This window comes from Sphaerotilus sp. (assembly GCF_034519685.1).
GTDB lineage: Bacteria > Pseudomonadota > Gammaproteobacteria > Burkholderiales > Burkholderiaceae_C > Sphaerotilus.
In genome coordinates this window covers 112646-168411 of record NZ_JAXHOF010000006.1, presented here as the reverse complement: position 1 = coordinate 168411, position 55766 = coordinate 112646, and the positions used below count along the sequence as shown (strand labels likewise).

Sequence of the window (55766 nt, the reverse complement as noted above, 5' to 3'; positions counted from 1 at the left end):
TCCTCGCTCACGGACAGCGTCCCTGCGGCGTGCGGCGATGCCTCCAGCACACGCGCCAGCAACGCGATCAGCACATAGTTCGCCCCGCGGTGATGGATCGGGCCTTCGCCAATGAGGCAGCGCAGCACGAACGCGCGGTCGGCCGATTGAGGCACCAGAGGCGTCAGCAGGGCGTCCAGTCGCGGCGCATCCAAAAACGACAGCAGTTGCGAGGCGGGGACACCCGGCTTGGGCAACCTCGGGCCAGATGGATGGCCATGCGGGTGGTGGCGGTGGTGCGGAGGCGGCATGGCGGGCACTCTGCTAAGGACACCCTCTCGATTGTATAGAGCCCTGTGGCGCCATGGCCCCATGGAACCAGCGCATGCGTGGCCTGCCGCCCGTCATGGTTCCAGCGACAGGCCGTTGTCGGCCATCCATTCCCTGGCGGCACGAAACGCCTCGATCGCGGCCGGTGCGCCCGCATACGGCCCGACGTGCAGCAACACCTCGCGCAGCTCCTGCAGCGTCGCGCCGTTGTTCATCGCGCCACGCAGGTGGCCCTTCAGCTCCTGGCTGCGGCCCAGCGCGGCCAGCATCGCCACGGTGCACAGGCTGCGCTGCTTCAGCTCCAGCCCCTCGCGCAGCCAGGTCGATCCCCAGGCGTGTTCATTGACCCAGGCCTGCAGCGGACGCGAGAAATCATCCGCCTGCGCCAGCGCGCGGTCGACGAACACATCGCCCATCACCTGCCGGCGGCGCTGCTCGCCGGGATGCCGCGGAACACCCGTTTCAGATTCGGATCCAGATGCGGATCCAGATTCATATTCAGAAGAGGACATGGTGAAGGCGGGATGAGGGTAGATCAAACCGGAAGTATGCCGACCTTGCGTCCGCACACCAGCGTGGTCCAATGGGGTGACACAACAGGCGCCCCATCACCATGCTCGACGACGACGACGAAAAGACCGTGATCGACTCCAAGGGCCTGCGCTACAAGAGCAAGTCCGCTGGATCGCCCTTTGGCGGCAAGGGCGCGTTTGTCGGCGGCACCATGTCCTGCCTGCTGTGCGGCAAGCACCGTCCGCAGGCCATGCTCAAGAGCAAGCAGGTGCTGGGCCGGCCGCAGAAGGTGTGCGCGCCGAGCTGCAAGGCGCTGGACGAGCTGCTGGCGCAGGCGCGCTGAGGCATGCGCAGCGCCACACCACACCCCGATCAGGCCACCACATTCCGGTTCCGCAACACATCGATCTGCGCCACGTCATAGCCGAGGCCCTCCAGCAGCGCGGCCGTGTGCTCGCCGAGTCGGGGCGGATGGAGCCGGACACCGAGCCGCTCGCCCTCCATCGTGATCGGGAACAGCGTGGCCTTGACGGTCTGTCCGGCACGCTCGCCGTCCGGCAGCACCATGTCGGCCAGCCCGCCAGTGGCCAGCAGATGCGGGTCGTCCAGCAGGTCTTCCGGCCGGCGGATCGGCGCGAACGGCAGACCGGCCCGCTCCATGGTCGCCGACAGCTCCGCCGCGCTGCGCTGCGCCAGACGCTCGCGCAGTGCGGGCATCAGCGTCGGCCGCGCCCGCACACGCTGGTTGTTCAGCGCCAGCGCGGGATCGGCCTTCAGATCGTCGAAGCCAAGCGCGTCACAGAACGTCGCCCACTGCGCATCGCTCACCGCCGCCAGGAAGATCTGCTCACCATCCTTCACCGTGAACACGTCGTAGATCGCCCAGGGGCTTTCACGGGCCGGCATCGGTGCAGCGGGCTTGCCGGTCATCGCGTACTGCAGCATGTGCTGGCCGACGAGGAAGACGTTGTTCTCGTAGAGCGCCGACTGCACCTCCATGCCACGCCCGGTGATGCCGCGCTGGATCAGTGCGCCCAGCACGCCGATCGCCCCGAACATGCCGCCCATGATGTCGTTGACGCTGGTGCCGGCGCGCAGCGGGTCGCCCGGCCGGCCGGTCATGTAGGCCAGGCCGCCCATCATCTGCACCACCTCGTCGAGCGCCGTGCGGTGGTCATACGGGCCGGGCAGGAAGCCCTTGTGGCTGGCATAGATCAGGCGCGGGTTGACCTGGCTGAGCGCGGCGTAGTCGAGGCCGTACTTGCCCATCGTGCCGGGCTTGAAGTTCTCGGCGACGACATCCGCGCTGGCGGCGAGCCGGCGCGCCACCTCGGCACCCTCCGGATGGTGCAGGTCGATCGCGATGCTCTTCTTGTTGCGGTTGAACATCGGGAAGAAGCCTGCACCCGCGCCGAGCAGCCGCCGCGTGCGGTCGCCGTCGATCGGCTCGATCTTGATGACCTCGGCGCCCATGTCGGCGAGCACCATGCCGCAGGTCGGGCCCATGACCATGTGGGTGAACTCGACAACGCGCAGGCCGGCGAGGGGTTGGGGCGGGGTGTGGTTCGTCATCGGTCACTCAAGTTCGCGGCGTGGCACCCGATGGACCCGGCATGACACCACGCCCCTCGCACGCCGACCGATCAGCTGTGGATGTAGCTTTCCAGCTGTGCGATCACGAACTGCTGCTCCGAGATGATCTCCTTGACCAGGTCACCGATCGAGATCAGGCCGACCAGCGCGCCCTTGTCCATCACCGGCAGGTGGCGCAGGCGCTTGTCGGTCATCAGCGCCATGCATTCCTGCGTGGTGGTGGCCGGGGTCACGAACATCACGTCCGGCGTCATCACCTCGCGGATCGGCGTGCCGGTGGACGTGCGGCCACGGACCTCCACCTTGTGGGCATAGTCCCGCTCGGTGAAGATGCCCAGGATGCGTCCGTCCTCGACGATCAGCAGCGAGCCAATGCGCTGGCTGGCCATCAGCTCGATCGCTTCGCGCACGGAGGCCTCCGGCGGTACGGTGTGGACGGCGTGGCTGGGTTTGGACAGCAGGATCTGGGCGACAGTGTTCATGTGGATTCCCCTTCGGAGTGCTGGGAGTGCTGGGCGTGCTGAATCTGCGAAATGTAGCGCCGACTCTGGTGGTCGACGATGCGATCTTCGCGCAGAACCGTCGTGTCCGCCTGATGGACTTTCCTAGTAGGCCACTGCGGATCCCTGTCTGATGGCGCAGTTCCCCCAGGGTTACCGCCAGATCGAGCAACGCGGCAACGCAGGCGAGCGGCGCTTGCTGCAGCAGCTGAAACGGTGCCTGGACGACACGCACACCGTCTGGCACGACGTGCCGATCGGCCCGCGCGCCCGGCAGCCGGATGTCGTCGTCCTCGGGCCGCGGCTGGGTCTGCTGCTGCTGGAGGTGAAGGACTGGCGCTGCAGCACCCTGCAGCACGCCACACGCGACTCCGTCGGCTTGCACACCACGCGCGGCCTGGTCGCCGACCACCACCCGCTGCGCCAGGCCCGCGACCACGCGATGGAACTGGTCGACCTGGTGCAGCGCGACCCGGCGCTGGTCCACGACGACGGCCCGCACCGCAGCCGGCTGCTGTTTCCCTATGGCTGGGGGGCCGTGCTCTCCGGGATGCGGCGCAGCGAGGTGGCGCAGCGTCCGGGCTTCGACGCCGTGTTCCCCCCGGCACAGACCCTGCTGCGCGACGATCTGGACGACAGCGTCGATCCGGACACCTTCCAGCAGCGGCTGCGCGGCCTGTTCACCGTCCACTACCCGCACACGCTCACCGCCACGCAGCGCGACCGCATCCGCTGGCACCTGTTCCCCGAACTCCGGCTGAACGCCGATCCGGTCACCACGGACCCGGCCGCCACCGAGCCCGCGCCAGTCCCGGACCTGCTGCAGGTGATGGACCTGCCGCAGGAGCAGATCGCCCGCCGGCTGGGCAGCGGCCACCGCGTGGTCCACGGCGTCGCCGGCTCGGGCAAGACGGTGGTGCTGGTGCTGCGCGCGCAGATGCTGGCCGCTGCGGCGACGGTGGAGCATCCCGTGCTGGTGCTCTGCTACAACCGCGCGCTGGCCGATCGGCTGGACATGCTGATCCGCCAGCGTCCCGTCGGCGAGCGGGTGCAGGTGCGCACCTTCCACCGCTGGTGCCAGGAACTGGCGCGGCGACACGGCCTGGACGTCGCGGCCGCGCCGGGCAGCGAGGCGTTCTACGCCGAACTGCCGCGCGTCGTCGCCCAGGCGCTCGCCGATGGCCGGATTCCGTCGGGGGGCTGCAGCGCCGTGCTGATCGACGAAGCCCACGACTTCGACGACGACTGGCTGCGCACCGCCGCATGCATGGTCTCGCCGGACACGCGCAGCCTGCTGGTGCTCTACGACGACGCACAGTCGATCTACCAGCAGACGCGCCGGCGCTTCAGCTTCGCCAGCGTCGGCATCCAGGCGCAGGGCCGCACCAGCGTGCTGCGGCTGAACTACCGCAACACCGCCGAAGTGCTGGCGCTGGCGATGGCCTGCGCCCGCGAGCGGCTGCGCCCCGAAGGCACGCCGCCGCCACGACCGGACGAGGAGATCCCGACCCTCACCCCCGCCACCTCCGGCCGCCACGGCCCGAAGCCGGTGCTGTTCACCGCCCGTGACGAGGCCGACGAAGCCGAGCAGATCGCCGGGCACATCCAGGCTGGCCGCGCCCGCGGCCTGGCGTGGAGCGAGATCGCCGTGCTCTGCCGCACGCGGGCCCAGATGGCCCCGATCGCGCAGGCGCTGCAGCGGCGCGGCTGGCCCGTGACGTCGATGGGGGCCTCGGACTTCCGCCGCGTCGACTGGCAGCAGCCGAGCATCCGGCTGCTGACCCTGCACAGCGCCAAGGGACTGGAGTTCGCGCTGGTACTGGTCGCCGGGCTGCAGGCGCTGCCGTGGCCCGGTGAGTCGCTCGATGACGCGATGCGGTTGCTGTACGTGGCCATGACACGGGCCACGCAGGCGCTGGTGCTGTCGGCGTGTGGATCCTCGCCGGTGGTGGAGCGGGTGCAGCAGGCGCTGTTGCAGCAGAACACACCAGACCCGCACCCAGCCGGCCGTCAGGCGACGGTGTCGTCGCCGATGAGGATCCGCGTGTCGCTGGCATAGCGGTGGGGCGGGATCTCCAGGTTGGTCGGGGCCGGCTTGTTCTTGTAGACCCGCCCGGCGCCGTCGAAGGTCGAGCCGTGGCACGGACAGAAGAAGCCACCGGGCCAGTCGGCGGGCAGGCTGGGATTGGCCGTGCCTTTCGGCACCGCGGTCGGCGAACAGCCCAGGTGGGTGCAGATGCCGATGGCCACGAAGACCTCCGGCCGGATGGCCCGTGCTGGGTTCTTCGCGTAAGCCGGCTGCTGGGTCTGTGCAGAACCGGGGTCGGCCAGTTCGGCGTCGTGGCCTTGCAGCGCGGCGAGCATCTCCGGCGTGCGCCGCACCACCCAGACAGGCTTGCCACGCCACTCGGCGGTCTTGGCCCCACCGGGCGGGAGGTCGGCAATGTCGACCTCGACCGGCCCGCCGGCCGCCTTGGCACGCTCGCTCGGGGCAAAGCTCGACACCAGCGGAAATGCCGTGGCCACCGCGGCGACACCACTGGCGACGGCCGTCGCCGCCAGCCAGACGCGACGCTCCGGGTCGCTCGGCAGGGCAAGGGAAGGGACACCGGGGGGTGCGTGGTTCATCGTGGGCTCCTGGTCAGGGTGTCGTGCATACCCATACCAGTATCAAGATGCATGCCAGCGTGCAGAACCCGGCGCAGCGCCCGGGCTGCACTGCGGCACCGGCCGCCTGGCCTGTCGCCGTGCCAGGCGACCTGTCTGCCATGGCTGCCAACCAGGACTGCCAACACTGCCATTATTGGCAGTCCATGCCCCAGGCTGGCAGTCTTCCTGGGGGCTGCGCATCCTGCATTGCCTACCGCCGCCAGTTCAGCCCGCATGCCTCGGTCGTGGGGCGGACCTGCCACGCGGTGTCCCACCACCTCAGCGCGCACGGGTCCTAGAGCTTGCACCCCAATCATTGCTGCACCGCAGCAAAACACTTGCATCCCGCTGCGATCGCCCTATACTGCATTCCATGCTGCGGTGCAGCAAAACAATTCAAACCCTTTCTGGAGCTTCACCATGACGATCAACACTGAACAACTGGCCGCTGCAAACAAAGCCAATCTGGACACGCTGGTCGAGCTGACCCAGAAGGCCTTCGCCAGCATCGAGAAGCTGGTCGAACTGAACATGCAAGCCGCCCGTGAATCGATGGAGCAATCCGCCGAGCAAGCCAAGGCCGTGCTGACCGTCAAGGGTCCGCAAGAGCTGGCCGCTCTGCAACAGGATTTCCTGAAGCCGGCGCAAGACAAGGCCATGGCCTATGGCCGCCAGGTCTACGACATCGCCACCTCGACCCAAGCCGAAGTGCAGAAGGTGGCAGAAGCCCAGATCGCCGCCGCCAAGACCCAGTTCAGCACGCTGGTCGAAGAAGCCACCAAGAACGCTCCGCAGGGCAGCGAAGCCGCCATGGCCATGGTCAAGACTGCCATGACCAACGCTTCGACCGCGTTCGAAAGCGTGCAGAAGGCAGCCCAGCAAGCCACCAACCTGGCCGAAACCAATCTGAAGAACCTCGGCGAAACCGCCGAGAAGGCCACCAAGGCCGCTGTCAAGCGCCGCGCCTGATCATCAGTCGCTGCGAAGCGATCTGAGGTTCTGAAACAGTTGTCTCCTCGGTGCCTGCTCTGCAGGGATCGATTCAAGCCCGGCCTCGGCCGGGCTTTTTTTCGTCTGTGCCGGGGCTGTTACCGGGGCGGGTCACACTGCGGGCGCTGATGATCCCAATCGACGGAGACGCCCACATGCCCTGGACCCCTGCCCCCACCCGCTACGACGCCATGCCCTACCGCCTGTGCGGGCGCAGCGGCCTGAAGCTGCCCGCGCTCTCGATGGGCCTGTGGCACAACTTCGGCGACACGACGCCGATCCACCTGCAGCGCGAGATGGTGACCACCGCCTTCGACCTGGGCATCACCCACTTCGACCTCGCCAACAACTACGGCCCGCCCTACGGCAGCGCCGAGACGAATTTCGGCCGGCTCCTGCGCGAAGACCTCAAGCCCTACCGCGACGAGCTGGTGATCTCCAGCAAGGCCGGCTGGGACATGTGGCCCGGCCCTTACGGACAGGGCGGCGGCTCGCGCAAGTACGTGCTGGCCAGCCTCGACCAGAGCCTCAAGCGCCTGGGCACCGACTACGTGGACATCTTCTACTCGCACCGCTTCGACGCCGAGACGCCGCTGGAGGAAACCGCCGGCGCACTGGCCACCGCCGTGCAGCAGGGCAAGGCGCTGTACGTCGGCATCTCGTCGTACTCGCCCGGCAAGACGGCCGAGATGGCCCGGCTGCTGCGCGAGCGCCAGGTGCCGCTGCTGATCCACCAGCCGAGCTACAACCTGCTGAACCGGCTGATCGAGCGCGGCTTGCTGGACACACTGGCGGCGGAGGGCATGGGCTGCATCACCTTCACCGCGCTGGCGCAGGGCGTGCTGTCGGACAAGTACCTGAACGGCATCCCGGCAGAAGCCCGCATCAACCGCCCAGGTGGCGGCTCGCTGCCGCGTGACCACCTGTCGGCGGAAAACCTCGCCAAGGTGCGTGCGCTGAACGGCATCGCGCAGCGGCGGGGCCAGTCACTGGCGCAGATGGCGCTGGCCTGGGTGCTGCGCGATCCGCGGGTGACGACGACGCTGATCGGCGCCAGCAGCGTGGCGCAGATCCGCGAGAACGTCGCCGCACTGCAGAACCTGGCGTTCACGGCCGAGGAGCTTGCCGAGATCGACCACCACGCCAGCGAGGGCGGGGTCGACCTGTGGCGCGCGCCGAGCAGCGACTGGGTCTGACGCTGCGGCGGACCGATCAGAGGAAACCGAGGCCCGCATTCGCCGCCGTGGCGAAGCGGGTCACGTTGGGCAGCACGGTCGGCAGGTTCGCCGCCGACACGCCGAACCAGGTCGCCAGCGTCGCTGCATAGCGGTCCACCGAGGTGGTCGGCACCAGCCGTCCCTGGCCCAGGTCTTCCGGACCGCCGAGCGCCACCGTCGGCCAGCTGCCGTAGAGCTTGTTGCCCTTGACCGCACCGCCCAGGATGAAGTGGTGGCCGCCCCAACCGTGGTCGGAGCCGCGGCCGTTGGACTGCAAGCCGCGCCCGAAGTCCGACGCGGTGAAGGTGGTCACGCTGTTGGCCACGCCCATCTCGACCGTGGCCGCGTAGAACGCCGCCATCGCATCGGACAGCTCGCCCAGCCGCAGCGCCTGGTTCTCGACCAGCATGTCGTGGAAGTCGTAGCCGCCCTGCGAGACGAAGTAGACCTGCCGCTTGTGGCCCAGCAGGTTGCGGGCCGAGATCAGGCGCGCCACCATGCGCAGCTGCGCCGCCAGCCCACCCGCCGGGAAGACCGTGGAGACGGCTGGGGCGGAAGCCAGTGCGCTCTTGGCGACCTGACCAGTGGCGATGGCCCGGGCACCCACGGTGTTGTAGGCCTGCTCCAGCATGTGGGTGCGCGGCTGGGTGATCAGCGTGTTCATCGCGGCGGCCATCTCGGCGTTGTAGCGCCAGTGGGAGGAATCCATCGTGTCGATGACCACCGGGCCTTTGTTGGTCACCTGGTACTGCACCACCGAGTTGCCGGCCTGGATCAGGTTGTTGCCCCCCATGGACATGCACATCGACACGGCCGATCCCGGGTTGTACACGCTCGACGTCAGGTCGGCGACACGGCCCAGCCAGCCCGTGGCCGAGCCCTTGGTCGGCAGACCGGATTGCCAGGACGCCTGCTGGTCCGAGTGCGAGAACAGGCCCAGCGGCGTCTGCACCGACCTGTTCTTGTACTGGGCCAGCGTGGTGGGATAGGCCAGCGTGCCGACGTTGGCCATCAGCGCACACTGGCCGGCGTCCACCAGCGGCTTGAGCGTGGCGAACGCCGGGTTCAGGCCCAGCTGCGGACCGGTGTAACCGGCGAGGTTGAGCTGCAGCAATGTGGACTGCGGCAGCGCGATCGCCGACCGGGCGGCCTCGTACTTGGCATAAGCGGCGTTTTCGTACGGGACGATGGTGTTGCTCTGGTCGTTGCCGCCGAACAGGAAGATGCAGACCAGCGCCTTGTAGTCGGTGGCGGTCTGGGCAGCGACTTCGCCCATGGTGCCCAGGGTCGCGGCGAAGGGGGTGCCGGCGTAGGCGGTGGCGAGGGCGGCCCGGCGCAGGAAATCCCGACGGGCCAGTTGCTTGTGCAGATAGGTCATGGCGTTGTCCGTCGAATCTCAGCGTTGAACCACGTATTCCGGCGAGGTCATCACCAGGAACACGGCCTGCCAGACACGCAGCTTGCGTGCGTTGGGCAGCGTCACGGGCAGCGTGTTCATCACGTTGGTGATGGTCTGCTTCATGCCGTCGCTCATCTGGCCGGCCATCAGCTCGATGTTGAGGCGACTCAGCAGCGTCTCGGCGTTGTCGGCGATGGCTTCATAGGCGGCGTATTTCGGCAGGATCTTGCCGCCGAAGCCCCGCTCGCTGGCGTAGGACATGAAGTTGCTGTAACCCGTCAGCGTGGTCTCGTGGGTGATCTGGAATTCCGGGGCGGTCAGGCCCGCGGCCAGGATCGGCCCCGGCGGCGCGTAGTCCGGCCGGAAGTAGTTGAAGACACTCGGCGAGCGCTGCGGGTTCTGGCCGAGGCTGGTCACCGGGTCTTCCAGATTCCAGATCGTCCAGACACCGTCGTTCGGCGTGGCGTTGAACGCGCGCAGCCAGTGCCCGAAGCGCAGCATCGGCTCGCGCAGCTTGCCGTAGGTGCTGTCGGTCAGCTTGGTGTCGCTGCGGGCCTCGGTGTCGAGCAGGATCGCCTTGATCACCGCACCCAGGTCGCCTCGCACGCCCTTGCCGTTGTTGGCCCACACCGCGGCGATCCGGCCGACGTAGGCGCGGCTCGGGTTGCTGGTGACGAAGCGCTTGATGAGCTGCTCGCTCATGAACGGCGCGACGTTCGGGTGGTTGGCCAGCGTGTCGAGGGCGATCTTCAGCGAGGCCGGACCATTGGTGCCCGCGGGGATGACCACGCCATCGATGATGTCCTTCTGGCTGGTCGAGGTGATCGCCGGGTTGTTCATCATCGGCGCGTTCCAGGCACGCACGCCGTTGAACGTCCAGCCGGTGAAGACCTTGGCCATGCCCATCACCTCGGGGATGCCGTAGGTGGGGATCGGATTGCCGCTGGCGTCGAGCTTGCGGGAGCCGTCCTGGTTGAGCTGCCACAGGCCGATGCTGAAGAGCTGCATCACCTCGCGCGCATAGTTTTCGTCCGGCAGGCGCCCGGTGCGGGTATCTTCCTTCTGGTTGTTCATGTGCGAGAGGTAGATCCCCATCGCCGGGCTCAGCGACACCTCTTCCAGCAGTTGCCGGTAGTTGCCGAAGGCGTTGCGGGCCAGCAGGTCGTGGTAAGCGGCATGCGCTGCGGCGTCCGTGTCGAGGCCGCTGTTGACCGCGCTGGTGACGAAGATCTCGGACAGCGCGAAGGTCATGCGCTGGCGCAACTGGTCGGAGCCGGTGGCGGCCTGGGACCAGAAGCTTTCCATGAAGGCGTTGATGTGCTCGGAAGTGCCCAGCGGACCCTTCATCGCCACGTAGTCGAAGTGGCTCGGTGTGGTCAGCGGCTTGGCGAGTTGCTCGTTCACCCAGGCGGTCGGCGTCATCGCCGAGACGCGGGCAATCTCGGTGGCCGTCGCGCCCCAGGTCGCCTGGTTGAGCAGACGGGCGGCCTGCTTCTGGGCGGTGGTCAGCGGCGCCGGGTTGGGCGTGGTCGGCGGGATCAGCACCGTCGAGGCGGTGGTGTAGCAGGCCTTCTTCTTGCCGAAGGCGGGATCCTTGCCAAAGGCTGGGCTCCTGCAGTCCTGGCTGCCCGTGGCGTAGCGGAACAGCCACTTGTTGCCCACCCCGTAGGCCACGCGGCGTGTTCCCGTGAAGCGGCAGGTTCCCCACTCAGCCGCGCACGGGGTGCTGGTGTAAGCCACCCCGCCGATGAGGAAGGTGGGGGCCGTGGTCTGCGCCTCCGAAGAAGGGCTGAACAGGCTGGTCAGGGCCATCAGGGCCCCCGCGGCCCAGGAAGAAAGTCGGCCGATTTGCCGGGGTCGTTGCAACACGATCTGCTCCGTCCTAAAAAGGGAGCCGCTCGCTGGCGGCTGGTATTCGCATTTTCGGCAACGACTTGTGACAATTGCGTAACCGATGGTCAACGCTATCCGATCTGACCCCCTTCTTTCGGGGGTTCGTTCACGTTTCGTGATGGAATACCTGAGATTGAAGGGTCGCTCACCACGGTGCGATCAAGAGATGGTGCCAACCGGGCTGGGTCTGTGCTGCACCACGCGAGCACCTCATCCAGCGCCCCGAGCAGCCGCTGCACATCCTCATCCGTCGTCGCCGGGCACACCAGCAGCATGTTGTGGAACGGTGTGATCAGCACGCCGCGGTTCAGCAGCGCGAGGTGGATCAGGTGCTCCAGCGCATCGTCGAACGCCACCGCCGCCTCGGCCCCGTTGCGCGGCGGCGTGGTGCGGAACTGGAACTCGGCCCGCACGCCCAGTTGCGTCACGCACCACGGCAGCCCGTGGCGGGCGATCACCGCGCGCAGCCCGTCGGCCAGCCGGCCCGCCCGCGCCAGCATCGGGGCGTAGACGGCCTCGGTCATCAGCTCGTCCAGCGTGGCGCGCATCGCGGCCATCGCCAGCAGGTTGCCGCTGAGCGTGGTGCCGATGCCGGAGTGGCCGGGCGGCGCGGCGCGCTTGGCCCGCATGGCGCGTTCGGCCCACTCGGCGCTGAAGCCATAGACCGCGCACGGCACGCCGCCGCCCACCGGCTTGCCCAGCACCAGCGCGTCCGGCTGCAGCCCGTGGGCGCGGGTGTAGCCGCCGGGGCCGCAACTGATGGTGTGCGTCTCGTCGAGCACCAGCGCGGCGCCGTGCTGGCGGATCAGCGCCTGCGCCGCGGCCCAGAAACCGGGCGCGGGCAGCACCATCCCGATGTTCGTCATCGCCGGCTCGGCCAGCACACACGCCACGTCCCCCGGCGCCAGCGCCGCCTCCAGCGCGGCCAGATCGTTGAACGGCACGACGCGGGTGTGGGCGGTGAGGTCGTGCACCTGCCCGAGCAGGCTGGCGCGCACCGCCGGGCGGCCGTCCACCAGGTCGACGAACACATCGTCCACCGTGCCGTGGTAGCAGCCATCGAACACGACCAGCTTCGTCCGCCCGCTGGCGGCGCGCAGCCAGCGCAGCACGAAGCGGTTGGCGTCGGTGGCGCTCATCGCGAACTGCCAGTGCGGCAGCCCGAAGCGCTCGGCCAGCCGCTCGCCGACCACGGCCGCGTCCTCGCTGGCGAGCATCGCGGTGTAGCCCTCGCCCGCCTGCCGCACCAGCGCGCGGGCCACCGGCGCCGGCGCGTGGCCGAACATCGCGCCGGTGTCGCCGAGGCAGAAGTCGCTCAGCTCATGCCCGTCCACGTCGGTCAGCCGCGCGCCGCGGGCCTGGGCGACGTGCAGCGCGAAGGGCGTGCCCCAGTCGGTCATCCAGTGCAGCGGGACGCCGAAGAGCAGGTGCTGCGCGGCGCGCTCGGACAGGGCGCGTGAGCGCGGGTTGCGGGCGAGGAAGGTGGCGCGCTCCGCGGCGGCGAGAGAAGCGAGTGCGGTGGACATCGGCAGTCTCCGGTTAAAGCCAGGTCAAACCCGGCGCATGCGTCCAAGTCAAGGCGACAGCACCGTGACGCTGGGAAAGTAGGTCCGGAACCGCGCCGCATCCCGCGTCAGCAGCGGCCAGCCCTGTACCGCCGCGTGGGCGCCGATGAAGAAGTCGGGCAGCACCTGGGTTCTGGTGCCACCCCGGCGGCGGTACTGCCCGAACGCCTTGCCCGCGAGAAACAGCGCCGCCTTCGGCATCTCCTGGACCACCAGCCCCATGCGGTCGAGCACCGCATCCAGCGCCTCGATCGTCGAGAACGACAGCGACACCTCCGCATAGACCACTGGGTTGATCACCAGCGCATGCACCTGCGACTGGGCGCGCAACTGCCCGATGGACCAGTCGGCCCACACGGGATCGTCCTGCAGCACATCCAGCAGGACATTGGTGTCGACGAGCAGCATCGTGGCCCCGCCGGTCAGTCGTCGGCGCGCAGCAGCTTCATCAGCTCGTCGGTGCGCCAGCGGATGTCGGCCGCACCACGCACCGCGTCGAACCGGTCCGCTGGCCCCGCAGACCGCACGCCGGGGTTGGCGACGGGATGCAGCACCACCTCGCCCTGTGCATTCACCGTGAACTCCACCGCCGTGCCGGGCTGCAGGTGCAGGGCGTCCCGGATGTGCTTGGGAATCGTGACCTGGCCTTTGGTGGTCAGTGCGTGGGGCATGCGCGCTCCGGACGGAAGTGTTACTGGAGGCCGGATGGTAATACCGGAGCACGCGCCCCGTCACCTGACAGTCGCCCCCGATCGTCGCGTATCGTCCCGCCCCATGCTCCTGCGCATCCTCTCCATCCTGTTCCCCCTCTTCGCCATCACCGCCGTCGGTTTCATCGTCGGCCGGCGTCTGAAGCCCGACCTGTCACACGCCAACCGGCTCAACATCGAGGTCTGCACCCCCGCGCTGGTGTTCGGCGCGCTGGCGGGCAAGGCCTTCCACCCCGAGCAGTACCTGCCGCTGCTCGGCGCCGCCTTCCTCGTCATCGCGGGCAGCGGCCTGGTCGGCTGGGCGGTGGCGCGGCTGGCGGGGATTGATCCGAAGACGCTGGTGCCCCCGATGATGTTCAACAACTGCGGCAACCTCGGGCTGCCGCTGGCGGTGCTGGCGTTCGGGGCGGATGCGCTGGCGCCGGCGGTGGTGCTGTTCACGCTGTCGAACCTGCTGCAGTTCTCCTTTGGCACCTGGCTGCTCGACCACCACGCGCGGCTGGCCACGGCGTGGCGCTCGCCGTCGGTGCTGGCGGCGTTCGCGGGGCTGGCGGTGGGCATGGCGGAGGTGGAACTGTGGCCACCGCTGCTGGTGGCGATCCGCATGGTCGGGGAGATCGCGGTGCCGCTGATGCTGCTGGCGCTGGGCGTGCGCATGGCCGAGTCGCGCATCACGGCGATCGGCTTCGGCGTGTTCGGCGCGGCGCTGCGGCCAGTGGCGGGCATGGCGCTGGCGTGGGTCGCCGCGCGGCTGATCGCGCTGCCGCCGCGCGAGGAGGCGCTGCTGCTGGTGTTCGGCGCGCTGCCGCCGGCGGTGCTGAACTACATGCTCGCCGAGCGCTATGGGCAGGAGCCGGACAAGGTCGCCTCGGTGGTGCTGATCGGCAACATGGCCGCCCTCGTCTTCATGCCCGTCGCGCTGGCGTTGGCGCTGCAGGCCTGAGCGGGCGGGTGTCGTGTCACACGAACCCCCACCCCAGCCCTCCCCCGCTGGGGGAGGGAGCAAGACAAGACCGCCTGGGTCTTCTCTCCTCCCCCCAGCGGGGGGAGGTCGGGAGGGGGGCCTTCGGGGTCAGCAGACATCGCGATTGACAGACAGCCCGCGCGAACACCTCCCGTCATGCCCGCGAATGCGGGCACCCACGCAGGGAAATGACCGTCTTTGGCGGGCTTGGATCCTCGCATTCGCGAGGATGACGGCAGTTGGGGTAGGACCGTGGAGGGTTGACGCAACACCTGAACGGCGGGATCAGCCCGCCAGCGCCGCCCGCACCGCCCCCGCGAACGCCGCCACCAGCAGCACCGACACCGGCCCGATGCTCAGCATGAAGCCCAGCGCCCGCTGCGCCGGAGCGCGCGTGTAGGCGCGCTGGTAGATAACACGGCCGACCAGATAGACCGCCCCGATCGCCGCCATCGCCACCGGCGACCAGTAGCGCGCCGCCATCCACAGGGACGGCACGAACACCACCAGCAGCTCCAGCGTGTTCATCTGCACCCGGTAGTGGCGCTCGAACAGCTCGTTGCCGGTGGTGGCGGGCGCCTTCACGCCGTACTGGCCGCGGGCGCGGCCGACCAGAGCGCCGAAGACGAGGTACTGCGCAAGGGCAAGGAAGGTGACGAGGTCGATCCAGGGCATGGGGAAGATCCTGCAGGTGGGAGGGGGAAACGGTGCAGCGTACCGCGTCGCGTGTGACGAACCCAACACCTACCACTGCGTTTACAGTCCTGCACGACGATTTCACCCTCAGCAGCGATCAGATCACCATGCAATCACCCACCCCCCTCCGGTCCGTGCCGCAATCGAACATCTTCCGCCCGGGCGACGTGTTCGTGCTGTTCGGTGAACTGTTTGGCCGTGGCTATGCCAACGGGCTGGTCAACGAGGCGCGCAACGCCGGCATGGAGATCCTCGGGATCACGGTCGGCCGCCGCGACGACGACAACCGGCTGCGTCCGCTGACCGACGAAGAGCTGGCCGTGGCCGAAGCCAACCTGGGCGGCAAGATCCTCAACGTGCCGCTGATGGCCGGCTTCGACCTCGACGCGCCCCCGGGCCAGCCCACGCCGACCGACCTGCTCGGCACCATGACGCTCAAGAACTGGACCGAGGTGAAGCTCGACTGGGCGCACATCGACCAGTGCCGCGCGATCGGCGTGCAGCGTTTCAAGGACGGTGTGGCCGAGGTCATGGCGCACCTGGACGGCCTGATCGCCGACGGGCGCAACGTCTTCTTCGCGCACACCATGGCCGGCGGCATCCCGAAGGCGAAGGTCTTCCTGGCGATCGCCAACCGGATCTACAAGGGGCGCGGCGAGCGATTCATGGCGTCGAGCCAACTGCTCGACAGCGACCTGGGCAAGCTGATCCTGCAGAACTTCGACGAGGTGACGGCCAACACCTTCCAGCACCTGATCGACGGCAGCGCGGCGATCCGTGCGCGGCTGGAGGCCAGCGGCGGGCAGGTCCGCTACTCGGCCTACGGCTACCACGGAACCGAGATCCTGATCGACGGCGAGTACCAGTGGCAGACCTACACCAGCTACACGCAGGGTCTGGCCAAGATGCGCCTGGAGCGCATCGCGCAGGCGGCCTGGGCGCAGGGCGTGAAGGCGACGGTCTACAACTGCCCGGAGATCCGCACCAACTCGTCGGACATCTTCGTCGGCGTGGAGCTGCCGCTGTTCGCGCTGCTGCTGGCGCTGAAGAAGGAGGCCGGCGGCGACTGGGCCGAGGCGCAGTGGCAAGCCTGCCGCGACCTGCTGCAGGAAGGGCAGTCGCTCGAAGCCGTGCTGCAGCAGATCGTCGAGTTCAACGGCAGCGACGTGGCCGAAGGCTTCCGCGACTTTGCGGCCTGGCCGATGTCGAACACGCCCGAGCTGGCCGACATCATGATCGGCACCTCGGACGCCATCACGCAGATGCACAAGGACCGCAAGGCGCTCATCACCGACCACCTCAGCGCGCTGGTGCTGGAAGCGGTCGGGCCGCTGATGTTCCACGAGTCGTCCAGCCCGAGCGGGCCGGTGCTCTGGCTCAACCATGACGTCATCGCCAAGCAGTTGAACCAGTTGCACGCCTGACGGCGTGCGCGCGTTCAGACCTCGGTGATGAACGCCGAACGCGGGCGGCGCACCTTCTGCAGGTTCACCAGCCAGTCGCCTTCGGGCTGGCGGTAGCCCAGCGGCAGGATCACGGCGCTGCGCAGACCGCGCGCCCGCAGGCCCAGGATCTCGTCCAGCGCGGCGGGGTCGAAGCCTTCCATCGGCGTGCAGTCCACTTCCTCGAAGGCGGCGGCGACCATCGCGGCCGATAGGCCGATGTAGGCCTGGCGGGCGGCGTGCTGGAAGTTCACTTCCGGGTCGCGCTGCGGGTAGGCGGACAGCAGCATGTTGCGGTAGTTCTCCCAGCCCTCGCTGCGGAAGCCACGGACCTCGTTGGTCAGGTCGAACATGTGGTTGATGCGCTCGGCCGTGTAGTGGTCCCAGGCGGCGAAGACCAGCAGGTGCGAGCCCTCGGTGATCTGGGCCTGGTTCCACGCGATCGGCTGGATGCGGGCGCGCACGGCCGGGTCGGTCACGACGAGGATCTCGTAGGGCTGCAGGCCGCTGGACGTGGGCGCCAGGCGGGCGGCTTCGAGGATGCGCTCGACCTTCTCCTGCGGCACGGCCTTGGCCGGGTCCATCTTCTTGGCGGCGTAGCGCCAGTGCAGGCGGTCGATCAGCTCGGACGTGGGGGCGGTGATGGTGGGGTGCGGAATGGGTTGGTTCATGTGCGGACTGTAGGGGTTTGTCCGTTTTCCTGCCTCGACCCCCAGCGCATCACCACGTTCCGCATCAGCGCACGCCCCTCAACGCTTGACCTCCAGCGGCGCGCGTGACGGGACAGTTGACGACGATGTCGGTGACCTCCAGCGCGACCTCGCTTTTCTCCTCGGCCGCCAGCAATGCTTCTTCGGATTTCAACTCGCGCTTCAGGGACTGGCCTGACCCATCCCATTACACACAAGTCTGTCCGGTGAGGTGACGGGGAGACGTGAGGGAAACTGTCGGGATGACGAAGTGGGCGCAAGAAGAACTGAGGACCATCCCTTTCAAGGTGAGTCCCCCCAGAGTCGGTAAGCTGCAGGAAGGAAAGGCCAACAGGAGACTGAGATCTGGGAAGCGGTGATTGAGCGGTTCGAGCAGCAGACGCCGGCGAGCGTGATGGCGCGCATGGTTCTGGAGGAGGCGCTGCCGGCGCAGTGGATCGACGAGGTGTTCGAGGCGCACCGCGGGCAGCAGTACGCCAGGACGCTGATGTTCTCGACGGTGGTGGAGTTGATGACACTGGTGACGCTGGGGCTGAGGCCGTCGCTGCACGCGGCGGCCATGCAGAGCCGAAGTTTGCCGGTGTCGCTGGCGGCGCTGTACGGGAAGGTCAGCGGGACGAGGCCGGAGTTGCTCAGGGCGCTGGTGCAGGGCAGCGCGCAGCGGCTGGGGCCGGTGATGGGCAGCCTGGACAGGCCGAGGAGTTTGCCGGGGTGGAGGCTGAGGGTGGTGGACGGCAACCACCTGGGGCGCAGCGAGAAGAGGCTGGGGGTGTTGCGTGGTCGGCGTGGCGCGGCGCTGCCGGGGCACGCGCTGGTGGTGTACGACCCGGACGAGGCGCTGGTGCGGGATCTGGTGGCGTGCGAAGACGCGTACGAGAGCGAGCGGGTGGGGGTGATGCCGCTGGTGGCGGGGGCCGAGCCCGGGGATCTGTGGGTGGCCGACAGCCACTTCTGCACGCGCGCACTGCTGCAGGGCTGGCAGGACGCGGCGGCGAGCTTCATCGTGCGTGAGCATGGGCGCCACCCGAGGGTGGGCGAACGCGGGGCGTGGAGCGAGGCGGTGCGCATGGACACGGGCTGTGTGCGGGAGTGCGCCATCACGCTGCGGGCCGTGCGCGGGCAGGCACAGCCCTGCACGCCGTGGCGCTGCATCGAGATCGAGCTGGACGAGCCCACCGAGTCGGGCCGCACGACACTGAGGCTGTGGAGCAATCTGCCCGCGACGGTGGAGGCGACCACGATCGCTGCGCTGTACCGCAAGCGCTGGCGCATCGAGGGCCTGTTCGGGCGGCTGGAGTCGGTGCTCGACAGCGAGATCAAGACCCTGGGGCACCCGCGCGCGGCGCTGCTCGGGTTCACCGTGGCGGTGCTGGCCTACAACGTCCTGGCGCTGCTGCAGGCGGTGATCGAGCAGGCGCACCGGCCCGCCCTGCCCGAGCTGGAGGTCTCCACCTTCCATCTGGCGCAGCACGTCAAGCAGGGCTTCGAGGGCCTGCTCGTGGCGGTGCCGGCCCAGTGCTGGTCCGATCGGGCCGAGCCTTCGCCCGAACGCCTGGCGCGGCGCCTGCTGGAGCTGGCCATGCACCTGCCGGCCAAGAAGCTCGCCACGGCCAAGCGCGGGCCCAAGGTGGCCGCCTCCAAGGGTTGGGTCGATGGCCGAACTGCCCGATCTCATTTCTCCACCGCTCGACTTCTCAAGGCTTCCGGGCGATCACCTTGAAAGGGATGGAACTGAGGACGCTGTCGCTGGGCGACGCGAGGCTGGACAAGCGAGCGGTGCTGCTGGCGGAGCAGTTGGCGCAGAGCCCTGGGGCGAGCATTCCGAAGGCGTGCGGGGACTGGGGCCAGACGCAGGCGGCGTACCGGTTCCTGGGGCACGAGGACACGAGCGGGGAAGCGGTGCTGCAGGCGCACGCGCAGGCCAGCGTTCGGCGCATGCAGGCGCAGGCGGTGGTGCTGTGCTTGCAGGACACGACGGAGCTGGAGTTTGACGGGCAGAGCGCGCAGGGGCTGGGGCGGCTGAACTACGAGGCGCGGCGGGGGCTGTACGTGCATCCGACATACGCGGTGACGCCGCATCGAGAGCCGCTGGGGCTGGTGAATGCGTGGAACTGGGCCCGGCAGCCCAAGGGGCAGGACGGGCAGATCGACGAGGGAGTGCGCTGGGTGGAGAGCTACGCGCACCTGGTGGGGCTGGCAGAGGGGCTGCCCGAGACGAGGCTGGTGTGCGTGGGGGACCGGGAGTCGGACACGATGGCGCTGTTCGAGCGTGGACAGTGCAGCGGCTGGGCGGTGGACGTGCTGGTGAGGGCGCAGCATGACCGGGTGCTGCCGGGCAAGCAGGCGGGCAAGCTGTGGTCCAAGGTGATGGCAAGCGAGTCGCTGGGCACGGTGGTGTTCGAGATGCCGGCCGGGCGAGGGCGCAAGGCGCGAGTGGTGCAGCAGGAGCTGCGGGCGCAGCGCGTGGTGCTCAAGGCGGCGGGGCCGGACAAGGCCGGTGAGCCGGGGCGGCCAGCCATCGAGATGACGTGCGTGATCGCCAGCGAGGTGAATGTGCCGGTCGGGGCCAAGCCGGTGATCTGGCGGCTGCTGAGCAACCGAGCGGTCCAGACGCTGGAGCAGGCGGCCGAGATGGTGGAGTGGTACCGAGCCCGCTGGGAGATCGAGCTGCTGTTCCTGGTGCTCAAGGAGGGCTGCCGGGTCGAGCGGCTGCAGCTCGGTCACATCGATCGGCTGGAGACGGCCCTGGCGATGTACCTGATCATCGCCTGGCGCATCAACCGGCTGATGCGGCTGGGCCGGCAGTTGCCCGAGTTGCCGGCCGAGCTGTTCTTCGAGGACATCGAGTGGCAGGCGGCGTTCATCCTCAACCGCAAGAAGCCCCCGAAGGAGCGCCCGAAGCTCAACACCGTGGTGCGCCTGATCGCTCAGCTCGGCGGCTTCCTGGGGCGCAAGCATGACGGTGAACCCGGTGCGAAGACCCTCTGGCTGGGCATGCACGAGGTCAACACCTTCGTGCGGGGCGTGCGCTTCGCTAAGGAGATGGGGGCTTGTGTGTAATGGGATGGGCCTGACCACCGAACGAGCACGACCCGCCACAGCGGGCTGTAGCTCAGGTCTTGATTCTCCGGTCCAACCGGGTTTGGCGCAGACTGGAAGATGCTGATCTGCTCTCCGTTGGGAAACTTGTAGACACGCGAGACGAGGGAAGATCCCGACGGCAGTTTCACGGCGGCAGCGAGTGCGGGGACATGGTTTGCCCCCGCCATTCTGGCCATGGCCAGGTCAGAGACGTCGGTGGTGATGTAATCAACGATCCGGCCTTCGAACCAAGCCCTGTTCAGCGGGAGCACGGTTTCGCTCTTCCCTACGTCGAACAAGGGCGAGGCGCAGGCCGTGAGCAACGAAGTGAGAATGGCGAGCAAGGCGGTGAAGCGCACAGTGGGGGTCTTTCTGCGGTTTACTGGATAACAGGGACAGGCCCAAGCCGGGCCGCCGGTCGGCCGGGGTGAATCCTCATGCGCTGGCGATGAGCGGGACTGACGAGGGGGTTTCTCCCTCTCGGCGTTGCACTTCAGTTTAGAGCGTGCCGAGCTAAGCGGGCGACAACGGCATGGCGCGTTGGACAGCAAGCGCAAAATGGGGCGAAGCCCCAGCGCTTGATGGCCAGCGTGACATGCCGTTGACGCTCCGCTTGAGCGAGTGGTTAGGCCCCACCCGCCGCCTGTGGAAGTGGTGCGGGCCAGACCACGAGGTTGTAGACAACGCCTCTCCTATTGAACTCTTTCTGCATCCACTGCACTAGCTTCAGCACCAGGATGACCTGAATTAGCGCGACTCGCTTTTTCGTATCGGCGGTTGCCCAAGTGTATGAAAGCTGCTTCCGCTGTCCAGTCGTGTCGACTCCGTCCAAATAGATTTCGAATTGCTCGCAGGGAAGGATCTCTTGGTCCGAAGGGAGTGCATTGACCCTGTCGCGGAGCGAAATGAGTGCGCTCTCCTCAATTTTGTAAGCAGTTTCAAATAAATTTAATACTTAAAATTTAAGCTCAAACTTCTTTCCTTTTCCAAATCCATCAATTATTTCAGTCACATCCTGCTCTAAAATTATCTTGTCCCGACGTTTAGCCTTCATCCATGCGTACTTCATTTTGTGCCAAAGCCGCTCGATTCGATTAAGTTCAGGACTATAGGCCGGAAGGCGATAAAAACTCACACCTTTCTCCGCGAGAGCGGCCATGACATTTATCATTAGCTTGCTCGTATGAATCGATGCATTATCCATAACAATAGTCAGTGGTTTTCCAACATGATGAACAAGATTTTCAATAAATGCAGAAAAAGCGGCTGAGTCAGTAGTCTTCCATAGTTTGTGCGCGTAAAGCTGGCCGGTCGATAGCATTGCCCCAATCACATTGAGTCTGCTTCCACGATCTGCCTGTATCAGGTGCCTCTCTCCTTTGGGACTCCATGCATATTGGTTTGGATGTACCGCATCGAACCCAGTCTCGTCTACATATGCCAGAACCAGCTCTTCGTCTTCTGCCTTCTTCCTCAACTCTGTAAGTTCTTGTTTTGCCTTGATAAATTTGACTTCATCCCGTTTTTTTTAATGACGCCCTTGTTCTCTTCCACACAAAATCAACTGATTTTAGTGCATTACTCAGTGTCGCCGGATGCACCGCATCTCCACCGCATTCAATATGAAAAGCCAATAATTGTTTGGCTGAACTTGGCTCCGCGCGAGCTTTGTTCACAATATTCTGCAACTGTGCTTCTGTGATCTTCGATGGCGCACCACTTCTTGGGCGGTCCACCAAGCTTTCGTAGCCGCGAGCAACCCAATCTCGTTTCGTCAGTCCAACAGTTCGGTCATGGATTCCGACCAGCAAGGCTGTTTCAGCAGTTGACTTGGTCTGATGCAGTGTCAAAAGTGTCCTCGCCCGTTCTCTTTTTCGCCAGTTCTCATCCCTGGCTTCGATTTTGCGAAGTTTTTCCAGATCTTCTGGGGCGAGAGAGAATTCACGGCTCTTGAGCATGATTCAAAATCATTGATGTGGTGTCGCAACTATACACGCAGCGATGAAAATTTAAAAACAATCAAATTTGATTGAGGCTGCTTAGACAGCATGTTTACCATCTGTGACGCGATACACGCGCTCTACCAAGAAAACCCACTGATGAAGCAGCTCACGCCAATAGGCGTACCGCTTTCCAACGTAAACACCTGAACTGGACGAATTGGTGATGCTATTCATGAGAAATAACGAATGAAAGGGGCTTCCCCACCATTCTGGCCATAAGTGAGAACGGTGAGCAAGGCGGTGAAGCGCACAGTGAGGGTCTTTCTGCGGTTTACTGGATAACAGGGGCAGGCCCAAGTCGCGCGCAGGGATATCCGGCTTGACATCAATTGAAACTTCGTCGAGCGCGCCATCTTGTTGAACCGCCCACGGTGGACCCGCATGGTGGATGGTGTGGGATTGAGAGATAAATACTCACGGCTCCCGATTAGGCATCGGCGCTTTGGCTCTTGAGCTTGGCAGCGATATAGACAATAGCTGAGGCCGAAAACTCAAAGAAGAACTCTGCTTCCAGCTTGCCGAGCGACGATGCCGTTGTGCCACCGTGCCGCACGAACGACTTATTGCTGGCAAAACCGTAGGCTTGACTGACAAGGCGCTCAATGTCTTCGTCCAAACCCGCCCGCTTGATCATCTTTCCGAGCGTTCCCTGCGGCTCGTTGAGCAAGATCATGAGGCATGACTCAACGGAATTGATGGCCTCTTTTACTGCGTTCTCGAAGTCAGGTGACGACGACGCAATGAAGTTCTTGGCTTTCAACCACTGCGCACGGACTGGCGAAAGCTCGTCTTCGAGGACTTCATTCGCCCTTACCCAGTTCTTTGAAGTGGGTTTATGTGCCTGAATGCGTTTGAGATCGAGAAGAATGTCCGCGTAAAGCTCTTCGACATACGCTCGCCTACTGGAGTAGGTCTTTAGTTCTTGCAACTTGCAAAAGGCCCAAAATATTTCTAGTGATCTGTGCGGATTTGGATGAGCATATTTCGACATTTCGAGCGCAACGTGGACCGAGGCATAAAGTTCTTTGTACTCGCCTGGCTGCTCCTTGGTTCGGCCATCCGTGACAAAGGCAATCATCAGCGCTTGGAGTTGCTGTATCTGAGCGCCAAGTTCAAGAGCCTGCTGGGTGTTCACGTTTGGGGTATTCCGATGCTTAACGTTTGAGTTGATCCGCCCGCCGAAGGCGGTGCGGGTCGAACGAATTGGTTAGGCGTTTACGTGGTCGAGTGTTGTTACTGTGTTTTTAGGGAGGTAACTGCTGTTCTTACGGCATCGGACTTGCAGTTAACAGGCTCTATTCCAACAATAAATGAATGCGGGTTTCGGTGAATTACTGCAGCCACCGCGAAACCGAGATTATTTTCTGAGACTTCACATATCATGGATATGCAAATGTCCATAGCAGCAAATCTATTCATCCTATGAGACGCGTCGATTGCCAACTCTAAAGCCCTGGCTTTCAAATCAACGGGAACGCCATCCCCCTTAAATAATATTTTCATATAAGAGGCAATTGATTCTGAAAACCCCCAGCCATAGCCCTCGCTCTCAACCATTAATTTGTAAACATCCAAGAAGCGCCCCAAATGTGATGTGGCGAGTGGTGGTTGTCTCAGTACGAAGAAGATTTCTTTCTCAAATTCCAAGCACAATCGGATCTTGTCATGAGTAGCGAGAATAAACAGTTTCTCCAGAAATTTCGTGAATTGAGTGCTGTCGTATTGATTATCGAGTTTGAGGCGCTGGATTATGTTGCTGAATAGCTGTTGGGTTTCTGATATTGTCCCGTTTCTGCCAATAATTACGTCATATGCAATAACCAAATTTTGCTTTAGGTCTGGCAGGCTTTGATAGCGTTGCCGTTTATCTATAGCGCAGGCGCGTTCAATAACATAATATATTGGGGCGGGTATGCCGTCAGGCATAAGATAAACTGGATCTCTTCGAGTAAGGAGCACGTAGAAGCTTTTGCCGAGCATAAATATGTCGCTGGCGGCGTCTGCATTTTTAAAGCCTCCGCTGTTAAGAAATTCTGGGGGCAAATAGCCGGGTGTTCCCCAATACATTGAACTGCGTGTGAAGGCAGTCCCTGATTCAAATTCCATGCTTAACCCAAAATCAGAAACAAATATTGAATTGTTTGAGATTAGGAAGTTTTGTGGTTTTATATCTCGATGATACTGGTTCCTTGCATGCAATTCTGAAATACAGTTTATCATCTCTAGAAATACTGATTCTTGGAGGGTTGGGTTGTTATTTAAATTGGGGTGCAGTCTCGTTAGATCGCCGCCTTCATAATATTTCATAACAAAAAATGGAGGCTCGACATCGAGATCGTAATCTACGAGTTGTGCCACTTTAGGATTACCTCTGTATTCGCTAAGTATTCTCACTTCACGTCTGAAACGTGCCGTAATTTCCTCGCCAATTTGGCGGCAATATTTTAGTACCAAAGGTTCTCGGCTTCTACCGCTCGTGTCGGTAACGAATAAGATTTGACCCATGCCGCCTGAATCGCTACATAAACCGTCGATGCGATAACGACCGGCAACAACTTCTCCAATTCTGTACATGTAGTCCTCGTGTTAGTTTGACGCTTGTGGAAGAAAATTGTCGTTTGAGATATATTGTCCGTCTGAAAAATCTAAGCGAGACGCTGAAACTATTTTGTGTTGCTTGCCTAACGTATTTAGACCTAACGGCCCTGCTGCCTAACTTGGCTCTTGACGCCTAACTCGGAGCAAAGACAGCCCGCAAGTCGTTGTCGGCGTTGATTTTTTTCTGCGGTGTGACGCATAACTTCTCCCTAAACAGACCGTGAAACCCTGCAAGTTCACCTTGCAAAATCCAGCAACCATCCAGAATAAAGCGCCACCCCGACACCGTCCACAGTGCCCGACTGGCGCTCCCCGTCCGAATTTCACAGATCCGGACAAACCGTGAGAAACCTCACGTCACATCACCCCGCCCCCAACCCCGCCTTCTTCAACACCTCACACGTATTCCTCACATGCGCCTCCAGCGCCAGCGCCGCCCGCGCCTCCTGCCGCCCGATCGCCGCGCGAAACAGGTCTTCATGCTCGCGGTGCACATCCCGCGGCGGCCCGGCCTCGGTGACCACCACGCGCATCGCGATGTAGCGGTAGCGCTCGGCGTGGCGGTAGAGGATGCCGAGCAGGTAGCGGCTCCACGGCGAGCCGTGGCCGGCGATCAGCGCCTCGTGGAAGGCGCGGTTGGCGTCTTCCCAGTCGGCGCCGCGCATGCGCTCGGGGCTGCGCTCGGCTTCGCTCAGGCGGTCGAACGCCGCCACCAGCGCCGCCTCCCACGCCGACCCGCCGTGGCGGATCGACAGCCGCAGCGCCTCGGTTTCCAGCATCACCCGGGTGTTGGTCATGTCCTCCAGATCGGCCAGCGAGATCGGCGCGACCCGGAAACCGCGCTGCCCCTCCGCCGTCACCAGCGCGTCCGACAGCAGCAGCGACAGCGCCTCGCGCAGCGTGCCCGCGCCCACGTCGTAGCGCGCCTTCAGGTGCTCCACCCGCAGCCGCTCGCCCGGCGCCAGCGCGCCGCAGACGATGTCGTGGCGCAGGCCCAGGTAGGCGCGCTCCACCAAGGTGCGCGGCGCCTCGTCGTGGCTGCGGAAGGCGGCAAGGAATTTTTCGGACGGCAGCATCATTGGGCTCCAGGTTCTGAGGGCATCGGGCCACGGCGCAGGCGGTAGGCGAGCTGCGGGCGCGTGATGCCCAGGCGGCGGGCCGCTGCGGAGAGATTGCCACTTTCGCGGGCCACCGCAAAGGCGAGCAACTGGTGTTCCAGCTCCTCCAGCGGCAGGCCGCTGGCGAGCATCCGGGCGCAGAGGTCTTCGTCCGGGTCGGGCGGCAGCGCGGCGAGCTGGCCGTGCGGGTCGAGCCCGGTGCGGTCGGCCGCGCCGTCGCCGTGGCCATGGCCGGGGCTGAGCGAGAACAGGTCTTCCACCTCGATCGCCCCGCCCTGCGCCGCCAGGATCACGCCGCGCTCGACCAGGTTCTCCAGCTCGCGCACATTGCCCGGCCAGCCGTGGCGGCCGAGCGCCTGCAAGGCGCGTTCGCTGAAGCCCTGCAGCCGCTTGCCGTGCAGCGCGGTGAAGCGCGCCAGCAGCGTCTGCGCCAGCAGCTCGATATCGGCGCCGCGCTCGCGCAGCGGCGGGATGCGGATCGGGTAGATGTTGAGCCGGTACAGCAGGTCGCGCCGGAAGCGCCCGGCCTTGACCGCCGCGTCCAGGTCCACGTTCGTCGCCGCGACCAGCCGCACATTCACCTTGCGCGTCGTCTCGCTGCCCAGGCGCTCGATCTCGCCTTCCTGCAGCGCGCGCAGCAGCTTGGCCTGCAGCGGCAGCGGCAGGTCGCCGATCTCGTCGAGGAACAGCGTGCCGCCGTCGGCGCGCTCGAAGCGGCCGGTGCGGGCGGCGTGGGCGCCGGTGTAGGCACCCTTCTCCACACCGAACAGCTCCGCCTCGATCAGTTCGGCCGGCAGCGCCGCGCAGTTCACCGCGACAAACGGCCCGGCGCGGCGCGCGCTCAGCTCGTGCAGCGTGCGGGCGAAGCGCTCCTTGCCGACGCCGGTCTCGCCGGTGAGCAGCACGGTCACCTGCGTGGCCGCCGCCTTGCCGAGCAGCTCGAACGCGCGCCGGAACGCGGGCGACTGGCCCACCATCGAGCCACACGGCCCGGCCGGCGCCAGTGTCGAGCGCAAGGCCTCGACCTGCAGGCTCAGCGCCTCGATCTTCTCGACCAGCGAGTCGGTGGCGAAATAGACGCGGTGCGCCTCGCCGTCCGGCCAGTCCTCGATCGGGCGGCCGACGATGCGGCAGAACTCGTCGCCGCAAGCGGTGCAGGCCACCTCCTTGAACAGGATCAGCCGCCCCATGAACGCCGACGTGTAGCCGCAGGCGTAGCCGGTCAGCATCCAGCAGCTCGGGTCGTCGGCGGGGCCGAACTTCTGGCGGTGCGCGTGCGCCTCCCAGGAATGGTCCCAGCGGAACTCGCCCTCGAAGCGCCCCGCCTCGCGGTCGAAGGCCATCTTCAGCGGCGTCACGCGGGCCGCGCCTTCGAGCATGTGCAACTGCGGCCCGACCAGGAAGGCCGCGTTCAGGTCCAGCCCGGGCCGCGTCCGGCGGGCGAACTCGGCGTCGTTCAGGCCGCTGGCGTAGCCCATGCGCGTGAAGATGCGCCGCGCCTGCTCCAGCCCGATCGAGTTGATGAGGTCTTCACGCAGCGCGCCCAGCGACGCCGTGTGCAGCAGCACCATGCGCCGCTCACCGAGCCAGATCGCGCCCTCGTCCGGCGCGAAGCGCAGCAGGCGCCGCAGGTCGGTGTCGGGCGGGTACTTCAGGGGATTGGGCATGCCGAGGCTCCGCGGGCAAATTCTCGAGATTTTCTCGTGGGACGATTCTAGGGTCGCGCCAACCGTCCATCAACGCGCCTGCCGTCCAACCGCCAGCCCGTACCGCCTGGCCCGGTAGAGCAGCGTGGCGCGGGTGATGCCCAACTGCCGTGCCGCGGCGGCGATGTTGCCGCCGGTGCGCCGCAGCGCGGCGGCGATCCATTGCTGCTCGGCCTCTTCGAGGGTCTGACCGGGCACTGGCGCGGTGTGGCCGGCCGCCCGCTGCGCGCCCGCGTCGCCCTCCACGAGGCGCCCGCCGGGGTCGCCCGCAGCCCCGGACGGCAGCGACAGCACCGCTTCCCCGAGTTCCTCGCCGCCCCTGAACAGTTGATGCACGTCGATCAGCTCGCCGTCATTGACCATGATGACCGCGCGTTCGATCAGGTTCTGCAGCTCGCGGATGTTGCCGGGATAGGCGTAGTTGAACAGCGCCTTGACCGCCCGCTGGCTGAAGCCGGGCACGTCGCGCTGGTAACGCTCGCGGTAGTGGTTCAGGAAGTGCTGCATCAGCAGCGGGATGTCGTCGCGCCGCTCGCGCAGCGGCGGCAGGTGGATCGGGAACACGTTGAGCCGGTAGAACAGGTCTTCGCGGAAGCGCCCCTCGCGCACGGCCTGGCGCAGGTGTTCGTTGGTCGCAGCCACCACGCGCACGTCCACCCGCAGCGTCCGGGTGCCGCCGACCCGCTCGATCTCCCCCTCCTGGAGGGCGCGCAGCAGCTTGCCCTGTGCCACCAGGCTCAGCGTGCCGATCTCGTCGAGGAACAGCGTGCCCCCGTCGGCGCGCTCGAACCGACCCGGTCTGGAGGCGCCCGCCCCGGTGAAGGCGCCGCGCTCCACGCCGAACAGCTCCGACTCGATCAGCGTCTCGGGGATGGCCGCGCAGTTGATGGCGATGAAGGGCTGGCTGGCGCGGTGGCTGCTGCGGTGCAGGCTGCGGGCGAACATCTCCTTGCCGACGCCGGACTCGCCGGTGAACAGCACCGTCGCCGGCGTCGGGGCCACGCGGCGCACCATGTGGTACGCGGCATTGAAGGCGGACGAGGCGCCCACCAGGGTCGGGTCCTGCCCCCCCGGCACGCCCCGCTGCGCCACCCATGAACCCAGCGGCGCCGCCTGGGGTTCGCTGTCCGGGCCGTCGTCGCCCAGTTGCAGGTGGCGCAGGTCTTCCTGCGGGTCGTCCCAGAGTTCCACCGAGCGGCCGATCACGCGGCACTGGGCGTCGCCGGCCGAACGACAGTTCACCTCGCGGAACAGGATCAGCCGGCCGAACAGCGTGCTCACATAGCCCGTGGCGTAGCCCGCCTGCATCCAGCAAGCCGGCGACCCGCCCACGCCATAGACGGCGATGTGCTCGTCGTCCTCGCTGGAGTTGTGCCAGAGGAACTCGCCCTGGTATTCGCCGGTGGCGGCGTCGAAGCGCACCCGCACCACCTCCACCTTGACCATGCCCTCCAGCGCGTGCATCCGCGTGCCGGCCACCGCCGCCACGGACGGCTCGGCGTCCGGCCACTGGCGCTGGACCAGCTCGGCGTCCCGCGCCCCGCTCAGGTAGCCCATCCGGGTGAGCAGCCCGCGCGCCTTGTCGAGCCCCATCGCCTCGATCAGCTCGCGGCGCAAGCCGCCCAGGGCCGCCGCGTGCATCAGCACCATGCGCTGGTCCTGCAGCCAGATGCGGCCGTCACCCGGCGAGAAGAACAGGCATTCGCTCAGGTCGGCCACGGTCGGGTGGCTGATGGCGTCCACCTGCTGCAGGTCGAAGCGCCATTGGCCCGAGAACGGCGCCGGGGAGGGCGAGGCCGGCGTGGGGGTGCCGGTGGCGCGGTGGAGCTGGGCCAGGGAGATGCGGGTACCGGGCATCGGGTCACCAGAAATGAATGCAGACATTCAATCGTGACAGCCATGAATGCATCCAGACAGTCATGTTTACCCCGTGCGCGCCCGCGCCGGACCGGCTTTTCACGGCCTGGAAACGGCTCAGGGTTTGTCAGGAGATTTCCCTATGGGCGCGGGCCCGGACGGGGGGCGTTTGCGCCAGCGGTGGCGGCCCGCTGGTACGCCCGTTGCGATGAGCCCCGGGTGGCCGGCGCCAACCGGCGAACACCCCCTCAACCACCGGGATCCGGATCAGGAGACGAACATGGGCTTTGCAGAACACATCGACTGGGTCGACGCAGCACGCTGGAGCGGCACCGCATTCGACGGCGGCTGGACCACCCCCCTGGCCAGCCACCAGGACGTGCTGGAGCCCGCCACGGGCCAGCCGCTGTGGCGCACCGGCGTCGCCAACGCCGCCGACATGGGCGCCGCCATCGAGCGCGCCCACGCCGCACAGGCCGCCTGGGCCGCCACCTCGCCACGCGACCGCGCCACCATCCTGCTGAAGGCCGCGGCGCTGTTCCAGCAGCACTTCGACGAGCTGGCGCTGCTGATCGCCCGCGAGACCGGCGGCATCCTCCCGAAGGGCCAGCACGAGGTGCGCGAGGCGGTGGTGCTGTGCCAGCTCGCCGCCGCCTTGCCGATGCAGTCGCAGGGCCAGGTGCTGCCCAGCACGCCCGGGCGCCTGTCGATCGCGCGCCGGGTGCCGCATGGGGTGGTGGGCATCATCTCGCCGTTCAACTTTCCGCTGATCCTGAGCCTGCGCTCGGTGGCCCCGGCGCTGGCGCTGGGCAATGCGGTCGTGCTCAAGCCGGATGTGCGCACGCCCGCCAGCGGCGGCTTCCTCCTGGCACGGGTGTTCCAGGAAGCAGGTCTGCCGGCGGGTGTGCTGCAGGTGCTGCCGGGCAACGCCGAAGCCGGCGAAGCGCTGGTGACCGATCCGCGTGTGCCCATGATCGCCTTCACCGGCTCGCCCGGCGTGGGGCGGCGCATCGGCGAACTGGCGGGTCGGCACCTGAAGAAGGTGTCGCTGGAGCTGGGCGGTGCCAACAACCTCGTGATCCTGGAGGACGCCGACCTGGACGCCGCCGCCAGCGCCGCCGCGTTTGGCGCCTGGTTCCACCAAGGCCAGATCTGCATGGCCAGCAACCGGGTGCTGGTGCACGCCTCGGTGGCCGAGGGGCTGAAGGCGCGCCTGGTCGGCAAGGCCACGCACCTGCCGGTGGGCGACGGCGCCAGTGGCCGGGTCGCGCTGGGCCCGATGATCGACGCCCGGCAACTGGCACGGTTTGACGCGCTGGTGCAGGACACCGTGCAGCAAGGCGCCACGCTGGAGGCGGGCGGCACCTTCGAGGGCCTTTGCTACAAGCCCACGGTGCTGTCGGGCGTCAGACCTGGCATGCGCAGCTTTGACGAAGAACCCTTCGGTCCGCTGGTCAACCTGGTCACCTTCCACACCGACGACGAGGCGGTGGCGCTGGCCAACGACAGCCAGGGCGGGCTGTCGGCCGCGGTCATCAGCCGCGACGTCGGCCGCGCCATGGCCCTCGGCGAGCGGCTGAACGCCGGCATGGTCCACATCAACGACCAGACCGTCAACGACGACTGCACCAACCCCTTCGGCGGCCCGGGCCTGGGGGGCAATGGCAGCGCGGTGGGTGGCCCGGCCGACATCGACGAATACACGCGCTGGAAGTGGGTCACGGTCAAGGCGAGCGTGCCGCCGTTCCCGTTCTGACGTTCCGCCCGCGACATCCAAGAGCCCCAGGAGACAGACATGACTTCACCAGCATCCATTTTCACGGGGGGTGTTTCGCGCCGCCGTGCCCTGTCCACCGGCCTGGCCGCGGCCGGCGCCGGCCTCGGTGCCTTCCCGATGATCGGTCGCGCGCAGGGCAACACCCTGCGCGTGGGCGTGGTCAGCCCGCGCTCCGGACCGCTGGCCCTGTTCGGCGAGGGCGACGGCTTCGTGCTCGACCAGGTGCGCCGCCAACTGGCCGGTGGCATCGAGGTCGGCGGCAAGCGCTACGGCATCGAGTTCATCGCCAAGGACACCCAGAGCAACCCGGTGCGCGCCGCGGCCATGGCCAAGGAGCTGATCAACGCCGACAAGGTGGACTTCGTGCTGTCCACCTCCACGCCCGAGACGGTGAACCCGGTCGCCGACGCCTGCGAGGCGGCCGGCGTGCCCGCGCTCTCGACCACCAGCCCGTGGGAGGCGTTCTATTTCGGTCGCGGCGCCAAGCCGGGCGAGCCGTCTCCCTTCAAGTGGACCTACCACTTCTGCTTTGGCGTGGGCAACTTCGCCAGGCTCTACGCCGACCAGTGGAGCCTGGTGCCGACCAACAAGCGGGTGGGCATGCTGCTGCCCGCCGACGCTGACGGCAACGCCATCCGCGGCATGCTGATCCCCGCCTTGCAGAAGGCCGGCTTCACCGTGGTCGATGCCGGCCCGTACCAGAACGGCCTGACCGACTTCTCGGCCCAGATCGCGCTGTTCCGCAAGGAAGGCATCGAGATCTTCAACACCTTTCCCTTTCCGCCCGACTTCGCGGTCTTCTGGCGCCAGGCGGCCCAGCGCGGGCTGGCCCGGCAGGTGAAGATCGTGCAGACCGCCAAGGCGGGCCTGTTCGCCGCCGAGCTGGAGGCCCTGGGTCAACTGGGCCACGGCGTGCATTCGGGGGCGTACTGGCACCGCGGCTTCCCGTTCAGCTCGCCCGCCACCGGCATGGGCAGCGCGCAACTGGCCGACGCCTACGAGAAGGCCAGCGGCAAGGCCTGGAACGTGCAGATCGGGGCCACCGCCTCGCTGTTCGACGCCGCCGTGGCCGCGGTCCGCAGCGCAGCCGACCCCAAGGACCGCGCGTCGCTGGCCCAGGCCCTGTCGCGCCTGAAGACCGAGACCGCCGTCGGCTTGGTGGACTTCACCACCGGACCGGTGCCCAACTGCGCCACCACCGGCCTGGTCGGTGTGCAGTGGATGCGCGGGGCCAACGGCAAGTTCAGCGTGAACGTCGTCTCCAACGCCGACAACCCCCGGGTGCCGCTGACCGCCGCGATGACGCCCTACAAGCTCGGCTGACACCGACACACCGACACGCCAACACGGGAGTGCCCATGTCCGACGATCTCATCCTGGAAGCCGAAGGCGTGTGCAAGCACTTCGGCCGCCTGCAGGTGCTGCATGGCGTGGACCTGCACCTGCGCCGGGGGGAGGCGCTGGGTGTGGTCGGCCCCAACGGGGCGGGCAAGACCACGCTGTTCGGTGTGCTGGCCGGGACGCTGCCGGCCAGCCGCGGCAGTGTGCGCTTCGATGGCCAGAACATCGACACCTGGGACGCCTCGCGCCGCTGCCGGGCGGGCCTGGCGCGCACGCACCAGGTGCCGCGGCCGTTCCTGGGTCTGAGTGTTCACGAGAACACGCTGGTCGCCGCGCAGCATGGCGCCGGGCTGCGCGGCCACGAGGCCGAACGCGCCGTCCAGGACAGCCTGCTCCGCTGCGGGCTCGGGGGGTTGGCGGGGCGTCCGGCGGCCAGCCTCGGGCTGATGGACCGCAAGCGGCTGGAGCTGGCGCGCGCGCTGGCCACCCAGCCGCGCGTGCTGCTGCTCGACGAGATCGGCGGCGGGCTGACCGAGGCCGAGCTGGCCACCCTGTCGGCCCTGGTGGGCTCGCTGCGCGACGAAGGCCTCACGGTGGTATGGATCGAGCACGTGCTGCATGCGCTGCTCAAGGTGGTGGACCGGCTGGTCTGCATGGACGCCGGCACCGTGCTGGCGCAGGGCGATCCGCAGGCGGTCATGAGCGACCCGCGGGTGGTCGAGGCGTATCTGGGCGGGGTGCCGGCATGAGCGTGAACCCGGAGAAATCGACCGATGTGCTGCTCGAAGCGCGCCACCTGAGCGCCAGCCACGGGCAACTGGTGGCCGTGCGCGAGGTGTCCCTGCAGCTCAGGGCCGGGGAAACCGTGGCGCTGGTGGGGTCCAACGGCGCGGGCAAGACCACGCTGATGCGCACCCTGGCCGGCGTCCATCCCGCCCAGGGCGGCAGCGTCTGGCTGGGCGGCGACGAGGTGAGCGCGCGACCGGCGCACCAGCGGGTGCAGCAGGGGCTGGCGCTGGTGCCGGAAGGCCGGCGCCTGTTCGCTGACATGACGGTGCGCGAGAACCTGCTGCTGGCGCAGGAACACCGCGGTCGCCTGCGTGACGGCGGGGCCGGCTGGACGATCGAGCGGGTGGTGCAGGCGCTGCCCGCGCTGCAGCCCTTGATGAACCGGCCCGCCGGGGCGCTTTCGGGGGGGCAGCGCCAGGCCGCCGCCATCGCCCGGGCGCTGATGACCAACCCCCGCGTGCTGCTGATCGACGAGGTGTCGCTCGGCCTGTCGCCGCGCGCGGTGGACGAGGTGTACCAGCACCTGCACGACTTGCGCCGCGAGGCGGGCACCACCTTGCTGCTGGTGGAGCAGGACCTGGGGCGCGCCATGGCGTTTGCCGACCGGGTGCTCTGCCTGCGCGAAGGCCGCATCGTGCTGGCCGCCGCGGCGGCCGGACTGGACCGCCAACTTGTCACCGACGCCTACTTCGGCGTGGAGCACGCCACATGATCGATGCACTTGTTCAAGGCACCCTGCTGGGGGGCTACTACGCCGTGCTGGCGGCCGGACTCTCGCTGATGTTCGGCGTCATGCGCATCATCAACCTGGCGCACGGCGACCTGGCCATGCTCGGCGCGTTCGGGGTGCTGTGGCTGGTCGGGCTGGGCTGGTCGCCGTGGCTGGCGGTGCTGGTCACCGTGCCCGCCATGGGCGTGGTCGGCATGCTGCTGCAGCAGTGGGTGCTGGCGCGCACGCTGCGCTCGGGCGTGCTGCTGCCGTTGCTGGTGACCATGGGGCTGGGCGCGCTGATCCAGAACGGGCTGTATGGCGTGTTCGGCTCCGAGGCGCGTTCGCTGGCCGATGCGCTGGGCGAGCTGTCCTGGGCGAGCTGGACGCTGCCCGGTGACACCGTGGTGGGCCAGTTGCCGGTGCTAACCCTGGTGCTGGGGGTGGTGGTGCTGGCGGGTCTGCAGGGGGTGCTGAGCTGGACCCGGCTGGGGCGGTCCATCCGCGCCGCGTCGTCCGACCCGGAAGCTGCCGCCCTGTGCGGTGTGGACGCCGCGCGGGTCCACCGGGCCGCCGCCGCGCTCTCGGTGGGCTTGGCCGCACTGGCGGGCGCGATGCTGGCCACCCGCGCCACGATCGAGCCCTACGGCGGCCCCTTGCTGCTGATCATGGCCTTCGAGGCGGTGGTCATCGGGGGCCTCGGCTCGCTCTGGGGCACGCTGCTGGGCGGCATCCTGCTGGGCCTGGCGCAGAGCTTCGGCGCGCTGGTGTCCCCTCAGGGCTTCCACCTGGGCGGGCACCTGCTGTTCCTGTGCGTGCTCGGCGGTCGGCTGTGGCGCCAGCACCGCCACGGCCTGGGCCTGTCGATCTGGCCCGTGCCACGCCGCACCTCTCCGCCGCCCGTCGCGGCACCTGCAACCGTCGAGGCCCAGCCATGAAACACACCATCGCGTGGCTGCTGGCCGCCGCCCTGACCGTGGCGCTGGCCGCGCTGCCCCTGCTGCTGGGCGCCAACGCCATCGACAAGCTCACCTCGCTGTTCATCTTCATGCTGCTGGCCGCCACCTGGGGCCTGCTGGCGGGGCAGGCCGGGCTGGTGTCGGTCGGCCAGCAGGCCTTCTTCGGGCTGGGCGCCTATTTCGCGCTGCGGCTGGTCGACGGGGGCTGGGCCGCCTACCCGGCGCTGTTCGCGGGTGCCGTGGGCGCGGCGGTGGTGGCCTGGGGCCTGTCGTTTTTCGTGCTGCGGCTGAAGGAAGGGGAATTTGCCATCGCCACCTGGGTGGTGGCCGAGGTGATCCGCATCCTGGTGATGCTCGACCCGATGGTGCAGGGCGAGACCGGCACCTCGTTGCTGGCGCTCAATGCGGTCGAGCCCGGGCTGCGCCGCAACTTCGGGTTCTGGATGGCGCTCGGCTCGCTGGTCTTCATGCTGGTCGTCACCACCTGGCTGTTGCGCAGCGCGGTCGGCACCGCCACCCGCGCCATCGGCGAGGACGACGAAGCGGCGGCGTCGCTGGGCGTGCGGGTCATGCCCACGCGCCGCTGGGTCTACGTGCTGGCTTCGCTCGGTGCCGCGCTCGCGGGCGTGGCCTGGCTGGCGTCGGCGATCACCTTTCTGCCGCGGACCAACTTCGGCGTGCAGTGGTCGGTGCTGATGCTGTTCATGGCCCTGGTCGGCGGGCTGCGCAGCCAGTGGGGACCGCTGGTGGGGGCGCTGCTGCTGTTCGGCCTGCAGGAAAGCCTGGGCCACCTCGGCGCCTGGTACCTCGCCGGGCTGGGCGCGGTGGCGATGGTGTTCGCGCTCTGGCTGCCCCGGGGCCTGGCCGGTCTGTGGCACGACTGGCAGAACCGCCGCCCGCCACCCGCCACGTCCGACCCTTCTCTATCCACCGCCGTTCCCACCCCCGTCCATAATCTCCCCAGGAGTTCCACCCCATGAGCGTCATGAGCCTGCAAGGCAAGACCATCGTCATCACCGGCGTCAGCTCCGGCATCGGCAGCGACACCGCCAGGCTGCTGCGCCTGCAAGGTGCCCGCGTCATCGGCATCGACCGCAACGACCCGATGCTGACCCTCGACGGCTTCGTCAAGGCCGACCTGTCCACCCCCGCCGCCATCGACGCGGCCATCGCCCGGTTGCCCGACCGCATCGACGCGCTGTGCAACATCGCCGGCGTGCCGGGCACCGCGCCGGTCGACCTGGTCGCCAAGGTCAACTACCTCGGTCTGCGCCACCTGACGCTCGGCCTGGTCAAGCGCATGGCCGGGGGCAGCGTGGTCAACGTCTCGTCGATCCTGGGCGCCGAATGGCCCGCCCGGCTGGAGCGCCACCGCGCGCTGGCCCAGACGGCCTCCTATGACGCGGGGCTGGCCTGGCTGGCGCAGGCCGAGAACACCGTGCCGCAGGAGACCTGCTACCAGTATTTCAAGGAAGCGCTGATCGTCTGGACCGTCACCCAGTCGCAGACGCTGTTCATGGAACACGATGTGCGCATGAACTGCGTGGCGCCGGGACCGGTGTTCACGCCCATCCTCGGCGACTTCGTGCAGATGCTGGGCGAGGAGCGCGTGCAGAAGGACGCCCACCGCATGAAGCGCCCCGCCTTCAGCGACGAGGTGGCGCCGGTGATCGCCTTCCTGTGCAGTGACGCGGCGCGCTGGATCAGCGGTGTCAACCTGCCGGTCGATGGCGGGCTGGCGTCGACCTACCTCTGAGCGCCCAAGGGCATTCGCGAGACAGTATCGAGACATTCTCGACATTTGACCAAATCGTCAAATCACACCGGTTGACTTGTCCAAATGGTCAATCAGGCGCTCAAAACCGGTCAAAAGCCTCCTTTTTGACCGGTCATCGGCCCCATAATCGCGTGCGATTCGGGGCCGTTTTCTGACGCAGCAGGCCGCACCGCCTCGGTGCTTACCCTAGAAATATCGAGATTTCAGGAAAACTCGCCTGAAGTGGCCTGTCGCTTGCAATGGAATGGGGACCACCCGGAGTCCTGCCCATGCCCGCAAGCCCGCCCCTCGACACGGCCACCCTCGACGACCCCGTCGCCGGCCTCGACACCCGCAAGAAGTACGTCCGCGTGCTGGAAAGCCGGGCCGACGGTCTTGTGCTCTTCGAGTTCGCGATCGGCTGGCCGGAGCTGCTGGTCGAGCTGCTGCTGCCCGAAGCGGCGTTTGCGGAGTTCTGCGCCACGCACCGCGTGATCCGGCTGGACGCCTGACTGAACCTGAGTGTCGCCCCCGACGTCCCCGACCCGACCCCGCACCACAACAGGAGACAAGCCCGATGAACATCGACCTGCAAGCGCGCGAGATCCAGCCGCTGCGCCAGACCCTGACCCGCGTCGCCGAGCACCTCGGCGGCGACAAGGTGGCGTCGCGCTACCTGGAAGCCACCATCGGCGCCCAGCCCGCCGCCAACTTCCACTACCGCCCGACCTGGCAGCCCGAGTACGAGCTGTTCGACACCGCGCGCACGGCGATCAAGCTGAAGGACTGGTACGTCCTGAAGGATCCGCGCCAGTACTACTACGCCAACTGGACCATGACCCGGGCGCGCCAGCAGGACGCGATGGAGTCCAACTTCCAGTTCGTCGAGTCCAAGGGCATGGTCGCCGCGATGAGCGACGCGGTGCGGGAGCAGGCGCTGACGGTGCTGATGCCGCTGCGCCATGTCGCCTGGGGCGCGAACATGAACAACGCCTCGGTCTGCGCCTACGGCTACGGCACCGCGTTCACCGCGCCCGCCATGTTCCACGCGATGGACAACCTGGGCGTGGCGCAGTACCTGACGCGGCTCGGCCTGGCGCTGGGCGAGCCGGAGGTGCTGGATGTCGGCAAGCAGGCGTGGCTGAACGCGCCGGTGTGGCAGGAGCTGCGCCGGCTGGTGGAGGACACGCTGGTCGTGAAAGACCCGTTCGAGCTGTTCGTCGCGCAGAACCTGGCGATCGACGGCCTGCTCTACCCGCTGGTCTACGGCAGCTTCGTCGATGACCACCTGACGCTCAAGGGCGCGACCGCGGTGGCGATGCTGACCTCGTTCATGACCGACTGGCACGCCGAGAGCGCGCGCTGGATCGACGCCGTGGTGAAGGTCGCCGCGGCCGAGTCGCCGGACAACCGCGCGCTGCTGGTGCAGTGGGCCACGCACTGGACCGACCGCGCCCAGGCCGCCCTCGCCCCCGTCGCGCAACTGGCGATGGGCGAACACGGCGAAGCGGCGCTGGCCGACGCCCGCACCGCGCTCGACGCCCGCTGCCGCAAGGCCGGCCTCACCGCCTGATCAGGTTCACCCCAGGACACGCACCATGTCGAACGTATTCATCGCCTTCCAGGCCAACGAGGAGTCCCGGCCAGTGGTCGAGGCCATCGTGGCCGACAACCCCACCGCCGTCGTCACGCACCCGACCGGGCTGACCAAGATCGACGTGCCGCAGCGCCTGACGATCCGCCGCGCCACGATCGAGGAGATCACCGGCTGCCCCTTCGACCTGCAGCAGATCCACGTCAACCTCGTGACGCTGTCGGGCCACATCGACGAAGACGACGACCAGCTCACCCTGAGCTGGATGAACTGATCCCACCGAACTGCACCCCGGACAAATCGGAGACAAGCATGGACACCCGCGTCGCCAAGAAAAAGCTCGGCCTCAAGGAACGCTACGCCGCGATGACCCGCGGCCTCGGCTGGGAGACGACCTACCAGCCGATGGACAAGGTCTTCCCCTACGACACCTACGAGGGCATCAAGATCCACGACTGGGACAAGTGGCAAGACCCGTTCCGCCTGACGATGGACGCCTACTGGAAATACCAGGGCGAGAAGGAAAAGAAGCTCTACGCCGTCATCGAGGCGTTCGCGCAGAACAACGGCCAGCTCGGCGTGAGTGACGCGCGCTACATCAACGCGCTCAAGCTCTTCATCCAGGGCGTCACGCCGCTGGAGTACTACGCCCACCGCGGCTTCGCCCACGTCGGCCGCCAGTTCACCGGCGAAGGCGCCCGGGTCGCGGCCCAGATGCAGTCGATCGACGAGCTGCGCCACTTCCAGACCGAGACACACGCGCTCTCGCACTACAACAAGTACTTCAACGGGCTGCACCATTCGAGCCACTGGTTCGACCGCGTCTGGTACCTGTCGGTGCCGAAGAGCTTCTTCGAGGACGCCTGCACCGGCGGCCCGTTCGAGTTCCTCACCGCGGTGAGCTTCTCGTTCGAGTACGTGCTGACGAACCTGCTGTTCGTGCCCTTCATGTCGGGCGCGGCGCACAACGGCGACATGTCCACGGTGACCTTCGGCTTCTCGGCGCAGTCGGATGAATCGCGCCACATGACGCTGGGCATCGAGTGCATCAAGTTCATGCTGGAGCAGGATCCGGCCAATGTGCCGATCGTGCAGAAGTGGATCGACAAGTGGTTCTGGCGCGGCTACCGGCTGCTGACCATCGTGGCGATGATGCAGGACTACATGCTGCCCAAGCGCGTCATGAGCTGGAAGGAAGCGTGGGAGATGTACGCCGAGCAGAACGGCGGCGCGCTCTTCAAGGATCTGGCGCGCTACGGCATCCGCGAGCCCAAGGGCTGGAAGGACGCCTGCGAAGGCAAGGACCACATCAGCCACCAGGCGTGGGCCACCTTCTACAACTACAACGCCGCCGCGCCCTTCCACACCTGGATCCCGAACGAGGGCGAGATGCAGTGGCTGGCCGAGAAGTACCCGGACAGCTTCGAGTCGACCTACAAGCCGCGCTGGGACTACTGGCGCGAGCAGGCGGCACAAGGCAACCGCTTCTACAACAAGACGCTGCCGATGCTGTGCACGACGTGCCAGATCCCGATGCTGTTCACCGAGCCGGGTGACGCCACCAAGATCTGCTACCGCGAGACGAACTACTTCGGCAACAAGTACCACTTCTGCTCCGACCACTGCAAGGAGATCTTCGAGGACGAGCCGGAGAAGTACATCCAGAGCTGGCTGCCGGTGCACCAGATCTACCAGGGCCACTGCTTCAAGCCCGACGTGAACCCGACCGCCGAAGGGTTCGATCCGCTCATCGCCGTGCTGCAGTGGTACGAGATGAACATCGGCCGGGACAACTTCGACTTCGAAGGCTCGGAAGACCAGAAGAACTTTGCCGCCTGGAAGGGAGACGCAGCATGAGCGTCGTCGCCAACCCCAACGCCGCGCCGTACGACTTCCCGATGAAGGACGTGCGCGAGAACTTCCCCGCGCCGCTGCTCTACATCGGCTGGGAAGACCACCTGATGATCTGCGCGCCGGTGTGCCTGCCGCTGCCGCCGGACATGCCGTTCGGCGCGGTCGGTGCGGCCGTGCTGCCGGGTGTCTACGGCTACCACCCGGACTTCGCCAAGATCGACTGGGCCACCGTCGAGTGGACCAAGTCCGGCCAGCCGTGGCAGCCGGACCCGGCGAAGTCGCTGGCCGAGAACGGCCTGACGCACAAGGACGTGATCCGCTTCCGCACGCCGGGGCTGCACGGCCTGAACGGCTCCTGCAATTGACGCCAACACCCCCAGACCTCCGTCATCCCCGCGCAAGCGGGGATCCACGACCCGACACGATGTTCGTGGTCGTGGGTGCCCGCAGACGCGGGCATGACGGGACCACGGTGAACACTGCATGAGCTACCAACTCACCATCGACCCGCTCGGCGCCGTGATCGACGTCGAGGACGGCCAGACCATCCTCGATGCCGCGCTGCGCCAGGGGATCTACATCCCCCACGCCTGCGGCCACGGCCTGTGCGGCACCTGCAAGGTGCAGGTCTGCGGCGGCGAAGTCGACCACGGCGCGGCGAATCCGTTCGCGCTGATGGACTTCGAGCGCGACGAGGGCAAGACGCTGGCCTGCTGCGCGACGCTGCAGGACGACGTGACCATCGAGGCCGACCTCGACGAGGAGCCGGACGCGCGGACCATCCCCGTGCGCGACTTCGCCGCCACCGTCGCCCGCATCGTGGACCTCACGCCGACGATCAAGGCGCTGCACCTGCAGCTCGACCCCGCCGTGGCGCCGATCGACTTCCAGGCCGGCCAGTACGTGCAACTGGAGATCCCCGGCCTCGGCCAGAGCCGCGCCTTCTCGATCGCCAACGCGCCCGCCGATGTGCAGCGCAGCGGCGAGATCGAGCTGAACGTGCGCATCGTCGCGGGCGGCGCGGGCACGACCTGGCTGCACGAGAAGCTGAAGGTGGGCGACCGGCTGCGGCTGTCCGGCCCGTACGGGCGCTTCTTCGTGCGGCAGTCAGCTCGCCTGCCGATGGTGTTCATGGCCGGCGGCTCGGGGCTGTCGAGCCCGCGCTCGATGGTGCTGGACCTGCTCGACCAGGGCTGCACCGAGCCGATCACGCTCGTCTACGGCCAGCGCACCCGCGCCGAGCTGTACTACCACGACGAGTTCGTCGCGCTGGCCGCGCAGCACCCGAACTTCACCTACGTGCCCGCGCTGTCGAACGAGCCAGAGGCCTCGGAAGGCTCGGACTGGACCGGCGCCCGCGGCTTCGTCCACGACGCAGCCAAGGCGCACTTCGGCGGCCAGTTCGCCGGCCACAAGGCCTACCTCTGCGGCCCGCCGCCGATGGTCGAGGCCTGCATCGGCGTGCTGATGCAGGGCCGGCTGTTCGAGGACGGCATCCACACCGAGAAGTTCATCTCGGCCGCCGATGCCAACGCCCAGCGCAGCCCGCTGTTCAAGAGGGTCTGACGCATGTTCGATTTCCGCCCCAAGGTGAACGTCCGCGTGACGCAGACCGGCGAGGAATTCCCGTGCGCCACCACCGAGAGCCTGCTCAACGGGATGCTGCGGCTCGGCCGCAAGGGCATCCCGGTGGGCTGCGTCAACGGCGGCTGCGGGGTGTGCAAGGTCCGCATCGTCGAAGGCACGGTGACGGCACTCGGCCCCGTCAGCCGCGCCCATGTCAGCGCAGAAGAAGAAGCCGAGGGCTGCACCCTTGCCTGCCGGGTCGCCCCGACCACGCCGGTGCGGCTCGACGTGATCGGCAAGTTCGAGAAACCGTTTTCCCGCGGGTACGCCCAGGCGGCCACCCCGCAACCCACCCCCTCACCCCAACCCTGAACCCCTAGGAGACACATCATGGGTGTCATGCGCATCGGTCACGCCAGCCTCAGAGTCATGGACATGGCGGCGGCCCTCAAGCACTACGAAAACGTGCTCGGCCTCAAGGTCACGATGGAAGACAAGAACGGCAACGTCTACATGAAGTGCTGGGACGAGTGGGACAAGTACTCGCTCATCCTCACGCCGAGCGATCAGGCCGGCCTGAACCACGTTGCCTACAAGGTCGAGAAGGAATCCGACCTGGAAGAACTGCAGGCCAAGGTCGAGGCCTGGGGCATCAAGACCACCCTGCTCGACGAAGGCACGCTGCCGGCCACCGGCCGCATGCTGCAGTTCAACCTGCCCAGCGGCCACGAGATGCGCCTGTACGCCACCAAGGAGTACGTGGGCACGGACGTCGGCACGACCAACCCGGACCCGTGGCCGGACGGCCTGAAGGGCGCGGGCGCGCACTGGCTGGACCACCTGCTGCTGATGTGCGAGATGAACCCGCCTGAAGGCATCAACACGGTCGCGGACAACACCCGCTTCATGACCGAGGCGTTGGACTTCTTCCTGACCGAGCAGGTGCTGGTCGGGCCGAACGGCGACATGCAGGCCGCCACCTGGATGAGCCGCACCACCACGCCGCACGACATCGCCTTCGTCGGCGGCGCGCGCAGCGGGCTGCACCACATCGCCTACTTCCTCGACTCGTGGCACGACGTGCTCAAGGCCGCGGACGTGATGGCCAAGAACAAGACCCGCATCGACGTGGCGCCCACCCGCCACGGCATCACGCGCGGCGAGACCATCTATTTCTTCGACCCGAGCGGCAACCGCAACGAGACCTTCGCCGGCCTGGGCTACCTGGCGCAGCGTGACCGGCCGGTGACGACCTGGACCGAGGACCAGCTCTGGTCCGGGATCTTCTACCACACGGGTTCTGCGGTGCCGTCCTTCACGGACGTCTACACCTGATGGACAGCGCCACCGTGACGGGCACCCCCTCGCACCACGTGGCGCAGCACGCCATCTCCGCCGCGGCGGCCCACACCGCCGTCGGCGCGGCGGTGCAGGCCGCCGAGGCGATGGGGCTGCGCATCAACGTCGCGGTCACCGACCGCAGCGGCACCCTGGCGGCGTTCCTGCGCATGCCGGGGGCCTTCCTCCATTCGGTGGACATCGCCATCGACAAGGCCTACACGGCGGCCAGCTTCGGCTTCCCGACCAGCCAGTGGGGCGCAGCCCTCGCGCAAGACGAGATGCTGCGCATCGGCCTGTCCGGGCGGCCCCGGCTGGTGGTCTTCGGCGGCGGGCTGCCGATCACGGCGGACGGCGAACTGATCGGCGGCATCGGCGTGTCCGGCGGCTCGGCGGAGCAGGACGAAGCCTGCGCCCGCGCAGGACTGCAGGCGCTCGGGCTGGCCTGAGCGGCCGCCAACCCATCCAACTTATCCACAACCCAGTTATCCACAGGTTTGAACGTGAAGCAGTTCCTCAATTTCATCAACGGCGAGTTCATCGCCACTGGCAAGACCTTCGAGAACCGCGCACCTGTGGATAACCGGGTGCTCGGTCTGGTCCACGAGGCGGGACAGGCCGAGGTCGATGCGGCCGTCGCGAGCGCCCGCACCGCGCTCAAGGGCGACTGGGGCCGCATGAGCGTGGTCAAGCGCGTGGAGATGCTCTACGCGGTGGCCGACGAGATCAACCGCCGCTTCGACGACTTCCTGCAGGCCGAGATCGCCGACACCGGCAAGCCGCTGTCGCTGGCCTCGCACATCGACATCCCGCGCGGCGCGGCCAACTTCAAGGTCTTCGCCGACATCGTCAAGAACGTGCCGACCGAAAGCTTCCAGATGACCACGCCGGACGGCGGCACGGCGGTGAGCTACGCCGTGCGCTCGCCGCTCGGGGTGGTCGCGGTGGTGTGCCCGTGGAACCTGCCGCTGCTGCTGATGACGTGGAAGGTCGGCCCGGCGCTGGCCTGTGGCAACACGGTCATCGTCAAGCCGTCCGAGGAAACGCCCGCCACCGCCACGCTGCTCGGCGAGGTGATGAACGCGGTCGGCGTGCCCAAGGGCGTGTACCAGGTGCTGCACGGCTTTGGCCCCGGCTCGGCGGGTGAGTTCCTGACCAAGCACCCGGGTGTCAACGGCATCACCTTCACCGGCGAGACCCGCACGGGCGAGGCGATCATGGCCGCCGCCGCCAAAGGCGTGCGCCCGGTGTCGTTCGAGCTGGGCGGCAAGAACGCCGGCATCGTCTTCGCCGACGCCGACTTCGACAAGGCGGTCGCCGGCATCACGCGCAGTGCGTTCGAGAACTGTGGACAAGTCTGCCTCGGCACCGAGCGCCTCTATGTGCAGCGGCCGATCTTCGACAAGTTCGTCGCCGCGCTCAAGGAGAAGGCCGAGGCGCTCAAGGTCGGCCCGAGCGAGCAGCCCGGCGTCGGCCTCGGCCCGCTGATCTCGGCGGAGCACAAGCAGAAGGTGCTCGGCTACTACGCCAAGGCGGTGGCCGAAGGTGCCACGGTGGTCACCGGCGGCGGCGTGCCCGACATGCCCGGCGCCCTGGCCGAAGGCCACTGGGTCCAGCCGACGATCTGGACCGGCCTGCCCGAGAGCGCCAGCGTGGTGCGCGAGGAGGTCTTCGGCCCCTGCTGCCACATCGCGCCCTTCGACACCGAGGAAGAAGCCATCGCGCTGGCCAACGCCACCGACTACGGGCTGGCGACGACCGTGTGGACACAGAACCTCGGCACCGCGCACCGCATGGCCGCCGCCATCGAGGTCGGGCTGTGCTGGATCAACTCGTGGTTCCTTCGCGACCTGCGCACCGCGTTTGGCGGCGCGAAGGCCTCAGGGATCGGGCGCGAAGGCGGGGTGCATTCGCTGGAGTTCTACACCGAGCTGCGGAACGTGATGGTCAAGCTCTGAGTGGGCCGCCTGGCCGCAGGGCGACAGGGCGGCGCGGGTTCGTCACGCCCGTTGCCAGTTCTCGATCACCAGCCCCGGCACCTGCTCGAAATGCCGCACGTTGTCGGTCACCAGCACGGCCCCCAGCGCCAGCGCATGGGCCGCGATCATCTCGTCGAAGTCCCCGATCGGGGTGCCCCGCTGCCGCAATGCGGCCCGCAGCCGTCCATGCACCTCGGCCGCCGCAGCGTCCCAAGGCGCAGTGGTGGCCGTCTGCAGAAACGCCTCCACCATCCGCGCCAGCCGGAGCGCCTCGGGCCGCAGCGCCAGCCCGTAGCGCAACTCGGAATGGGTGACCGCTGAAATGCACCAGTCGTCCGCGTCCAGCGCCAACAGGCGCTGATCGATGCCCGGCGCTCCGCGCAGCGCGGCACTCACGGCATTGGTGTCCAGCAGGTAGCGTGTCATTCGACCCAACCCGCGAAGGGATCACGGGTCTGCGACCCCTGGTCTCGATCCGCCAGCCACGTGTCCACGCCCTCCGAACCACCCGGCGCATCACGCAACGCCATGAAGTCCTTCCAGGGGGAAGCCGGAGGCTGTGCCGACAGGATGACGTTGCCCGTGCGCGGGTCGCGGGAGACATAGACCTGCTTGCCCTCGAAGCGGAACTCGGCGGGCAGCCGCACGGCCTGGCTGCGGCCGTTCATGAACAGGGAGGCGGTTTTCATGGAGCAACGGCGGTGGCAATCGCAATGAATGGTATAGGCCTTGAACTATACCCACAAACCCGACCCATGCCGCTTGTCGTGTCAAGCGCCCCCGGCACACGCCGATATGTCAGCCATCCACTTGACTCCGGAGCCCCTGACATGCCCTCTGCCCCGCAAAAGTACCGCCTGCTGACCCGCAGCGACATGGATGGTCTGGTCTGTGCCGTGCTGCTGCGCGAGCTGGACATGATCGACGACATCACCTTCGTCCACCCCAAGGACGTGCAGGACGGCAAGGTCGCCGTGACCGAGCGGGACATCCTGACCAACGTGCCGTATGTGCCGGGCTGCGGCCTGTGCTTCGACCACCACGCCAGCGAAGCGATCCGCAACCAGGGCCGCCCCACCGCCGGCTACGTGCTCCAGACCGACGCCAAGTCGGCCGCCCGCGTCGTGTACGACCACTTCGGCGGCAAGGCGCGCTTCCCCCGCGTCAGCGACGAGATGATGGCCGCCGTGGACAAGGCCGACTCCGCCGGCTTCAGCATCGACGACGTGCTCGAACCGAAGGGCTGGGAGCTGCTGTCGTTCCTGATGGACGCGCGCACCGGGCTGGGCCGCTTCCGCGAGTTCCGCATCTCGAACTACCAGCTGATGATGAAGCTGATCGAGTGCTGCCGCGACATGCCGATCGACGAGATCCTGGCGCTGCCGGACGTGCGCGAGCGCGTCGAGCTGTTCTTTGCGCAGCACACCCTGTTCCGCGAGCAGATCCGCCGCGTCGCGCAGGTGCAGGACCACCTCGTGGTGCTCGACCTGCGCCATGAGGAAACCATCTACGCCGGCAACCGCTTCGTGGTCTACGCGATGTTCCCGCAGTGCGACATCTCGATGCACGTCATGTGGGGCCGCGAGAAGATGAATACCGTCTACACGGTGGGCAAGTCCATCTTCGGCCGGCGCAACCGCATGGACATCGGCGCGCTGATGCTCGAACACGGCGGCGGCGGCCACCACGCCGCCGGCACCTGCCAGGGCGCGAACGAGCAGGCCGACGCGCTCAAGCAGACCCTGTGCGACGAGATCCTGGGGCGCAGCCGGGCAGCGGCGGGGCTGAAGCAGGCGGCCTGAAGGGCGGGGCGGCCGCCGACGCGCCGATCCCGCGACAATCACGCGATCGACGATTCGGCAGCAGCCTCACCTTCCATGCCCACCACCCGCGTCCTGACCGGCATCACCACCACCGGCACCCCCCACCTCGGCAACTACGTCGGCGCCATCCGCCCTTGCGTGATCGCGAGCCGCCGCACCGATGTCGAGAGCTTCTTCTTCCTCGCCGACTACCACGCTCTCATCAAGTGCGACGACCCGGCGCGCATCGAGCGCTCGCGGCTGGAGCTGGCGGCGACGTGGCTGGCCGCCGGGCTGGATCCCGAGCGCGTCACGCTCTACCGCCAGAGCGACATCCCCGAGATCCCCGAGCTGACGTGGCTGCTGACCTGCGTCACCGCCAAGGGCCAGATGAACCGCGCCCACGCCTACAAGGCCGCCGCGGACGCGAACCTCGCGGCGGGCGAAGACATCGACGCCGGCATCACGATGGGCCTGTTCAGCTACCCGATCCTGATGGCCGCCGACATCCTGATGTTCAACGCGCACCAGATCCCGGTCGGCCGTGACCAGATCCAGCACATCGAGATGGCGCGCGACGTGGCGCAGCGCTTCAACCACCTCTACGGCGGTGGACGCGACTTCTTCGTGCTGCCGGAGGCGGTGATCGAGGCCGAGATGGCGCTGCTGCCCGGCCTCGACGGCCGCAAGATGAGCAAGAGCTACGACAACACGATCCCGCTGTTCGAGGGCGGCGCGAAGGCGCTGAAGGACGCGATCGCACGCATCGTCACCGACTCGAAGCTGCCGGGCGAGCCGAAAGACCCGGAGGGCTCGGCGCTGGTCACGCTGCACGACGCCTTCGGCACCGCCGCGCAGAACGCCGCCTTCCGCGACGCGCTGCGCGACGGGCTGGGCTGGGGCGAGGCCAAGCAGCGGCTGTTCGAGCTGATCAACGGCGAACTCGCGCCGATGCGGGCACGCTACGAAGCATTGATCGCCCAGCCGGCCGAGCTGGAGGCGATCCTGATGGCGGGCGCCGCCAAGGCCCGCGCCGAAGCTGCGCCGCTGCTGCAACGGCTGCGTGAAGCCGTGGGCCTGCGGCGCATGGCGGCCGCACCCGTGGCCGCCACGGTCACGCCAAAAGCGGACAAAGCCGCGGTGCCCACGTTCAAGCAGTACCGCGACGTGGACGGCCAGTTCTACTTCAAGCTCGCTGCGGCGGACGGGCGCGTACTGCTGCAGAGCCAGGCGTTTGCCGGCGGGCGCGATGCGGGGAACTGGGTGAAGCGGCTGAAGACGGAAGGGGCGGTGGCCATGCCGGAGGCGCCCGTGGCGCTGGGTGAAGGGGTGTCGGCGGAGGATGTCGCGCAGGCGCTGGCGGAGCTGATCGCCGCGGCGGATTGATCCTGCTGGCTCAACTGGCGCGGGCGTCCCTCGCCCCCTGCTGCCAGACATGCCGATAGACCCGTGCCGCAGCGAGTTGCTTGTCTTGCGCGGTATAGGGCGGCTCTGGCAGCGCCAAGTACACCTGATCGAGGATCCAGGTCTCTACCTCTGCCTGGGTCTGCTCCTTCTCGGTCCAGTGGTCCAGCGGCATCACCACCGCCTGCACCCCCGCCAGCAGTGACTGACTGGCCTGCTTGACCCGCTCGCGTGCTGCCAGGGACAGGTCATCGCGCTGCAGCAAGTCGAACAGGGCAAGCTGCTCCTCGCTGAGTCCTTCCCGAACCGCACGAGACTGCTCCGCGTCGAGCTGACCGGCCAGGTCGAGCAACCGGGCAAAGGTATCTTCCACCGTGGCGCGGTCCTTGTCCTGGTTGTAGGCGGCGATGACTTCCTGGTACTTCTTTTCGTAGTTCATGCGCAGCGGGTTGCAGGCCAGCATCTGGGCCAGCCGCTGCTCCACCACCTCACGGATGTCCTGCAAGACGGTGGCCTTGCGCCGGACCTTGCCGGTGAACTCGTCGCGCAGCTTGGCCATGTCGATCTGGGTCAGGTCGATGGTCAGCCCTGCTGCCTGGTCGTCACCCGCACCCTTGGTCTCGATGGCCTGGTTGACGATGCGGTGCAGTGCCTTGAGCAATCCGGTGACATCGGCCATGTCGCGGCGCTCGGCGAGCTTCTTGCGGATCGCCTCCAGATGGTCGTGGCGCTCCGCGTAGGCGAGTGCGGCCGGCTCCACCAGCAGTGCCTTGAACCGGCCGAACACCACCCGCGCCAGGATCTCGAAACGCCGCTTCGATTCATCGCTGGTATAGACCGCCTCCACTGCCGCGTTCAACAGGGTGATGCGCGGGAACCCTGTTGACCCGAGCAACTCCTTCGGCTCGAACCCCAGTCCACGCAGATGGGCCTCCGTCGCGTTCAGCGCATCCTCCAGTGCCGCGACCCGGTCTTCCAGCGGAGCGACGATCTCTGCATCACCACCGCCCTCACCGAGCGCGTATTGCGCTAGCGCAGCGCGCAGGCTCTTCAGCATCCCGTTGTAGTCCACGATCAGCCCGAAATCCTTGCCCGGGTAGACGCGGTTGGCGCGGGCGATGGCCTGCATCAGCGTGTGGGCGCGCAGGGGCTTGTCGATGTAGAGCGTGGACAGGCATTCGACATCGAATCCGGTCAGCCACATGGCGCAGACGATGGCGACGCGGAAGCGGTGCTTCGGATCCTTGAACGCGGACTCCACGTCGAGCCGCCGTCCATCCGGGGTCTCGAAGCCCTGCTTCAGGCGGGCGCGGTGCGGGACGATGTCGAAGTCCCATCGGCGGAAGTCCGCCACCTCGTTCTGCGCCTCGCTGATGACCATCTCGATCACCGTCTCGTCGAGCCACTGCGACTTGGCTAGCAGGCGGTCGCGCTGGGCGAATAGGCGCTGGCGGGTCTCGTCGTCCGGTGCCCGGGCGATGTCGGCACGCATCGCTTCGGCCTGCGTTCGCACAGCCGCCGCCTTGGCGCGCCACGCCGGCTCGATCATCTTGAGCATTCGGGCGCAGGTGATCTTGTCGATGCACACCAGCATCGCCTTGCCAGCCTCCCAGCGCGTGCTGCAGTGCTCGACGAAGTCGGTGGCGATGCGTTCGAGGCGCCGGTCGGCGGTGATGACCTCGTAGTCCCGCCCGAGCAGCTTTTCCAGCAGCGCGGTCTCGTCGGCGTCAAGGTCGGCGGCGTCCACTGCCGCCGCGATCCGGTCATTCAGGTCGAGCTTTTCCAACCCCAGCTTCTCGCCCCGGTTCTCGTAGACCAGCTTGACGGTAGCGCCGTCCTGCTCGCTACGCTGGAAGTCGTAGCGCGAGACATAGCCACCGAAGATGCGCCGGGTCAGCTCGTCCTGCTTGAACAGCGGTGTGCCGGTGAAGCCGATGAAGGCCGCGTTGGGCAGCGCCAGTCGCATGTTGCGCGCCAGCTTGCCGGCCTGGGTGCGATGCGCCTCGTCGGAGATGACGATGATGTCGTCACGGTCACTGTACGGCTGACCCGGCTTCACCGGCTGGTTGAACTTGTGGATCAGGCTGAAGACGTAGCGGTGGTTCTGGCCGAGCAGTTGTTTCAGCGCCTTGCCGTCCTTCGCCCGTGGTGTCTGCTCGTCGGCGACGCCGCAGCCGACGAAGGTCTTGTAGATCTGGCCATCGAGGTCGTCGCGGTCGGTCATCAGCACGAAGGTGAAGTTGCCCGGTACCGTGCGGCGCACCTTCTCGGCAAAGAAGGCCATCGAGTACGACTTGCCGCTGCCCTGGGTGTGCCAGACGACGCCGAGGCGGCCGAGGTCCGGGTGGGCGCGCTCGATCAGCGGGAGGGTCTGCACGGTGTCAGCATAGGGAGCGGTCGGCTCGGCGGCGATCAGGGCGACTGCGGCCTGGTCCTCGTTCGCGGCTTTCCGGTGCCGTGCAGTGGGTGCCGGCCGTTCGATCACGCGGTATTTCAGCCGCGCGTCCTTCGGGAACTGGCGCTTGAGGGCTTCCTGCCGGACGACGGCGTCCACGGCCTCGTTGACGCCCAGCAGTTGATGGTTGCGCGCCACCACCTTGCGCACCGCCCCGGCCCGGCTGGCATCGAAGAGGATGAAGTTCTCGACGATGTCGAGCAGCCGCACCTTGTCCAGCATGCCGTTGAGCAGCACCTCGGCCGCGACACTGCCCGGCTCGTCCTCGCGCAGGCGCTTCCATTCGCCGAAGTGTTCCCAGGTACTGGTGATCGAGCCGTAGCGGGCGTTGTCGCCATTGCTGACGATCAGGAAGGCGTTGTGGTGAAACGCATGGGCGATGACGTTCTCGTCGAGGTAGTCGCGCAGGTTGCCGTCGAAGGCGGTGCGGATGTTCTTGTAGACCGCCTTCAACTCGATGAACACCAGGGGCAGGCCGTTGACAAAGCACACAAGGTCAGCGCGGCGGTGGTAGTTCGGCGCACGCAGGCCGGTGATCTTGAGTTCACGCACGGCCAGGAAGCGGTTGCTGGCAGGCTGGCGGAAGTCGATCACGGTGGCCTGGGCCTGGCGCTGGTGGCCTTGTTCGTCGCGGTAGCTGACGGGCACGCCATCACGCATCAGGCGATGAAAGCGCTGGTTGTGCTGTCCCAGCGAGCGGGTGTGGTCGTGGTGCTTGAGCTGGGTGACGGCTGACTCGATCGCTGCGGCGGGCAGGCCGGGGTTGAGCCGGACGAGGGCGGCGCGCAGGTCGCGCACCAGCACCACCTCGCGCTCGTCGCTGCGGCCCAGCGTGCCGTCCGGGCCGAAGGTCTCGGTGTTCCAGGCGTAGACGCTGTCCCAGCCGAGCGCGGTTTCCAGGTGCTTCGCGAAGGTGTCCTGGACGAGGCGGTCCTCGCTGTTGATGTCGGTATAGGCCATGACTTCTTCCCCCTGTTCATAAAAGACAAATGCATTGATTGTCTTGAATTGTCTTTTATGTTTTTTCTTTTAAATCAACAGGTTATGAATCCTGTTGGCTCGGTGAGCCAAGTCTTCACGCCTGATTCGACCTGTCTTGTCCTTTAGGAGGCTCCGCGTCCGCGAGTCGGTAGCGGCGCCAGCGGCGTTCGCCTTCATGGGTGACGCGGCCTGCAGCGGCCAGGTCATCGAGCATCCGCTTGATTGCCTTGGTCGAAATCTCGGGGCCGATGCGCTGGTTCACGTCGGTGCTGGACGCGCCGGGGTAGCGGGACAGGTCTTCCAAGATCAACGCCATCAGCCGGTGCGGCTCGATGCGGGTCAGCGTCGTCGGCACGGTCAACGCCGCGCCGTGCAACAGCGCCGGATCGACGAAGTAGCGCGTGCCCTGCGTGCGTCCGGTGGTGCGGACCAGTGCCAGCGTCTGCAGGCGACCGAGCCAGAGGGTGAGGTCATCGGCGCCGCCGTCCTGCGTGTCCAGCAGGGTGCGCAGGCTGCGTGCGGTCATGCCTTCAGTCTGCGCCAGCACGCCCAGCGTGATGCGCTCGCGCTGCGTCAACTGGAAGCGTGCGTCGGCCTCGGTCAGCAGCCGCATCACCTCGGGCTTGGCGATGCGGCGCTGGATGGTGATGCGCACCCAATCGGCACCCTCTTCGGGCAGCGGCGCGGGGCGACCCTGGGACAGCAGGCGGTCGTAGATCAGGTCGAAGCCGCTGCCCTCGCGCTCCATCAAGCCGAGGTCGTGGAACACGCGGGCCAGCGCGTCGTTGCGGCGGCGGCTGGCGTGGAGGATGTTGCGAGGGGTCACGCCGAGCGGCAGACGGCCCGGGTTGACCACTTCCAGGCGGTCGGGGTGCAGGTTGAGGTAGATGTCGCCCTGCTGGGTGTAGGGGCGGTGGACCAGTGCATTGACCAGCAGCTCGCGCACCACCTTCTCGTCGTAGGCCGGCACGCTGCGGCGGTACAGCCCTTCGGCGATTTCGTAGTGTTCGCGGAAATCGGGGATCTCGCGCCAGATGGCATCGACGAGTTCGACGGGCGACAGGGCGTGGTCGTCCCAGACCCACTTGTTGATCTTCTCGGCCCGCTCGTCGTACTTGATGGCCTGGATCTGCGGGGCGGTGCCCAGGGCGCGGCGGTCGGCGGTGGTGCCGAGCAGCAGGACACCCAGGCGGGTCAGCGTCGGGCCTTGGGCGAGCGCGTAGTGGGTCAGCAGTTCGTCGGCGCTCTTTTCCTTGACGGAGGCTTTCACGCGGTCGGCAGCGCGGATGCCTTCGACGAAGCGGGCGCGCTGGGCAGGGTCGGCGGCGCTGCGGGGGACGCCGCTGTCCATCGTCTCCCAGGGGCGGCCGGGGCGCTCGTTGGCGAGGCGCAGCACGTCGTCGCCGAGGATGGGCTGGCAGGTGTCGCTGATGCGCAGGAAATAGCGCCCGTCGCAGGTCGAGGCGACGCTGTGGGCGCGGTCGATGGTCAGCTCGATGAACTCGCCGCCGTTGTCGGCGCGGCGCACGGCGGGCCGCGCCTGCACGTTGATGGTCAGCTCGCCCAGGCGCTTGCGCAGCCGCTCGGGCAGTGTGGGCGGCACCTTCTGGCCTGGTGGAGGCAGCGCCTCGCCGTCCTCGATCCCGATCAGCAACCGCCCGCCCGCGCCATTGGCAAACGCCACGGCGTCCTTCGCCAGCTCGTCCCAGTCGGCTGTCTTGCCGGTGATGGTGCGCAACGACTTCAGGTCGGTGTGCTGATCTTCGCGGGTCATGCGACCAGTTCTCCGCTCATCAGGCGCGGCAGCAGCAGATCGCGGGCAGCGCGGAGTTTCTGGTTTTGCAACGCCAATGTTTCTCTTTGCTGGAAAACTTGCGAAGCGACTCCCCCAAACTGCCGCATCAATCCAACCGGCGGCACAACTATTTCAAATTTTGAGACCATTTCTTTGGTCAGCGCCTCTCTGGTCGATCCTTTTTGGGCAAAGCTCAGTAGCTGTCGCTTGCGTTCGTCGCTGTTGATGGCTTTGTGAACAAAAAATGGGTCCGCCTTTTCTCGATCAACACGAATGATCATCACGTGCTGGTTAACACGGGCAGGCAAGTAGCGTTCTGGTGCCATGCAGCAGCGAGCTACTGATGCCCCAGTAATGTTCAGGAGAATATCCTTCGATTCAACGGTCACACCCGCCAGCGACAAGGCTTGCTCATCGCTGATAAAAGCCAAACCATCATCTTGGAATTGATCATCATAGACGTTCAGACTACGAATCAGAGGAGTGCCTTCTGGCAAATAAGCCGCATCCCCTCCGCGAGGAGTAAATCCACTGCCGATCTTGCCGACAATCTTTCCAAGCGGTACCTTGTGCCATCCCTCCGGCACACCCTCCACGATCCGCGTGTGCTCATGCCCCGGAAACCGCAGGCGCACGAACCATTCTTCGTAGAGCAGCCGCGCCGATTGCTCCAGCAGGGTCATGCGGCGGCGGTTGTTTTCGATGAGGTCGTCGTAGGAAGAAAGGCTTTCAGCAATACGTTCTTGAATCGCGAGAGGTGGCGCTTTTACTTCCAACTTGGCAAGACTCTGCAATGGAAGATGCTTAATCGTTGCGCCTGTAAGCAAATGGGAAAAACCATCAGTCTTACCCAAGTAAAGAAAACTATAAAACAAGAACTGATAATTAAATCCGATTTTAGGTCGAATACGGTGCAGGGCCTTCTGCAACATCATTCCAGGCACCGCATCATTCCAAATTGCGCAGCGCCCTGGCTCGCCACCCTCGCACATGACTATGTCACCGGAAATAACCCCAAAACGCTCCATGTCCTTGGGTTCAAACCGCATTTCCCGGAGATTTTCGAGTTCAAAAATCCCCCACCTGACATTCACGTTGGCAAGATAAGGGAACATATCTCCACGATTTTTCTTTTCGTCAAGCATTTTCCCAAGGGAAAGATCAGCGATATCACCTAGTCGATACTTCTCCCAGGTACTCATACCCCCAGCCCCTCAAAGTTCGCCTGAATCTTCGCCGCCAGCCCCACCGCCTCGCGGTTCAGGTCCGCCAGCTCGACATGCAAATCACGCAGGGTCTGCTCGAAATCGAAGTCTTCATCCACCTCGGCCGGAGCGACACCGACGAAGCGGCCGGGCGTCAGGCTCCAGTCGGCGGCTTCGATTTCGGCGCGGGTGACCACCTTGCACAGCCCCGGCACATCTCGCATCACCGCCTCGGGGAACCGCTCATGCAGCCACGCGATCTGGCGATGCACGTAAGCCGCAGCCTTGAGCTGCTCGACCGCCCGCGTGCGCTGCTCGTCGATCGCCTTGAACAGCCGGGCTGTGCCGCGCCGGTCGAAGTAGTCAGCCGCCGGCGCCTCGGCCGTCAGCGCCTGCGCCAGTTGCCCCGCCCGCGCCGCGAGCTTGCCCAGCAGGTCGATCTGCTTGACCAGCCCCCGCGCCGCGTCCGCCAGCGGCTGGAACGCCTTGCGGGTCTGGTGCTGCGCAGTGTTGGTCTGCGGCAAACCACCGTCCACCGCCAGCGGCGCACAGAACGCCGTCAAGCCGCTCACCAGCGCAGCCCGATCCGCTGCATACGCCGTGGCCGCCGCCGCCCATTCCTGCAACGCCGCGGTCAACGGCTGGCGCGCCTCGGCCACGAGGCCCAGATCGGCCAAGCTCTTGACCAACCCGTCCAACGGCAGCCGCCCCGCCGAAAGCCCCGTCTCGAACGCCACCAGCGCCGGCCCGATCGCCCCCGCCTCCCCAGCCAGCCGCGCCACGTAATCCTTCACCAGCCCCAGAAATTGCCCCGACTGCCCCCGGTACAGCCAGACGATCGCGCTCAGGTTCGCCTGCTGCTCGGGCGAGAAGTCGTAGATCTTGCGCGTGACCTTGCGGTAGACCTGCCGCGCATCGAGCATCAGCACCTGATCCCGCCGCGCCTCGG

53 protein-coding genes and 1 pseudogene (2 of these 54 running past the window's edge) are annotated in these 55766 nt (G+C 66.7%); 27 read left to right on the top strand and 27 right to left on the bottom strand.

Annotated features, from left to right (window positions below):
- Together U5O44_RS11845 and U5O44_RS11840 are read right to left on the bottom strand one after the other, a co-directional pair.
- Window positions 1–290: the 5' portion of a hypothetical protein gene (locus U5O44_RS11845; RefSeq protein ID WP_322588681.1), read on the bottom strand. It extends 232 nt beyond the left edge of the window; the window shows 290 of its 522 coding nt (coding positions 1–290); its start codon is at window positions 288–290; its stop codon lies off the left edge, out of view.
- A gap of 93 nt (window positions 291–383) precedes the next feature.
- Window positions 384–725, bottom strand: a complete 342-nt coding sequence (locus U5O44_RS11840; RefSeq protein ID WP_322590481.1) for a carboxymuconolactone decarboxylase family protein — start codon at window positions 723–725, stop codon at window positions 384–386.
- Window positions 726–922: 197 nt separating this feature from the next.
- On the opposite strand from U5O44_RS11840, the gene U5O44_RS11835 reads away from it, so the two are divergent.
- Window positions 923–1165 carry a hypothetical protein gene (locus U5O44_RS11835; protein WP_322588680.1) on the top strand — a complete coding sequence of 81 codons (243 nt, stop codon included), beginning with the start codon at window positions 923–925 and terminating at the stop codon, window positions 1163–1165.
- A 29-nt stretch (window positions 1166–1194) separates the two neighbouring features.
- Here U5O44_RS11835 and U5O44_RS11830 read toward each other — a convergent pair whose 3' ends face one another.
- On the bottom strand, window positions 1195–2394 hold the full coding sequence (locus U5O44_RS11830; RefSeq protein WP_322588679.1) for a CaiB/BaiF CoA transferase family protein: 1200 nt from the start codon (window positions 2392–2394) through the stop codon (window positions 1195–1197).
- Window positions 2395–2465: 71 nt separating this feature from the next.
- Window positions 2466–2897: a CBS domain-containing protein gene (locus U5O44_RS11825; RefSeq protein ID WP_322588678.1), complete on the bottom strand. Its 432-nt coding sequence runs from the start codon at window positions 2895–2897 to the stop codon at window positions 2466–2468.
- A 151-nt stretch (window positions 2898–3048) separates the two neighbouring features.
- On the opposite strand from U5O44_RS11825, the gene U5O44_RS11820 reads away from it, so the two are divergent.
- Window positions 3049–4974, top strand: coding sequence for a 3'-5' exonuclease (locus tag U5O44_RS11820; protein ID WP_322588677.1), 1926 nt, complete (start codon window positions 3049–3051; stop codon window positions 4972–4974).
- Here U5O44_RS11820 and petA read toward each other — a convergent pair.
- A complete protein-coding gene (gene petA, locus U5O44_RS11815) occupies window positions 4926–5543 on the bottom strand; it encodes a ubiquinol-cytochrome c reductase iron-sulfur subunit (RefSeq protein WP_322588676.1) in 618 nt (205 codons plus the stop codon). The genes U5O44_RS11820 and petA overlap by 49 nt on opposite strands.
- Before the next feature lie 441 nt (window positions 5544–5984).
- On the opposite strand from petA, the gene U5O44_RS11810 reads away from it, so the two are divergent.
- A complete protein-coding gene (locus U5O44_RS11810; protein ID WP_322588675.1) occupies window positions 5985–6533 on the top strand; it encodes a phasin family protein in 549 nt (182 codons plus the stop codon).
- Window positions 6534–6709: 176 nt separating this feature from the next.
- Window positions 6710–7750, top strand: coding sequence for an L-glyceraldehyde 3-phosphate reductase (mgrA, locus tag U5O44_RS11805; RefSeq protein WP_322588674.1), 1041 nt, complete (start codon window positions 6710–6712; stop codon window positions 7748–7750).
- A gap of 16 nt (window positions 7751–7766) precedes the next feature.
- Here mgrA and U5O44_RS11800 read toward each other — a convergent pair whose 3' ends face one another.
- The 5 genes from U5O44_RS11800 to U5O44_RS11780 all read right to left on the bottom strand — a co-directional run bounded on the left by U5O44_RS11800 (window position 7767) and on the right by U5O44_RS11780 (window position 13299).
- Window positions 7767–9149, bottom strand: a complete 1383-nt coding sequence (locus tag U5O44_RS11800) for a DUF1501 domain-containing protein (protein WP_322588673.1) — start codon at window positions 9147–9149, stop codon at window positions 7767–7769.
- Between the two features lie 18 nt (window positions 9150–9167).
- Window positions 9168–10982, bottom strand: coding sequence for a DUF1800 domain-containing protein (locus U5O44_RS11795; RefSeq protein ID WP_322588672.1), 1815 nt, complete (start codon window positions 10980–10982; stop codon window positions 9168–9170).
- 152 nt (window positions 10983–11134) lie between these two features.
- Window positions 11135–12589, bottom strand: a complete 1455-nt coding sequence (locus U5O44_RS11790) for an aspartate aminotransferase family protein (RefSeq protein WP_322588671.1) — start codon at window positions 12587–12589, stop codon at window positions 11135–11137.
- A gap of 48 nt (window positions 12590–12637) precedes the next feature.
- The gene (locus tag U5O44_RS11785) at window positions 12638–13036 is read right to left on the bottom strand and encodes a type II toxin-antitoxin system VapC family toxin (RefSeq protein WP_322588670.1); all 399 of its coding nucleotides are present in this window, start codon (window positions 13034–13036) and stop codon (window positions 12638–12640) included.
- 14 nt (window positions 13037–13050) lie between these two features.
- Window positions 13051–13299, bottom strand: a complete 249-nt coding sequence (locus tag U5O44_RS11780) for an AbrB/MazE/SpoVT family DNA-binding domain-containing protein (protein WP_322588669.1) — start codon at window positions 13297–13299, stop codon at window positions 13051–13053.
- Between the two features lie 103 nt (window positions 13300–13402).
- On the opposite strand from U5O44_RS11780, the gene U5O44_RS11775 reads away from it, so the two are divergent.
- A complete protein-coding gene (locus tag U5O44_RS11775; protein ID WP_322588668.1) occupies window positions 13403–14281 on the top strand; it encodes an AEC family transporter in 879 nt (292 codons plus the stop codon).
- A 306-nt stretch (window positions 14282–14587) separates the two neighbouring features.
- Here the strand turns inward: U5O44_RS11775 and U5O44_RS11770 are convergent, their stop codons facing one another.
- Window positions 14588–14977: an MAPEG family protein gene (locus U5O44_RS11770; protein WP_322588667.1), complete on the bottom strand. Its 390-nt coding sequence runs from the start codon at window positions 14975–14977 to the stop codon at window positions 14588–14590.
- A gap of 128 nt (window positions 14978–15105) precedes the next feature.
- Here U5O44_RS11770 and U5O44_RS11765 point away from each other — a divergent pair, with 128 nt between their 5' ends.
- A complete protein-coding gene (locus U5O44_RS11765; protein WP_322588666.1) occupies window positions 15106–16422 on the top strand; it encodes an enoyl ACP reductase FabMG family protein in 1317 nt (438 codons plus the stop codon).
- 14 nt (window positions 16423–16436) lie between these two features.
- Here U5O44_RS11765 and U5O44_RS11760 read toward each other — a convergent pair whose 3' ends face one another.
- Both U5O44_RS11760 and U5O44_RS11755 read right to left on the bottom strand, forming a co-directional pair.
- A complete protein-coding gene (locus tag U5O44_RS11760; protein ID WP_322588665.1) occupies window positions 16437–17111 on the bottom strand; it encodes an NAD(P)H-dependent oxidoreductase in 675 nt (224 codons plus the stop codon).
- 64 nt (window positions 17112–17175) lie between these two features.
- Window positions 17176–17304, bottom strand: coding sequence for a hypothetical protein (locus U5O44_RS11755; RefSeq protein ID WP_322588664.1), 129 nt, complete (start codon window positions 17302–17304; stop codon window positions 17176–17178).
- Window positions 17305–17544: 240 nt separating this feature from the next.
- Here U5O44_RS11755 and U5O44_RS11750 point away from each other — a divergent pair, with 240 nt between their 5' ends.
- Both U5O44_RS11750 and U5O44_RS11745 read left to right on the top strand, forming a co-directional pair.
- Window positions 17545–18870, top strand: a complete 1326-nt coding sequence (locus U5O44_RS11750) for an IS4 family transposase (RefSeq protein ID WP_322588457.1) — start codon at window positions 17545–17547, stop codon at window positions 18868–18870.
- A gap of 5 nt (window positions 18871–18875) precedes the next feature.
- Window positions 18876–20210 (top strand): IS4 family transposase, encoded by a 1335-nt coding sequence (locus tag U5O44_RS11745; RefSeq protein ID WP_473964713.1) that lies wholly within the window; start codon window positions 18876–18878, stop codon window positions 20208–20210.
- Between the two features lie 11 nt (window positions 20211–20221).
- Here the strand turns inward: U5O44_RS11745 and U5O44_RS23115 are convergent.
- The 8 genes and pseudogenes from U5O44_RS23115 to U5O44_RS11710 form a co-directional block, all read right to left on the bottom strand.
- Window positions 20222–20503 (bottom strand): annotated as a pseudogene (locus U5O44_RS23115) (DUF7482 domain-containing protein); the annotation flags it as partial.
- Window positions 20504–21186: 683 nt separating this feature from the next.
- The gene (locus U5O44_RS11740; RefSeq protein WP_322587417.1) at window positions 21187–21708 is read right to left on the bottom strand and encodes an IS630 family transposase; all 522 of its coding nucleotides are present in this window, start codon (window positions 21706–21708) and stop codon (window positions 21187–21189) included.
- Window positions 21709–21745: 37 nt separating this feature from the next.
- Window positions 21746–22189 (bottom strand): helix-turn-helix domain-containing protein, encoded by a 444-nt coding sequence (locus U5O44_RS11735; RefSeq protein WP_322588663.1) that lies wholly within the window; start codon window positions 22187–22189, stop codon window positions 21746–21748.
- A 472-nt stretch (window positions 22190–22661) separates the two neighbouring features.
- A complete protein-coding gene (locus tag U5O44_RS11730) occupies window positions 22662–23369 on the bottom strand; it encodes a hypothetical protein (protein ID WP_322588662.1) in 708 nt (235 codons plus the stop codon).
- 98 nt (window positions 23370–23467) lie between these two features.
- Window positions 23468–24808, bottom strand: a complete 1341-nt coding sequence (locus U5O44_RS11725) for a serine/threonine protein kinase (RefSeq protein WP_322588661.1) — start codon at window positions 24806–24808, stop codon at window positions 23468–23470.
- Between the two features lie 386 nt (window positions 24809–25194).
- Window positions 25195–25908: an FCD domain-containing protein gene (locus tag U5O44_RS11720; protein WP_322588660.1), complete on the bottom strand. Its 714-nt coding sequence runs from the start codon at window positions 25906–25908 to the stop codon at window positions 25195–25197.
- Window positions 25908–27617, bottom strand: a complete 1710-nt coding sequence (locus U5O44_RS11715) for a sigma 54-interacting transcriptional regulator (protein ID WP_322588659.1) — start codon at window positions 27615–27617, stop codon at window positions 25908–25910. Before U5O44_RS11715 ends, U5O44_RS11720 begins: the two co-directional genes overlap by 1 nt.
- Window positions 27618–27686: 69 nt before the next feature.
- On the bottom strand, window positions 27687–29540 hold the full coding sequence (locus tag U5O44_RS11710) for a sigma 54-interacting transcriptional regulator (protein ID WP_322588658.1): 1854 nt from the start codon (window positions 29538–29540) through the stop codon (window positions 27687–27689).
- A 253-nt stretch (window positions 29541–29793) separates the two neighbouring features.
- Between U5O44_RS11710 and U5O44_RS11705 the strand changes: the two genes are divergently transcribed.
- The 17 genes from U5O44_RS11705 to U5O44_RS11625 all read left to right on the top strand — a co-directional run bounded on the left by U5O44_RS11705 (window position 29794) and on the right by U5O44_RS11625 (window position 45154).
- Window positions 29794–31269: a benzaldehyde dehydrogenase gene (locus tag U5O44_RS11705; protein ID WP_322588657.1), complete on the top strand. Its 1476-nt coding sequence runs from the start codon at window positions 29794–29796 to the stop codon at window positions 31267–31269.
- 39 nt (window positions 31270–31308) lie between these two features.
- Window positions 31309–32613 carry an ABC transporter substrate-binding protein gene (locus U5O44_RS11700; protein WP_322588656.1) on the top strand — a complete coding sequence of 435 codons (1305 nt, stop codon included), beginning with the start codon at window positions 31309–31311 and terminating at the stop codon, window positions 32611–32613.
- A 35-nt stretch (window positions 32614–32648) separates the two neighbouring features.
- Window positions 32649–33380 carry an ABC transporter ATP-binding protein gene (locus U5O44_RS11695; RefSeq protein ID WP_322588655.1) on the top strand — a complete coding sequence of 244 codons (732 nt, stop codon included), beginning with the start codon at window positions 32649–32651 and terminating at the stop codon, window positions 33378–33380.
- The gene (locus U5O44_RS11690) at window positions 33377–34132 is read left to right on the top strand and encodes an ABC transporter ATP-binding protein (RefSeq protein WP_322588654.1); all 756 of its coding nucleotides are present in this window, start codon (window positions 33377–33379) and stop codon (window positions 34130–34132) included. The genes U5O44_RS11695 and U5O44_RS11690 overlap by 4 nt, the downstream gene beginning before the upstream one ends.
- On the top strand, window positions 34129–35067 hold the full coding sequence (locus U5O44_RS11685) for a branched-chain amino acid ABC transporter permease (RefSeq protein WP_322588653.1): 939 nt from the start codon (window positions 34129–34131) through the stop codon (window positions 35065–35067). Before U5O44_RS11690 ends, U5O44_RS11685 begins: the two co-directional genes overlap by 4 nt.
- Window positions 35064–36068, top strand: coding sequence for a branched-chain amino acid ABC transporter permease (locus U5O44_RS11680; RefSeq protein ID WP_322588652.1), 1005 nt, complete (start codon window positions 35064–35066; stop codon window positions 36066–36068). Before U5O44_RS11685 ends, U5O44_RS11680 begins: the two co-directional genes overlap by 4 nt.
- A 5-nt stretch (window positions 36069–36073) precedes the next feature.
- Complete coding sequence (locus tag U5O44_RS11675; RefSeq protein WP_322590479.1) at window positions 36074–36844, top strand: coniferyl-alcohol dehydrogenase; 771 nt, start codon at window positions 36074–36076, stop codon at window positions 36842–36844.
- Window positions 36845–37134: 290 nt separating this feature from the next.
- Window positions 37135–37356 (top strand): phenol hydroxylase subunit, encoded by a 222-nt coding sequence (locus tag U5O44_RS11670; RefSeq protein ID WP_322588651.1) that lies wholly within the window; start codon window positions 37135–37137, stop codon window positions 37354–37356.
- A 65-nt stretch (window positions 37357–37421) separates the two neighbouring features.
- The gene (locus U5O44_RS11665; RefSeq protein WP_322588650.1) at window positions 37422–38417 is read left to right on the top strand and encodes an aromatic/alkene monooxygenase hydroxylase subunit beta; all 996 of its coding nucleotides are present in this window, start codon (window positions 37422–37424) and stop codon (window positions 38415–38417) included.
- 25 nt (window positions 38418–38442) lie between these two features.
- The gene (locus U5O44_RS11660) at window positions 38443–38712 is read left to right on the top strand and encodes an MmoB/DmpM family protein (protein ID WP_322588649.1); all 270 of its coding nucleotides are present in this window, start codon (window positions 38443–38445) and stop codon (window positions 38710–38712) included.
- A 38-nt stretch (window positions 38713–38750) separates the two neighbouring features.
- Window positions 38751–40295, top strand: a complete 1545-nt coding sequence (locus tag U5O44_RS11655) for an aromatic/alkene/methane monooxygenase hydroxylase/oxygenase subunit alpha (RefSeq protein ID WP_322588648.1) — start codon at window positions 38751–38753, stop codon at window positions 40293–40295.
- Window positions 40292–40657 carry a phenol hydroxylase subunit P4 gene (locus U5O44_RS11650; protein ID WP_322588647.1) on the top strand — a complete coding sequence of 122 codons (366 nt, stop codon included), beginning with the start codon at window positions 40292–40294 and terminating at the stop codon, window positions 40655–40657. The genes U5O44_RS11655 and U5O44_RS11650 overlap by 4 nt, the downstream gene beginning before the upstream one ends.
- Window positions 40658–40775: 118 nt before the next feature.
- Entirely contained in the window at window positions 40776–41858 is a 1083-nt protein-coding gene (locus U5O44_RS11645) for an NADH:ubiquinone reductase (Na(+)-transporting) subunit F (protein WP_322588646.1), read from the top strand.
- Between the two features lie 3 nt (window positions 41859–41861).
- Window positions 41862–42230 carry a 2Fe-2S iron-sulfur cluster binding domain-containing protein gene (locus U5O44_RS11640; RefSeq protein ID WP_322588645.1) on the top strand — a complete coding sequence of 123 codons (369 nt, stop codon included), beginning with the start codon at window positions 41862–41864 and terminating at the stop codon, window positions 42228–42230.
- 18 nt (window positions 42231–42248) lie between these two features.
- Window positions 42249–43193: a catechol 2,3-dioxygenase gene (locus tag U5O44_RS11635; RefSeq protein ID WP_322588644.1), complete on the top strand. Its 945-nt coding sequence runs from the start codon at window positions 42249–42251 to the stop codon at window positions 43191–43193.
- Window positions 43193–43645, top strand: coding sequence for a GlcG/HbpS family heme-binding protein (locus tag U5O44_RS11630; RefSeq protein WP_322588643.1), 453 nt, complete (start codon window positions 43193–43195; stop codon window positions 43643–43645). The genes U5O44_RS11635 and U5O44_RS11630 overlap by 1 nt, the downstream gene beginning before the upstream one ends.
- A 54-nt stretch (window positions 43646–43699) precedes the next feature.
- Complete coding sequence (locus U5O44_RS11625) at window positions 43700–45154, top strand: 2-hydroxymuconic semialdehyde dehydrogenase (RefSeq protein ID WP_322588642.1); 1455 nt, start codon at window positions 43700–43702, stop codon at window positions 45152–45154.
- 42 nt (window positions 45155–45196) lie between these two features.
- Here U5O44_RS11625 and U5O44_RS11620 read toward each other — a convergent pair whose 3' ends face one another.
- Both U5O44_RS11620 and U5O44_RS11615 read right to left on the bottom strand, forming a co-directional pair.
- Window positions 45197–45601, bottom strand: a complete 405-nt coding sequence (locus U5O44_RS11620; protein ID WP_322588641.1) for a type II toxin-antitoxin system VapC family toxin — start codon at window positions 45599–45601, stop codon at window positions 45197–45199.
- Complete coding sequence (locus U5O44_RS11615; protein ID WP_322588640.1) at window positions 45598–45864, bottom strand: antitoxin; 267 nt, start codon at window positions 45862–45864, stop codon at window positions 45598–45600. Before U5O44_RS11615 ends, U5O44_RS11620 begins: the two co-directional genes overlap by 4 nt.
- Before the next feature lie 141 nt (window positions 45865–46005).
- Here U5O44_RS11615 and U5O44_RS11610 point away from each other — a divergent pair, with 141 nt between their 5' ends.
- Both U5O44_RS11610 and U5O44_RS11605 read left to right on the top strand, forming a co-directional pair.
- Entirely contained in the window at window positions 46006–46977 is a 972-nt protein-coding gene (locus U5O44_RS11610) for an exopolyphosphatase (protein ID WP_322588639.1), read from the top strand.
- 75 nt (window positions 46978–47052) lie between these two features.
- On the top strand, window positions 47053–48363 hold the full coding sequence (locus U5O44_RS11605) for a tryptophan--tRNA ligase (RefSeq protein WP_322588638.1): 1311 nt from the start codon (window positions 47053–47055) through the stop codon (window positions 48361–48363).
- A gap of 10 nt (window positions 48364–48373) precedes the next feature.
- On the opposite strand, the gene U5O44_RS11600 is transcribed toward U5O44_RS11605, so the two are convergent.
- The 4 genes from U5O44_RS11600 to U5O44_RS11585 all read right to left on the bottom strand — a co-directional run.
- Window positions 48374–51796 (bottom strand): type I restriction endonuclease subunit R, encoded by a 3423-nt coding sequence (locus U5O44_RS11600; protein WP_322588637.1) that lies wholly within the window; start codon window positions 51794–51796, stop codon window positions 48374–48376.
- A gap of 115 nt (window positions 51797–51911) precedes the next feature.
- Window positions 51912–53591, bottom strand: a complete 1680-nt coding sequence (locus tag U5O44_RS11595; protein WP_322588636.1) for an ATP-binding protein — start codon at window positions 53589–53591, stop codon at window positions 51912–51914.
- Window positions 53588–54814, bottom strand: coding sequence for a restriction endonuclease subunit S (locus U5O44_RS11590; RefSeq protein ID WP_322588635.1), 1227 nt, complete (start codon window positions 54812–54814; stop codon window positions 53588–53590). The genes U5O44_RS11595 and U5O44_RS11590 overlap by 4 nt, the downstream gene beginning before the upstream one ends.
- Window positions 54811–55766, bottom strand: partial view of a type I restriction-modification system subunit M gene (locus U5O44_RS11585; protein WP_322588634.1) — the 3' end only. The gene runs 1183 nt beyond the window's last position; the window shows 956 of its 2139 coding nt (coding positions 1184–2139); its start codon lies beyond the right edge, outside the window; the stop codon is at window positions 54811–54813. Before U5O44_RS11585 ends, U5O44_RS11590 begins: the two co-directional genes overlap by 4 nt.

What these genes read in the sequence shown, in the direction of transcription:
- U5O44_RS11770 (WP_322588667.1), bottom strand. Translation starts at nt 14,977, where the DNA reads ATGCCCTGGATCGACCTCGTCACCTTCCTTGCCCTTGCGCAGTACCTC.
- U5O44_RS11790 (WP_322588671.1), bottom strand. Translation starts at nt 12,589, where the DNA reads ATGTCCACCGCACTCGCTTCTCTCGCCGCCGCGGAGCGCGCCACCTTC.
- U5O44_RS11640 (WP_322588645.1), top strand. Translation starts at nt 41,862, where the DNA reads ATGTTCGATTTCCGCCCCAAGGTGAACGTCCGCGTGACGCAGACCGGC.
- U5O44_RS11785 (WP_322588670.1), bottom strand. Translation starts at nt 13,036, where the DNA reads ATGCTGCTCGTCGACACCAATGTCCTGCTGGATGTGCTGCAGGACGAT.
- U5O44_RS11800 (WP_322588673.1), bottom strand. Translation starts at nt 9,149, where the DNA reads ATGACCTATCTGCACAAGCAACTGGCCCGTCGGGATTTCCTGCGCCGG.
- U5O44_RS11605 (WP_322588638.1), top strand. Translation starts at nt 47,053, where the DNA reads ATGCCCACCACCCGCGTCCTGACCGGCATCACCACCACCGGCACCCCC.
- U5O44_RS11840 (WP_322590481.1), bottom strand. Translation starts at nt 725, where the DNA reads ATGGGCGATGTGTTCGTCGACCGCGCGCTGGCGCAGGCGGATGATTTC.
- U5O44_RS11630 (WP_322588643.1), top strand. Translation starts at nt 43,193, where the DNA reads ATGGACAGCGCCACCGTGACGGGCACCCCCTCGCACCACGTGGCGCAG.
- U5O44_RS11775 (WP_322588668.1), top strand. Translation starts at nt 13,403, where the DNA reads ATGCTCCTGCGCATCCTCTCCATCCTGTTCCCCCTCTTCGCCATCACC.
- U5O44_RS11590 (WP_322588635.1), bottom strand. Translation starts at nt 54,814, where the DNA reads ATGAGTACCTGGGAGAAGTATCGACTAGGTGATATCGCTGATCTTTCC.
- U5O44_RS11765 (WP_322588666.1), top strand. Translation starts at nt 15,106, where the DNA reads ATGCAATCACCCACCCCCCTCCGGTCCGTGCCGCAATCGAACATCTTC.
- U5O44_RS11660 (WP_322588649.1), top strand. Translation starts at nt 38,443, where the DNA reads ATGTCGAACGTATTCATCGCCTTCCAGGCCAACGAGGAGTCCCGGCCA.
- U5O44_RS11780 (WP_322588669.1), bottom strand. Translation starts at nt 13,299, where the DNA reads ATGCCCCACGCACTGACCACCAAAGGCCAGGTCACGATTCCCAAGCAC.
- U5O44_RS11620 (WP_322588641.1), bottom strand. Translation starts at nt 45,601, where the DNA reads ATGACACGCTACCTGCTGGACACCAATGCCGTGAGTGCCGCGCTGCGC.
- U5O44_RS11695 (WP_322588655.1), top strand. Translation starts at nt 32,649, where the DNA reads ATGTCCGACGATCTCATCCTGGAAGCCGAAGGCGTGTGCAAGCACTTC.
- U5O44_RS11830 (WP_322588679.1), bottom strand. Translation starts at nt 2,394, where the DNA reads ATGACGAACCACACCCCGCCCCAACCCCTCGCCGGCCTGCGCGTTGTC.
- U5O44_RS11835 (WP_322588680.1), top strand. Translation starts at nt 923, where the DNA reads ATGCTCGACGACGACGACGAAAAGACCGTGATCGACTCCAAGGGCCTG.
- U5O44_RS11820 (WP_322588677.1), top strand. Translation starts at nt 3,049, where the DNA reads ATGGCGCAGTTCCCCCAGGGTTACCGCCAGATCGAGCAACGCGGCAAC.
- mgrA (WP_322588674.1), top strand. Translation starts at nt 6,710, where the DNA reads ATGCCCTGGACCCCTGCCCCCACCCGCTACGACGCCATGCCCTACCGC.
- U5O44_RS11635 (WP_322588644.1), top strand. Translation starts at nt 42,249, where the DNA reads ATGGGTGTCATGCGCATCGGTCACGCCAGCCTCAGAGTCATGGACATG.
- U5O44_RS11650 (WP_322588647.1), top strand. Translation starts at nt 40,292, where the DNA reads ATGAGCGTCGTCGCCAACCCCAACGCCGCGCCGTACGACTTCCCGATG.
- U5O44_RS11685 (WP_322588653.1), top strand. Translation starts at nt 34,129, where the DNA reads ATGATCGATGCACTTGTTCAAGGCACCCTGCTGGGGGGCTACTACGCC.
- U5O44_RS11720 (WP_322588660.1), bottom strand. Translation starts at nt 25,908, where the DNA reads ATGCTGCCGTCCGAAAAATTCCTTGCCGCCTTCCGCAGCCACGACGAG.
- U5O44_RS11675 (WP_322590479.1), top strand. Translation starts at nt 36,074, where the DNA reads ATGAGCCTGCAAGGCAAGACCATCGTCATCACCGGCGTCAGCTCCGGC.
- U5O44_RS11705 (WP_322588657.1), top strand. Translation starts at nt 29,794, where the DNA reads ATGGGCTTTGCAGAACACATCGACTGGGTCGACGCAGCACGCTGGAGC.
- U5O44_RS11645 (WP_322588646.1), top strand. Translation starts at nt 40,776, where the DNA reads ATGAGCTACCAACTCACCATCGACCCGCTCGGCGCCGTGATCGACGTC.
- U5O44_RS11670 (WP_322588651.1), top strand. Translation starts at nt 37,135, where the DNA reads ATGCCCGCAAGCCCGCCCCTCGACACGGCCACCCTCGACGACCCCGTC.
- U5O44_RS11725 (WP_322588661.1), bottom strand. Translation starts at nt 24,808, where the DNA reads ATGTACAGAATTGGAGAAGTTGTTGCCGGTCGTTATCGCATCGACGGT.
- U5O44_RS11690 (WP_322588654.1), top strand. Translation starts at nt 33,377, where the DNA reads ATGAGCGTGAACCCGGAGAAATCGACCGATGTGCTGCTCGAAGCGCGC.
- U5O44_RS11610 (WP_322588639.1), top strand. Translation starts at nt 46,006, where the DNA reads ATGCCCTCTGCCCCGCAAAAGTACCGCCTGCTGACCCGCAGCGACATG.
- U5O44_RS11600 (WP_322588637.1), bottom strand. Translation starts at nt 51,796, where the DNA reads ATGGCCTATACCGACATCAACAGCGAGGACCGCCTCGTCCAGGACACC.
- U5O44_RS11810 (WP_322588675.1), top strand. Translation starts at nt 5,985, where the DNA reads ATGACGATCAACACTGAACAACTGGCCGCTGCAAACAAAGCCAATCTG.
- U5O44_RS11680 (WP_322588652.1), top strand. Translation starts at nt 35,064, where the DNA reads ATGAAACACACCATCGCGTGGCTGCTGGCCGCCGCCCTGACCGTGGCG.
- U5O44_RS11710 (WP_322588658.1), bottom strand. Translation starts at nt 29,540, where the DNA reads ATGTCTGCATTCATTTCTGGTGACCCGATGCCCGGTACCCGCATCTCC.
- U5O44_RS11825 (WP_322588678.1), bottom strand. Translation starts at nt 2,897, where the DNA reads ATGAACACTGTCGCCCAGATCCTGCTGTCCAAACCCAGCCACGCCGTC.
- U5O44_RS11665 (WP_322588650.1), top strand. Translation starts at nt 37,422, where the DNA reads ATGAACATCGACCTGCAAGCGCGCGAGATCCAGCCGCTGCGCCAGACC.
- U5O44_RS11735 (WP_322588663.1), bottom strand. Translation starts at nt 22,189, where the DNA reads ATGCTCAAGAGCCGTGAATTCTCTCTCGCCCCAGAAGATCTGGAAAAA.
- U5O44_RS11760 (WP_322588665.1), bottom strand. Translation starts at nt 17,111, where the DNA reads ATGAACCAACCCATTCCGCACCCCACCATCACCGCCCCCACGTCCGAG.
- U5O44_RS11595 (WP_322588636.1), bottom strand. Translation starts at nt 53,591, where the DNA reads ATGACCCGCGAAGATCAGCACACCGACCTGAAGTCGTTGCGCACCATC.
- U5O44_RS11745 (WP_473964713.1), top strand. Translation starts at nt 18,876, where the DNA reads ATGGAACTGAGGACGCTGTCGCTGGGCGACGCGAGGCTGGACAAGCGA.
- petA (WP_322588676.1), bottom strand. Translation starts at nt 5,543, where the DNA reads ATGAACCACGCACCCCCCGGTGTCCCTTCCCTTGCCCTGCCGAGCGAC.
- U5O44_RS11700 (WP_322588656.1), top strand. Translation starts at nt 31,309, where the DNA reads ATGACTTCACCAGCATCCATTTTCACGGGGGGTGTTTCGCGCCGCCGT.
- U5O44_RS11655 (WP_322588648.1), top strand. Translation starts at nt 38,751, where the DNA reads ATGGACACCCGCGTCGCCAAGAAAAAGCTCGGCCTCAAGGAACGCTAC.
- U5O44_RS11715 (WP_322588659.1), bottom strand. Translation starts at nt 27,617, where the DNA reads ATGCCCAATCCCCTGAAGTACCCGCCCGACACCGACCTGCGGCGCCTG.
- U5O44_RS11615 (WP_322588640.1), bottom strand. Translation starts at nt 45,864, where the DNA reads ATGAAAACCGCCTCCCTGTTCATGAACGGCCGCAGCCAGGCCGTGCGG.
- U5O44_RS11750 (WP_322588457.1), top strand. Translation starts at nt 17,545, where the DNA reads ATGGCGCGCATGGTTCTGGAGGAGGCGCTGCCGGCGCAGTGGATCGAC.
- U5O44_RS11795 (WP_322588672.1), bottom strand. Translation starts at nt 10,982, where the DNA reads ATGGCCCTGACCAGCCTGTTCAGCCCTTCTTCGGAGGCGCAGACCACG.